Here is a 57,671-nt window from a genome sequence, read left to right as displayed (position 1 = left end):
TTAATAACATGCTAAAGGAGGCAGTACAATGGGAAATCGTAGTCAAAAAAGCAAATTACCACAAGTTCCAGAAAATATGAAATCAGATGGTATTGATGTAGAATTTTCAAGAGAGCACGCTGACCATGAAGATATGGAAGCACAAGCAAGAGCTGCAGCAGCAGGAATTCGTCAAAACAGCAAGACCGATAATTTTAAATAGGGCTGAAGCTAAGACAAAACTAAATTGATTATGATAAAAAAATGAACTATCACAGGATTAGCGGAGGAAATATACGGAGACCCCAGCGGGAGGAAAGGCATAGGTGAGACCCCGCAGTGCGCAGCACGAGGAGGCTCACCAGCCGCCCGCGGAAAGCGAAGTATATTTCCGGAGCGAGTTTTTCCCGTATTTTTTTTGTTCGTTTATTATTTTGATGAAAATAGCTAAGTCCCAATCTCTTTAAGATCTCAATACAAATAAAACAGTGGAAAAACGATTCGTTTCTCCACTGTTTTAACATTTATTGGATAGCCCCGTTTTTTAGTTTTAGTGAACTGGAGCCGGTTTTACATCTTTTTTAGTATTAGTAGCTTTTTTAGCATTCATTTTTTCTTTAATATATTTTACAGCAAATCGGTCAACACCGTAGAAGTAGCTAGCAGCACCTGCGAATAATAGGATCATTGCAGCTGTATAAAGGATAGGATTTGTGCTAATTGTTCCTGCTAATAAGAAGTTTAAGTTCATGAATGCTGCTGCAAGTAAAGCTGGAATAGTTGCTGCACCTAAGATTAATCCGATACCAACTAATACTTCACCCCAAGGGATTAAAACATTGAATAGTTCTACATTCGGTAAAGCAAATTGTTCTACAAATGTTGCATACCATCCTTTAACGATAGCATTTTCACCTTGAGATTTAGCGATTGTTCCGTGTAAAAATCCTGTTGCATCGAATACTCCTACTTTATTTATACCAGCCTGTAACCATTGAACACCTAACCAAACTCTTAATACTGTCCAAATTACCGCCATTTTAGGTCCTTTTAAAAATGTCATGATTGTTTCCTCCTAATAATTAGAATTTAATCTTTGTGAAATTATTCACAAGTTAAGTTAAAAAAATATGAGTTCGTTTTTTGATTGTGAAGTGTTTCACAATAGTATTTAAAAAAATTTAATTAAGCCGGCTTTAGATCGTTTAGAAAGTTTGTGAAATGTTTCACTTACTTTCTGACTTAAATATACTATATAAATTAATACTTTACAATACAGTTCACAAATCGTTCATAATGTTTTTTTGATGTATATAAGTTATTAACAGCACTGTGAATTATGTGGACTATCTAAATAACCTCCCCTTTTATTCAAGGTATTATCACCTATCTATATTTATGTTCAATAGTCCTTTTTCCCTAAACGCGATTGTGGATTATGTTGATAAGTCTGTTGATATCTTGATATACAAGGTGTTTGGTTGTTGATAAAAAGAAAGAGTGGATTATACACCCTTTCCTTTTATAGCAACTTACACCTTTTTCATGCTAATCCCTGTGAATCCATAAAATATCGACAATAACGGGCTAAGGAGACAGAAAAAAGCAAACGGTAAATACTCAATAACAGGAACATTAAGAACAGAAGCAATAAACACACCACTTACTCCATAAGGTATTAATGGGTTAATTACTGTTCCCGCATCCTCAATTATTTTTGATAAATTTTTATTACTTAATCCTCTTTTATCAAATTCATCTTTATATACATTCCCGGTGAGCAGTATAGATAAATATTGCTCGCCAACCGTTACATTAATTCCGATTGCTGTAAATGCTACCGCTAATACTAACCTTCCAGTAGTTGTCGCAACCTTTTGAATGGATTCAAAAATTTTCTCTAACAGTCCTAAAGCTTGAATAATTCCTCCCATCGTAAGTGTTAAGATGACGAGAGAAATAGACCATAACATACTTTGTATTCCGCCACGATTAAGCATTGAATTGATTGATTCAGAACCTGTTTCAATCGTAAAACCGTTTTGGATTACATTCATAATAGTTGTGATAGACAAGTTAGGATTAATAATGAAAGCTAAAATTAAACCAGCCATTATACCACTTAACAATACAAGAATAGCGGGTACTCTTTTCCAAGCTAATAAAAATATTAGTAATAGTGGTATAAGTGACAAACTGTGAACCAATCCTGTTTCTTTTAAAATAACAATCTCAGAATTTGTTCCTACCTGCTCCGGAGACCAGTTAAGGAAAAAGCCGACGAATGTCAATAATAGTAACGTCATTATAAAGGCCGGGATGGTTGTCCAAAGCATATGTTTAATATGTTCAAACAAATCTACTTTACATACAGCTGCGGCCAAATTCGTAGTGTCGGAAAGTGGAGACATTTTATCCCCTAAATATGCTCCTGACACAATTGCACCTGCAATAATAGCTGAATCAATCCCCATTAATGATCCAACAGCCAGTAGTGCAACTCCGACGGTAGAAATAGTTGTAAACGCACTTCCTAAACAACTACCAATAATAGAAGTAATAATAAAGACACTTGGTAAAAAGAATGTTGGTGACATAAATGTACTTCCAAAATAAATAATAGTAGGTATTGTACCGCTTAACATTAGGATTGCAATTAGAATCCCAATAAATATAAATAAGATAATCGGATTAATTACTGATGAAATACCATTTTTCATGCCTTCCTCTATAAGGGACCATGGCCTTTTTGTTACGAGGACAAATAAGATAAGTAGTATAATGCTGAAGAATATAGAAACATGCGGTTCTGCTGAAAATAATAGTAGTGACGTAGAAATTATCAATATAATACTTGTTAATAGAAATATTGCCTGCCATTTAGAAACTTGCTTCATGTTGAGACCTCCGTTGTTGTTTTACGTTTCCGAAAGAATATCTGATAGTCATAATCACTTAACATCAATAACACCACCTTTCATTTTTTATAGTGAATATTATGAGAGTTTTTCAGACTAAAAAAAGCCCTTCTATCCCTTAGAACAAGGGACGAAGAGGCTCCGCGGTACCACCCTAATTAACAAAGTAACAACTTTGTTCACTTTCTCATAAGCAACTCACTAAACGTATGTGTACTTCATCATTTTAAATACCTAGATTTGCACCAACCATCTAGTCTCTATCTTTTATATTTTAAATGACTACTATCATACAGAGTTCACATATTTTCTTTTACACTTAAACGCTTTTATGCAATAAAGTTATTATTTAATATAAACGGATAATTGAATTCTGTCAATATGAGTTTTTATTTCACAAACCACACTTTACTGATTTTTCCGTCTGTCACTTCATACATAGCAATTGCAAACACTTCTCGACCGTTCGCTCTCCCAGTCACATGCTCATGATCGATTACAATATTATTTTTAGTCATTCTAGACAAAAGTGCTGCGTGTTGATTTGGGTTTTCCTTAAAAAGATTGGAATATCTTTCTCTCATTAATTCTATCCCTTTGTACTGCAATTCGTTAGATGGGAAGACTAAAATTTCCACATCATCACTATAAACTGCTAAAAACGCCTCAATATCTTGATTATTGTATGCATCTAATTGTTCTTGAGCTAGTTTTGCATATATATTCTCCATCATTTATAACCCCTTTACATCTTTTATTAACTAAATATATCATAGAAAAAATATATAGGAGATATGCTATTTGTATGTTTTCCCCTTCATTCGGCAACGATAAGCGTAAGATGTTAGCTAGGAGGAATAGCGTTGGAGCAAGAGCAAAAGCAATTTCTAAATAGACTAGTTACAGAAGGAAGAGAAACCGCATTTGACTGGATTGAATATTGGTGGAAATTTTCGAGTTTTGATACGTGGCAGTTTTGGGTAAATGTCTTAATGTTAACGGTCCCTTTGATCATTTTATATTTTAAAATCGATCGGACAAAAGCATTTCATTTAGGTTTTTTCGGTTTTAGTGTGCATATTCTTTTTACATATTTTGACACAACGTTAGTGCGTTTTGGCCTTATCTCGTACCCTTATCAAGCGATTCCAATACTACATGTAAACTTTAGTTTAGATGTCTCCCTCATTCCTGTGTCATTTATGTTACTATATCAATGGGCTTTAAATAATAAAAAAAACTTTTATCTGTACGGAACACTACTTAGTGGATTTTTAGCTTTTATATTTAAACCAATACTAAAATCTCATAATCTTATTGAATGGCATTTGTGGGCTAATGTACTTTATTTGTTCATTTTTTACATTATCATTTTCGTAATTTCAAAATGGCTGACGAATTTGTTTTCATATTTTGAATATAGAGGTAAAAAGATTCCTGACTAATAAAGAGTTAAACTTGAACTAATCCATTACACATAGGACATTCGTTAACCGTTTCGATCGCACCGAAACTCCGCTCATACAAATCATCCATTGGAATATGACACCTTGGACAAATAACTTTTTTGTCATTAAACACTTTTCTCACCTCCTAGAACGTATGTATATAAAAAAGATGCTCAAATTACGAGCATCTTTTTCTGCAGAGAAGGAGCAATTTAAACAAACCTAAGCTGTTTTTGATTCTTTTTTTGTTGAAATAGTGCTTTTTTGTTTTACTTCTGTAGTTACTGTTTCTTTCACATCTTTTTGTAAAGCTTTTACGATGCCATAACACATTATTAATACAATAATTGTTAGTGGTAAGGCGCTAACGATAATGGCCGTTTGTAGCCCCGTCAATCCTCCTGAATACAGTAAGACTGATGTAGAAGCAACTAAAATAACCGCCCAAGTCATTTTTACTTTATTCGAAGGGTTTAACGACCCGTTAGATGTTAACATTCCTAAAACGAACGTTGCGGAGTCAGCAGATGTTACGAAGAAGGTCGTTACGAGCGCAACTGTTAAGACTGATAGTAAAGCACCTAGCGGTAAATGTTCAAACACATAGAATATTGCTGTTTCGAATCCTTGACCTGAAACATTTAACCCTTGAACTAACTCTAAATAAATACCCGTTCCACCGAAAACAGTGAACCATAAACCACAAACTAAAGTTGGGACAAGTAATACCGCTATCATAAATTCACGAATCGTTCTTCCTCTAGATACACGAGCAATGAACATACCGACGAACGGTGTCCATGAAACCCACCATGCCCAGTAAAAGACCGTCCATCCTTGTGTCCACGCTGCTTCTTGCGCATTAAATGGAGATAAACGTAATCCCATATTTGGTAAGTTTTGAATGTAACTACCTAACGTAGTACTAAACATATTTAATAGGAATAGCGTTGGCCCTAAAATAAGCATTGTAAAAAACAATAAAACTGCTAGGGACATATTTATATTACTTAAATATTTTATTCCTTTCGAAATTCCTGTATTTGCTGAAATGATGAAAAGTACAGTAATAATCGCCATTATTAACATTTGAACGGTAAAGTTATTTGGTATACCGACTAAATATTCTAATCCAGCGTTTATTTGCTGCGACCCTAAACCTAATGAGGCTGCTACTCCAAATAATGTAGCGAAAACAGCCACTACATCAACTGTTTTACCTATAGGACCTTTCACCTTTTCACCAAGTACAGGATATAAAGTGGCACTCATTAATCCTGGTGCATTCTTTTTAAATTTCTGATATGCAAGTGCTAATGCTACAACGGCATAAATAGCCCATGCGTGTAATCCCCAATGAAGCCAAGTGTATCTCATTCCTAAAATCGCGGATTGTTCTGTTGATCCCTCACCCATTGGAGGTGATGAAAAGTGAGAAACTGGTTCGGAAATACCATAAAATAATAGTCCGATACCCATTCCAGCGGAGAATAACATTGCAAACCAAGTTGGTCGTGAATAATCAGGTTTTGAATCTTTAGGACCTAACTTAATTTTTCCATACTTACTGAAGATTAAATAAATGGCGAATATGAGGATAAATGTTACAACGAGTTGATAAAACCAACCGAAATTTTCTAAAATAGAGCTTTGCGCAACTCCCATCGCTGCACCTAACTGTTCTGGAATTAGCACACCGATTAATACGAATATAGCTGCTATCCCAACGGATACTTTAAAGACTGTCCTATCACCTTTACCCAAATTCATGCACTTCCTTTATTCTCTTTTTTTGTGTACCTATAAAATTTAACCATAATGTCGGGTTTAAATAAAATGCGGTATTCCATTGTTTTTCATGATATCCTTCCATTTTCTTAGAACATATAAAAATTACAGGTAGTAGATATATAAATACTTACAAATAGATTGGAATACTCACTTTTGCTTTCTTACCGTATTTTTCTGTACCCTATTTTTAGTTAAGATAAACTCAAAACATTTTTTTAGGGATATAAACGTCAAAAAAGTCTATTTTTAACGAACATTAAAAATAGACTTTTTGATCTTATTCTATAATACTGTTAGCCTCTTTTTTTCTTAAAAGAGCACTTATTTTACCATGTAATACATAGTAAACTGCTATACCTATAAATACGTAAAACGAGTTTACGAGATACAATAAGCCAAATCCGTACGCCGCTCCAATAACACCAACAGCAAACGAACCGAAAGCAATTCCTAAATCGAATATAGAAAGGAACGTTGCCGTTGCAAGCCCACGCTTATGTGGTGGTGCTTGGGAAATCGCAATCGTTTGTAAGCTTGGGAAAGTGGTTCCCCATCCAAGGCCAATAAAAGCAGCTGATAGTAAGAATAAGAAGGCTGAATCAGCAGAACTTAACAAAAATAAACCTACAGCAAATAATAGTAAGGAAGGATATATTATTGCGTTCTCACCATAACGGTCATACCATTTTCCCGTAAACGGACGTGATATTAAAAGTACTACTGCATAAACAACGAAAAAATAACTACCCGCTTTTACTAAGCCTATTTCGGCAGCATAAACGGAAACAAACGAAAGGATTGAAGCATGAGTTACCGCAAAAAATGCTGCAACTAGCGAAATTCGGACTGCACTTCCTTCAAACAGATCACCGATTTTAAAGCTTCCAACCTCTTTTTCTGATTTTGCATTCGTCATCCCTTTTTGTTCAAACAATAAGTTAATACCTATTAAAAGAGCTAGGAATGAAAAGATTACACTTATAAGGAATGTCGTATTCATACCCCAATTTTGAATCGCAGTTAAACCTAAAAACGGACCAATAACCATCGCTAAGTTCATCGTTAATGCATAATATCCCATTCCTTCTCCTCTACGTTTTTCAGGAATTATATCTGCAACAATCGCTCCCATAATTGTTGTGATCATCCCAAACCCAATCCCATGAAAAAATCGAAGAATTAATAATCCCGTGACCGATTCTATAAACGTATAGAGTAGTGATCCTATAAAAAATAGAAGGAGAGACATCATTAATACTTTCCTTTTCCCAAGTGTATTAATCCATCTCCCTGCGATTGGTCGTATAATAATAGCGGAAAGAATAAATACCGTGACAAATAATCCAGCAATCGTTTCACTAGTTTTATATTCCGTAATTGCGTATACAGGGAAAATGACTAATAAATAATAAAAAGCTACAAATGCAAAAAAGTTACTCAATGCAACAGAAATAAAACTTTTTGTCCATAGTTTTTGTGTTTCCATCCATTTTCCCTCCTTACTTTTTGGTGTTAATCTGCTCTAACATTTCATTTAACAGCGTAAGCAGCTCTTCTTTTGATGATAAATTACTCATGATTTCCTCGTTTCTTTTCGCAATAGCTTCTTCCCATTTAGGATATTCTAGCAATGCTTTTTCGGTAAGCTGAATACGTTTGACTCGCTTATCCTCTCCTGTTGTCCGAACTACATATCCTTGCTTTTCTAACCGTTGTATCATTCTAGTCATCGGTGGCGCTTCAACCGATAAATAATCCGAAAGCTCGGAAATTGTTTGGGTACCTTGTGTTTTCAAAACGTACAAAACAGTCCATTGCCCACTATAAATGGTGAACGGCTGTAAAATTTGATTATTATCTTTAATTACTTTTCGTGATAACTGATGAATTTTATGAAACAATTGAAGACTATCTTCCATTTTCTCGTTCCAACACCTTTACTACTAATTACTTACCTAGGTAAGTATATCATTTTTATATTGGTATAACAAGGGAAGCTGCCTTTCTACCGAACCAAATAAAAAACGGTGTTAGCCCTTTTGGCAAACACCGTTTTTTTACATAAAAGCATTACCGACTTCATATAGACTAATATCTATTTCTAATGGCTCTCCTAGTGTAAGCTTAGCAATCTCGCTTCCTAAATATGGACCGCTTGTTAAGCCTGATGCTCCTAATCCGTTCACGACAAATGCTCCTTTTATCGTTGGGACTTCACCGATAATTGGAAGAAAGCCAGGGGTAAATGGACGAAAACCGACCCGAGTTTCTACTACTGTTGCCTCTGAAAGACCTGGTGCAACTTGAAGTGCCTTTGAAAATATTTCATTTAACCCACCTGCCGTCACACGTGTGTCAAAACCGACATCATCTTCATGAGTGGCCCCAATTACAACCTTTCCATCTTTGAAAGTTAACATGTATTGATTATTCGGCGGCATGACAACCGGCCAATCGTTCGTCGTTTCATCCTCTATTTCTAAATGTACAATTTGTGCTTTTTGAGGAGTGACATCAAAATTAATACGATGTGATTGAAAAAGCTCTTTTGCCCAAGCTCCTGCTGTAATTATTACTTTTTCAACTTCTAGCTCCATACTATTAACTTTTACACCTTTTATTTCATCTTCATCTATTACAAGACTTGCATCTCCGTTTATAAACTTCGCACCATTTTTTTGCGCCGCTCTAATAAGGGCATCTCGTAATGCACGTCCGTTTACTCTTGCTCCTCCACTAACATAAACAGAACCGTACTCTTCGCTTATAGGTGGAAATAGTTTTTTCGTTTCCTCAGGAGATAGTATTTTTATCTCACCTATTTCCGGTGCATCTTCCCGACGAGTTCTCGCTCTTTCTGCCATTTTCTCTAATTTTTCTATATCAGAATGAATACTAATAGCACCAACTTGCTTATAGCCCGTTTCTGTTTCTCCATCTGCTTTTAATTGTTTTATTAATTGTGGATAATGACGAGCGCCACCTTTCACTAATTCATACCATGCTTTATTGCGACGTTGTGAAAGCCATGGACAAACAATACCTGCTGCAGCATCTGTTGCCTGCCCCCGATCGAATCGATCAATGACTGTTACGTCTGCTCCTGCCTTCGCTAAGTGATATGCTGCGGAAGCACCGACTACACCAGCTCCAATTACTACAATCACACAAATTCACGCCTTTCCATTACAACAATATAAAATAATTATTTAGTCCCACGTAATTTTCTTACATTCCCCCACAAACTATAAACTAATAACAGTAACCCGAATAATAATGATAATATCGTCCAAAAAGTAATACCCGTTTCAATTGATTCATAGCCTCCAGCAAAGTAATTCGTTTGAACACTATTAACATAAGAAATTGTAATCGCAGCTGTTATATGTTTTACACCAAATAAAAACGCCGATATAAAAATAAAGAAGCATCCAACTGCTGCCAATGTTTTATTCATTCTTCCACTCCCATTCTTATTCTTGTTTCTCTTACAAATAGTATAATCTAGTTTTCGTTACTAGCCCACATCTTCATGTGTAATAATGAAAGCTTAAAATTCCATATGCATCCAACTGATATGATAAGATAAACTCAGAAAAATGAATTGATTATTTTATTTGAAGTAATTCACAAACAAGTATAAACATCTTTCAAGTTTAGAATAAATGAGAGGAGACTCGTGTTAAAATGAACGGCATAACTAATTTTTCCACCACAAAATCACAATCCGAATTAGTTGAAAAAGCAAGTCAACTTGCACAAATCTTTTCTGAAAGAGCAGCTTTTCATGATGAGCAAGCGGCTTTTCCTTTCGATAATTTCGCTGATATTAAAAAAGCACAACTTTTAGATTTAACTATTCCAAAAGAATATGGTGGCAAAGGTGGCGGTCTCTACGATTTTCTTTTGCTACAAGAAACCATTGCCCAAGGAGATGGTCCAACCGCCTTATGTCTTGGCTGGCATTTAGGAATACTTATGAACGTTGCTACGTACAGACCTTGGCCAAAGCAAACGTTCGAACACATTTGTAAGGAAGTTGTCGAACATCAAAAACTTCTTAACAGTGCACATTCTGAAAAAGAAACGGGCAGCCCTGCTAGAGGTGGAAAGCCAACTACTACCGCTAAAAATGTGGACGGTAACTGGATTATAAATGGTCGTAAATCATTTGCATCTTTAGCACCTATATTAGATTATTTTATCATCTCGGCCACTATTGAAGAGACGGGTGATGTTGGAGAATTTATACTTCCTCGAGATGTGAAAGGCTTATCGATTGAAGAAACTTGGGAAACGATGAGCATGCGAGCAACGCGAAGTGATGATTTACTATTAGATAACGTTATAGTGACAGAAGATGCCTTAATTCAAACGAAAGTAGTACGTCAAAATAAACCACAAGGTTGGCTTTTACACATCCCTGCATGCTATTTAGGTATTGCTATTGCAGCAAGAAATGAAGCAGTCAAATTCGCAAAAGAATATCAACCTAACAGTTTGCCACATCCAATTAAGGAAGTTCCAAAAGTTAGAGAAAGAATCGGAAAAATGGACGTCAAATTAATGACGGCACGCCATTTTTTATATAGTGTCGCTAGAAATTGGGATGAACACCCGACAAAAAGAGAAGAACTTATCGAAGAGCTTGCAGCAGTGAAATATACTGTAACAAACTCAGCAATCGAAATTGTCGATGAAGCTATGAGAATAGTTGGCGCACAAAGCTTACAATTATCTTCCCCTTTACAACGTTATTATCGTGATGTACGTGCTGGATTGCATAATCCCCCATCCGATGATATTACTCTATCCCTATTAGCCAAAAAAGCACTTGAAGAGTAGAACTTTCCATAAGACTGTTACCACTTTCATAATGTGGAAACAGTCTTATTCTTATATGTTCAGAGTATTAGACATAGTTGATTGCACACTCTAACTGTTATAAGGATAAGTCTTGTGTCTTTTGTAGACAAACAATTAAAGTAGCACATATGAATATAATGTTGTATAATACTTTATATAATAAGGTTTTTACAAAAATAAAGTGTACACTACATAAAAACACTTATCCTTGCACAATAAACAGGTAAGCGTTTTATTCATAATAAGGAGGCTCATTAAATGTCTAGTAATGTATTAGATCAATTTTTACAACACCATCTTGATGATTTAAAAGGGAAAGGCTTATATAACGTCATTGATCCATTGGAAAGTCCTAACGGTTCAAAAATTAAAATTAACGGGAAAGAATTAATTAACCTTTCCTCTAACAACTATTTAGGTTTAGCTACAGATGAAAGATTAAAAGAAGTTGCTACAAAAGCAATTGAAGAATTCGGGGTTGGAGCCGGAGCAGTACGTACTATTAACGGGACACTTTCTCTTCACACGAAGCTTGAAGATACAATTGCAAAATTTAAACATACAGAAGCTGCTATCGCTTACCAGTCTGGGTTCAATTGTAATATGGCTGCTATATCTGCAGTAATGGATAAAAACGACGCAATCCTTTCTGACGAACTAAACCATGCTTCTATTATTGATGGATGCCGTTTATCGAAAGCAAAAATCATTCGCTTCAATCACTCTGACATGGATGATTTAAGAGCTAAAGCAAAGGCAGCTAAAGAATCTGGGCAATATAACAAAATTATGGTCATTACAGATGGCGTGTTCTCTATGGATGGTGACGTTGCGAAACTACCAGAAATCGTAGAAATTGCAGAAGAATTCGACCTCATCACATACGTAGATGATGCACATGGATCTGGTGTATTAGGTAAAGGTGCAGGCACAGTTAAACATTTCGGACTTTCTGATAAGGTAGACTTCCAAATTGGCACACTATCGAAAGCGATCGGTGTCGTAGGTGGATACGTTGCTGGTAAACAAGAATTAATTGATTGGTTAAAAGTAAGAAGTAGACCATTTCTTTTTTCTACTTCATTACCACCAGCTGATATTGCGGCATGTATTCGTTCACTTGAAATATTAATGGAAAGCACAGAGCTTCATGATCGCCTATGGGAAAATGGTGATTACTTGAAAAAAGGATTGAAAGATTTAGGCTTTAATATTGGCGACAGCGAAACTCCGATTACTCCTTGTATTATTGGGGATGAAACATTAACACAAACTTTCAGTAAACGTCTCTATGAAGAAGGTGTGTATGCAAAATCAATCGTCTTCCCAACAGTACCACAAGGAACAGGACGTGTTCGCAACATGCCAACTGCAGCTCATACGAAAGAAATGTTAGACGAAGCTATCTCTATTTACGAAAAGGTTGGTAAAGAATTAAACATCATTTAATCGTTTTATTTGGGGGAAATCAATAATGAAGAAAATATTATTAACCGGAGCGCTTGGACAAATTGGATCAGAGCTAACGATGAAATTAAGGGACATTTATGGTGATACGAACGTTATCGCTACAGACATACGTGATAACGGCAGTGATGTTGTAAAGAGCGGACCGTTTGAAATATTAGACGTTACGGACGCAAAAGGAATGTTTCATATCGCGAAAAAATATGACGTGGATACAGTAGTCCATTTAGCAGCACTACTATCTGCTACAGCGGAAGCGAAACCGCTACTTGCATGGAATTTAAATATGGGCGGATTAGTAAACGCTCTTGAAGTTGCACGTGAACTAAATACACAATTTTTCACTCCAAGTTCTATTGGAGCATTCGGTCCAATGACACCGAAAGATTTAACACCACAAGATACGATTCAACGTCCAACTACTATGTACGGTGTCAATAAAGTAGCTGGAGAATTATTATGCGACTACTATTTTCATAAATTCGGTGTAGACACACGTGGACTTCGTTTCCCTGGTTTAATTTCTTACGTTGCTCCTCCAGGTGGTGGTACGACTGATTATGCGGTAGAAATTTATTATGAAGCGCTCAAAAACGGTAAATATACTTCCTATATTGATAAAAACACGTATATGGACATGATGTATATGCCAGACGCTTTAAACGCAATTGTCGATTTAATGGAAGCAGATCCAGCAGCATTAAGTCATCGTAACTCATTTAACGTAACAGCAATGAGCTTTGAACCTGAACAAATTGCGGCAGAAATACGTAAGCATATTCCTAACTTTAGAATTGATTATAATGTAGACCCTGTTCGTCAAACGATTGCAGATAGCTGGCCTAATTCTATCGATTGCACATCTGCAAAAGAAGAATGGGGCTTCAAGGCAGAGTACGACTTAGAAAAAATGACAGTCGATATGCTAGACAAATTGAAAGTGAAATTAGGCGTGTAATTCTAGCCTTACAATTTTTATTACTAAAAAAAAGCAAGCATAGACATTTAATTGTCCAATGCTTGCTTTTTCTTTTTGCTTGTAATGAACATAAAGATAAATACAATAGATACAACAGTTATCGAACCGAATCTGAATAACTCATTGGCTTGTAATGCTAAAAGCCCCGCAACGAAAGATCCCGTTACAACTCCTAAAGAAAAGCACGAATAAAAAATCCCGAATGCTATTCCTTGTCTAGATTCTCCTGAATACTCCATCACTGTCGCACTAGTTGATGGGAAAATATAAGCAAAGCCAATTCCAAAAACGGCCATCGATAGAAGTAAAGTTAATATCCCATTAGACAATGATAAGGCAACTAACGATAGGGCGATTAAAAATAACCCAATATTCATTAAAACTGACTTTCTCGCTTGATCGTACAATTTATTAGTTGGTAATAAGAAAAATAAAATGGCTACAATACCGAACACACTTAACAATATTCCGGTAGTACTCGAATTCAATAACAAATTTTCTACCTTTAGCGGTAAAGTATACGTTAATAATCCTAACGTATACAATAATATAAATATCGACAAATACGAATGAATTAAAGGTGTTACTAATTTAAAGTTACTTCCTTCTTTACTTGTTTTTAATTTCGAATCCACCTTTTCATACTTAATAAAAAATAACGTAAACATACCGAATACAACCATTAGCGTGGAGATTAAATAAAATAAAGCATCGTATCCAAATTTACTTGTTAACACTCCACCGAGTGCAGGACCAATAATTGCTGCAACACCAACAGCCGCTCCTGAATATGCCATCGCTTTCCCTTTTTTCACATCTCGCTTTTTCATCGTACTAATTAATACGAATGCAGCCGGGACGATCAACCCCCCTACTAGGCCGTGTAAAAAACGAACAATCAATAGTTCAGTAGGTGTTGTTACTAAAGAATAAAAGAACAAGACGATACCTACCGCCACCATCCCAATCCAAAGAATAACCTTCGCTCCAATTCTATCGATTAACAACCCGGAGATTATGTTACCGACTATGTTAGAAAACGAGTACATCCCAATTACGATACCTACTATTAACGGAGTGGCTCCAACACTCACTGCAAACGGCGCAATAATTGGTAACTGTGAAAAAGTATCAATAAACGCAACGATAACAACGATATATAATAAACGCAACCTTTCACACCTTCTTACCAAAAAACTCTTTTCATCCTTTAGTTTACTCCAATTCTGCCACTAAAAAAGAGGAGAGTATTACTTTTTTGTTTCAACATTGTGACTTGCAAGAAAAAGACGAATTCAACATATATTTACCTTTGATTTGACCCTCACCTGTTCCAGTTACTATCATTTCTATTCCATTTCTTATCAGTTGTGTTCCACTTCTCACCTATACTGTTCCATATAAGCAATTTTCAGCTCAAGTCAGACACTTTTTAAATATAAAAATAAAAAGAGGCTGTCTAATAAGTCTCAAAACAGTGGAGAAACCTTATCGTTTTTCCACTGTTTTGTTTGAATAGATTTCATTCAGATAGTTGGTTCAATATACGTATATACAGTGCTCTTCCTCTATTAATACGATTAAACCAACATCTGTGCAAACTACACATAATGAAAAATTTGTACTATCAACCAATGATATTTTTAGACTCCTTATAAGGATAACGAACAAAAAAAGTCCTAAAAGTCAGTTTCTACTGACTTTTAGGACAGCCCCCCTACATTCTATCAATTCATTACCCACTTATCTTTCAAAAACATAATTCTACCTACAACAAATAAAATAGCTAAACAAATGATATTACTTCCAATCGTAATGAATATATGCTCGTAATTTACAACTCCAACAATTAACTCCTTCAATAAACTAAACAAATTTAAAATCGGAATCGCAAAATGATGAAAAGCTAACTCATTTACACCTATCCCAGTAATAATCATTAACGGGAACACCGTTAACATCATAATTGGCGAACTATAACTTTGTGATTCTTTTACCGTTTTTGCCGCAATACTCGTAACCATTAAAATGGACGCTACTAACATTGCATACACGATGGCGATGACAATTGCAATTCCCATAATTAATAGGAGATTTTCGTGTCCAGATAAAGACTGTTTTAAATTTTCCGTAAAGAAATAAATTTCGATTGAAACTACTAATAACGTTATGATCCCTGTTAGAGCGCCGATTGTTGATATGGTTAGCCATTTAGCTAACAACAATGTTGACCTTTTTACCGGTGTCATTAATAATGCTTCCATCGTTTTTCGTTCTTCCTCACCAGCGAATAAATCAGAAGCAGCTGGACCTGCACCTACCCCAATTGCTAATGCTAAAATTAACGGAATTAACATCGCTAAAAGATTAGCACTCGTATTATCCTCTGCAAGCTCTTGATAATGTACACTAATTGGCTGTACTAATTGTGTGTCCAATCCTAACGTAGTAAGACGGGTTGATATCACATCTTTTTCAAGAACAGTAAGAGCAGACGACACAAGATTCATAAGAAAAGATGATTTTTGACTAAAGGAATCTCCTAATATAGTCACTCCCGCTTCATCTCCATTATTTATTTTTTCAATAAATCCTTCTTCAAAAAGGAGCGCCGCATGTGCTTCCCCTTCCTGTACCATCTCCTCTGGATTTTGAACTAGTATTATTTTTATATTTTCATATCCTTGTAATATCGCTTTCTCTTCTTCACTGATAGCTTCAGAAACTGCTAAATTATAAACATCGCCATCGCCATCAGACATTAAGCTTTCGTAAAAGAAAGTTAACCCTGTCATCATAACTAGTGGCAACAGAACGGTTAATAACAACGTTCGTCTATCTCTAAAACTATCTTTTATCTCTTTTAAATATATATTACGAAGCATTTGTATCGTTCCCCCTTACTAGCTTACTCATAAAGATATAGTTTAGATCATTTGTACCTTCTTTACGGTACAGTTCGTCTAAATCACCGTAATAGACGAGTTCACCTTTGTGAATCATTGCGACTGAATCGCAAAGTAGCGAAACTTCATCCATAATATGACTCGAGAAAATAATTGTTTTCCCTTCTCGTTTCAGCTGATGTACTAACTGACGAAACACATTGGATGATGTTATATCAAGACCGGTTGTCGGTTCATCAAATAAAATAATTTCCGGATTATGAATTAACGTTCGAGCAATCGCTACCTTTTGACGCATCCCTTTAGAAAAACCGCCAACTTTACGATTTAAATAATCTTTCATTCCAAACATTTTTGCTAAGGTCTCAATTCGCACCTTAGTTTCATGTTTACTTAACCCGTACAACATCGCGAAGTATTCTAAGTTCTCTTTAGCAGTAAGACGGTCATAAAGGCCAGTCTCTCCACCGAATAGTACTCCTATTTTTCGTTTAATTTCATTCGCTTCCTTCACAGTGTCAAAGTTAGCTACAGTAATATTCCCTTCTGTTGGTGCCAACAACGTTGCTACTGATCGTAACAGCGTAGTTTTACCCGCTCCATTTTCTCCTAACAACCCTACCACTTGACCTTTAGAGATTGATAGAGAGACGTGATTTAATGCCGTTACGTATTTCTTTTTATCTTGAAATGTTTTCGTTATATTTTGTATTTCTATCATTCTTTCCTCCACCTCTTCCTTTGTATGCTGTAATCATACTAAGAAATGAGAAATTATTCCCCCTTCATGTCGTAAAAGTTCCATTTCATGTCGTGAAAAGGTCAAATATTTCCTTTATAATGAGATGTAGAGATAATAAATGGAAACGGCTTTGTCTGAAAGAAAGCGGGGATAACATGAAGGTTGGACTAGTAGATGATAGACAAATAGACTTAGATAAATTGCATGCTATCGTACAGACGATCCCTAATATCGAAATTATATTTGCTACAACATCTGCCGATAAAGCATATGAGCATATAAAAAAAGAAGACATTGATGTATTAATCGCTGACATTGAAATGCCTAATCTTTCTGGTTATGAACTAGCAGATATCATTCATACACACGCACTGAATATTACGGTCATTTTCGTAACGGGGACAAGTGGCTACGCGGTCCATGCTTTTGAATTAAATGTGCATGATTATATTATGAAACCATACCCGAAAGAAAGATTAATTAAATCCGTTGAACGCCTTTTAGAAAAGACGAAGTCAGCAGAAATTACTGGCAGACTTTACCTTAAACAAAAAAACGATATTCATATTTTACAAAAAAAGGACATCATTTTCATTGAACGGTCAGGTCGCTCCACAACGATATACACGAAAGCAGAAGCGATAACGACGTATTTAACACTCAATGAATTGGAAGGTGAACTAAGAGAACGTGACTTTATCCGCTCACACCGTTCCTTTATTATAAACATTCATTACGTTAAAAACTTTTCACTTTACGCAAAAAATTCCTACGTAGTCTCATTTGATGGAATAGAGCAAAAAGCAATGATAACGAAGGAGAAAGTCAACTTTTTACAAGAATATTATTTTTAAAGGATGGATTACGCTTGAAGACTCATTTTTGTATTGGGGGTTTATGTCGTTTTTAGCAACGATACTTACATACGGACTACTATCATTAATTTTAAATGATCTTATTTTATACACTGTCACAGTTTTACTATTTGTCCTAACATATATTTGTCTTATCGTCATAAAACCAACAGTTCCAAACTGGAAATCAACGATAAATATAGTATTTAGTTTAGGTCAAATTTTCATTGTTTCATTTTGTCTATTAATACCAACTACTGTTTTTACTACTACACTCCTTATTGTTTTTATATTAATTGAAATTGGGAAAGTGCAGGCTGCCAGAGAAAGGAATTTAGTACGAAAAGAAGTTCAACAGTTTGAAGCTCAACAAACACGTCTAAATGAAACGTTTCGCATTCTGCGTAGTGAACGGCACGACTTTTTAAAGCATATTTCCGCTATTCATTATATGTTAGAAAAAGGAAGCAATTCAGAAGCTAAAACGTACTTAGATTCGTTAGTAGATAGTTATGAGGAAACTAACCTCTCCATTAAAGGAGAAACAGGAGTAGTTGCAGCTGTTTTACACCAAATGTATAAACGAGCTACAAGTATAGGTTGTTCTGTCTATTATGATTTAGATGTTCCTATATCCTCTTTACCGCTTACCGATAAGGATACAGTGGCACTCATTAGTAATTTACTCACAAATAGTGTAGAAGCATGTGAAGATTGGCTAAAGGAAAGAGAGGAGCAGCCACTCCTATCTTTACAATTTTATAAAAGAAGCGGACTTTACATATTAATATGCAAAAATAACTCATTGCCATTAACTTCAAATGTTTTAGATCGTCTTTATGATAAGTACGGTGAAACAACGAAAGGTGGCAACCATGAAGGACTCGGCACTAAAATAATTCATTCAACCGTCCAGCAATATAACGGATTACTTGATTTCACCTACAAAGATGAGCAATTCTCTGTAAAAATAAAAATACCGGCTATTCATTAATACATAACTTTCAAAAGTTAAAGAGGCTGAGTCAAGACTAATGTAATCACCTCAAAAGACGAAATATTGCAGGTTTAGCGGAGGAAATATACGTAGACTCCTACCATGAAAATATAACACTAAAATATGGAAAAATGGCAATACTAAATTAGACGCAGCTTATTCTTGTTTTTTGAGGAGAGCGTCATACTCAAAAATCTATCGACTTTTTGGGATCGCTTTATGAAACTTTTGGTTCAACTAGTGTCACGGTGTAGCCTAAATTTTCTAATCTTCGTAGTGAATGTCTAACAATGGACTGTTGTCTTTGCTTATCGAAGTAGTCTTCTCCTAGATCTACGTACATTTCCTTTCGTGTTAAGAGATAATAGGAGATTCGTAACATCGCATGGGCTACAACAACTGCTGCACGCTTTTTACCTTTACGTGAAGCAGTCCGACGGTAAAGTGCACCAAGGTAGTTTTTAGACCCTCGAACAGAATGAGCTGCTTCAATGAGTGCTGATTTAAGATATTTGTTTCCTTTCATCGTTTTGGATGACTTACGTTTTCCAGCACTTTGGTTATTTCCTGGAACTAAACCCGCCCATGAACATAGTTGGGGTGCAGTCGGGAATTGCTCTTTTATATTTGGACCAATTTCTGCAAGCATTTGTTCCGCCATTTTTCTTCCAATGCCAGGAATGGAATCTAAACGATCTATGTCTTCTTGATCGTCTTCCATCCTTTTTTCTATCTCTTTGTCTAGTTTATCGATTTGCTCAGTTAGGAAATCGATATGATCCATAATCGTTTTTATCATAAATCGTTGATGTTCTTGAATATACCCTTGAAGTGCGAGTTTCAATTCATCTTTTTTATTTTTCATTCTTCCTCTCGCAAAGTTTGTTAACTCTTCAAGGTCTTCATTCCCTTCCGCTATGGATCGAAGCATATCACGAGAAGAAACTCCCATAATGTCAGAAACAACAGAGCCAAGCTTGATATTAGCTCCTTCTAACACTTTTTGAATCCGATTATATTGTCTGGCACGTTCTTCAATTATGCTACGACGATAACGCACAAGTTCACGTAATTCTCGCTGATTTCGGTCAGGAATATAACTAGCTTTAAGTAAACCGTGACGAAGTAATTTGGCAATCCATTCGGCATCTTTCACATCGGTTTTACGCCCAGGAACAGCTTTAATATGTTGAGCATTCACAACTAGAAATTCAATACCTTCTGCTTCTAGTAAATTGACAATAGGTTTCCAGTAGACACTTGTACTTTCCATCGCCACATGGGTACAGTTGTGTTTCTTAACCCAGTCCACCAACTCTATAAGATATATAGTTTTAGTTGAAAAAGTTTCAATCTCCTTTCCTTTTGCTGTAATGGCACATGCAGTAATGTTATCCTTGTGGACATCCATACCACAAGCATTCTCAATGATTACTTCCATTGAAAACATCCTTTCTACGGCAAAGCAAATTTGAGGCTGGTGCAACAACCAGAATAGGGTTAATCTACCATGAGTGCTTCCCATAAAGGGAGCAACAATCTGTGATGCACCGTGGTCGAAGGAGTCAGACTGCGGGGAGGGCTCACACACACCAAGGAGTCACGACCTTCCTCATCCAGCCGTAGCATTAGTATAGCCACGCAAAAACCATTTTCATTCTCTGTGGTGTATAGCTTGTAATACATGAAAGACTGCGGGAGGAAAGGCATAGGTGAGACCCCGCAGTGCGCAGCACGAGGAGGCTCACCAGCTACGAAAAGTGAAGGCGGCTCGACCTGGCCCGACAAGCATAAGACAGGCGCTGCAGTTGGGCGCTCTTTGCCCAACGGAAGTGACTGGCTTATGTCTCGAGGGCCAAGCCGCCGTAACTAGACACGCCCGCGGAAAGCGAAGTATATTTCCGGAGCGGGTTTTCCCCGAGTATTTTTGTTCGTTTTTTACTTTGATTAAAATAGTTATGTCCCAACCTCTTTAACAATCTAATCGATAAATTAAAAACTTTTCATACGGGTTATGTTCGTAACGAGGTAACGGTACTTCTTGAAATAAGTAAAAAGGAGTCTGTTCTTCTAAATAATACGTATATTCGTTTGCAGGATAATAAAGAATGATATCAAGTTTACGCGGTTCCACCTCATATGAAGCTAATATATTTCTTACTACTTTCATAAATATTTGAACGGTGAAAGGATTAAAGAAATAAAAAACATTGTCTTCTTTACTTATTGAATAGTTTTCAGCTAAACATTGAAAAAACTGAATTTGGTCGCCGATTTCTCTTCTTTTTAACCAATATTTCCGCCTATTTTGAAGGGCTTCTTTATAAAACGTTTCGTCCATTTCAATACCTGTTGCTCTGGTACCAAAAAAATGATGCACAAAAAAGTTCAACCGACCCTTTCCACAACCAAAATCAATAATACGGTCTTTGTTCGTTAACGAATATTGCTCGAAGAATAATACAAGCGCCTCATAGGGTGTAGGCTCATATCGATGATAATGGAAGGAAGAATGAAATCCTTTTTGCACCTCTGATGTTTCAATATTTAATAATTGATCATAGTACTGTTCTTGCATATATATTTCTCCTAAAAACTTATTCTTTCCATCACCAATATAACATACGAAAAAAATTACGGAAAAATTTTTATAAAATGTGTACCATTTTCGAATATTCTGTTATATAATAAAATAAATTATAATATAACTGTATTAATACAACTTAAGGAGGAATATAAAAAATGAGTAGAGTTGAACGGAAAAACATGATCGAATTTCTTGAGTTAATGAAAGGAACAGACCCACTTACATTTGCTTACATGACAGACCATGATATTGAGCATTTATACAATAAAGTTTACGAACAAATGGTGTTTGATCATCATAATTAAAAAAGCTCACCATCTGGTGAGTTTTTTTATGAAGGCTAAAGTAGATTTTCGATTAAAAACAATACTTTTAGGAAGGTTTCATTTTAATATTTCAACTGATATATCAAAAACATTCCATAAAAATAAAATGAAAAGGATAGATAATGCCCAAGCTAATAATGGATTTTTGTGGTGAATCTTTAACATGACAAACATGACAATAAGAAATAGAAATGACCATTTCATATTCCAACCTTTATAATGATTGATTAAATTTAAGTAGTTTAAATTGACGTACTCGACAACCCAATATGTAACGATCCAAAATAAAATCCAGAAAAATTGGTTTTGTCTTTTTTGTGGAAAGCGTCCAAGATATATTAAAACAGTTGCTGGATAAACAATTACCATAATCATCAAATTGATAAATGTGTGGTTTTGTAATATAGTCTCGCCAAAAAATGTTTCTTCGTATGTCCACATAGAATAGTTATAGAAAAGGAAGTTTTTCAACAAATCTACACAAATAAGAAAAAGGATAGTTGGATAATAAAGTCTCCACCTTTTCCAATCTCCCCATATTACTCCAGCAATAAAAAATAAACCGTTAAATATAAAGTGCATTATTTTCTCCTAATTATCATATTCCAATAATTCCACTTTTATTTTCTTCAAATATTTGGAAGTTATACTGTGCTGCTCCTATTAACTAAAAAAAGCGATGTAGAATCCACATCGCTTTTCCTTATTTAACCTCTACTAACTTGGCTTGAACTTTTTTTGCTTCTTCTTTTTGGCCCTCAGGATTTGTATCTGGCTCTTCCATCGGTTTTGCACGTTTGATGAAGAAGGCTAAAACTAGCGCAACAACAGAAATGCAAGTTGCTACAAAAAACGCATCATTAATTCCCTCTAACGTTGCTAGCATGGAAACCTCTTGCTCTAATGCTGCTAATGCCGCTCCCGACGGTTGGCTTCCTAGATCACCTACAGCTTTTTCCATCATAACATTTCCGTGTGTTACACTTCTGTTTGCCATTACTGTAACGAGTAACGCCGTTCCAATGGCACCTGAAACTTGGTTCAATGTATTATTCATCGCTGTTCCGTGTGGGTAAAAGCTTCTAGGTAATTGATTTAAACCATTTGTAGAAACAGGCATCATTACCATCGAAATACCAAACATTCGGATTGCGTGAAGAACCATTAAAAACCCGTATGTCGTTTCCATCGTTAACTCACTTAAATAATACGTTGTAACAACAAGAATCGTAATACCACTGATTGCTAACACTTTTCCACCAAATTTATCGAATAGCTTTCCTGTAATTGGTGACATAAAGGCCATTGCTAAAGCACCCGGTAAAAGCATTAATCCTGCTTCAAATGGGTCAATTCCACGTATTGTTTGAACATAGATAGGTAATAATAGCATCCCAGAAAACATCGCCATGTTAAGGACCATCGTAATAACAGAAGAAAGAGCAAACATTGGGTATCGATACACACCGAAGTTTAACATTGGTTTCTTTTGGTAAGATTGGCGTAGTATAAACCATAGTAAAGCTATTGCACCGACAATAATGGTTAAGTATACTTGCGGGCTTCCCCATCCAGCATTACCAGCTGCACTGAATCCGTAAAGAATTCCTCCAAACCCAATACTTGATAAGACAAGCGAGAAAATATCTAATTTCAAATTTACTTTTTGTTTTTTATCTTTTAATAAGAAATACCCTATTAAGACAACGATTATGGCAATTGGAGTTAAGAAATGAAAGAGCATTCTCCAATCATAGTTTTGAACAATCCACCCTGACAAAGTCGGTCCAATTGCTGGAGCTGCCATCATAATTAGTCCAAACATCCCCATAGCAGAACCTCTACGTTCAACAGGGAAACTTACTAACATTACGTTCATTAAAAGAGGCATCATAATGGCAGAACCAGCTGCCTGCAACATTCTACCTGTTAATAAAATAGGAAAAATATGAGCTGCTCCTGCAACTATTGTCCCTATCGTAAATAAGCCCATTGCCACTAAAAATAAATGACGGACAGAATACTTTTGAATTAAAAAAGCTGTCATCGGAACTAATACTCCATTGACAAGCATAAATCCAGTAGCTAACCATTGGACGGTTGAAGGCTCTACATTCAAATCAACCATTATCGACGGTAAAGCAATATTTAGTAAAGTATTATTTAAAAAAGCAATAAAAGCCCCAATCATTAACACGGTGAGGATTCCATATGGAGGACGCGAAGTCTCTTTTATGGATTGGTCCATGTAATTTCCCCCTATACTTAAAGTTCATTATTTATACTTACGTTATATAAACTATATAATATACCATTAGTTCAATTATTTCAATTGGTAAATCTTCTGATTAAATTAGTGTTTGTACTGATGAAGAAAATCATGTACTATTATTTTTGTACTAATAGTTCAATTTAGATGAAAGGTGATTATATGAACGAACGAAAACTACATGTTATAAAAGTAGCTCATCAACTATTTATAAATAAAGGTTTCCATACTACGTCCATTCAAGACATATTAGACGCTAGCGGAATTTCAAAAGGTACCTTTTATAATTATTTTTCATCTAAGAATGAATTATTTAAAGAAGTTTTTACATCTCTTTACGTTGATTTAGAAAAAGAGCGGGAAGCCATTTTAAACGGGAAAGATCGTACATCTCTCGACCCTTTTATACAACAAATGGAATTTCAGTTAAGAAAAAACAGAGCTAATCGTGTTCTTCCTTTATTCGAAGAAGCTTTTTTCTCGAAGGATGAAGAGCTAAAACAATTTATAACTGGTGTTCAAATAAAAACAATCAATTGGGTGTTCAATCGGTTTATTGATATTTTCGGAGAACAAAAAAAAGCCTATTTATTAGATGGAGCCATTATGTTCATGGGTTTACTTCATCAAAATTTACGTTACGAAGCTTTAGCACATGGAAAGAATGATAACTTACAACTTGTAGTACAGTTTACAGTAGACAAAATCGTTCATATCATTGAAGAATCTTACCGGACAAAAAGTCAATTGTTCGAGCCAGAATTAATAAATAACTGGATTCCAAAAGACCAAAATAAACACGAAAACTTACGTCGTCGTTTACGCGAGGAAATTGAAACGCTAAAAGGAAAGCTCGGAGAAAACGAAATGAAATACGTGGAACTCGTTGAATTTATTGAGGATGAACTAATTGATGCAAAAAAACCTCGAAAATTCCTAATTGAAAGTACGTTGAACACATTAGAAAAGCACTTTCCATCAAGTGAATTACAAGAGCTAAAAAAAGTTATTATAGAATTTATGTAATATATACCGATAAAAAATGCTACAACCTTTTATGGTTGTAGCATTTTTTTATGATGGAAGTACAACGTTTTCGTTTTCTTCGTGCACACTTTCATTTTTACCCTTTACTAAAATAGTATCACGATCTCGATATAGCAATACGGACGCTAAAATAAACGATAATATATCAGCGATTGGGAACGCAAGCCAAACACCGATAAGTCCAAAAAATTGAGGTAATATTAATACTAATGGAATTAAAAATAGTATTTGTCTCGACAGTGATAATATTAAAGCTGGTTTTGGTCTTCCTAATGCTTGATAGAGGCCACCCGCAACTACTTGAACCCCTACTACAAAAAAAGTAATAAATAATATTCTCATCGCAAATGATCCTTCTTTTATGACTGTCGGATCAGACGTAAAAATACGTAAGAACGGGGAAGGTATAAACACTAACATTAACGAAATAACAGCAGCACATACTGTTACGATTTTCAATGTAATCCAAATCGTTTCTCGCATCCGTTCGAATTGCTTTGCCCCGTAGTTATATCCGACAATCGGCATCATACCTTGCATAATTCCGGTAATCGGAATAACAGTAAACATTAAAATACGTTGAATGATTCCAAAAATACCAACATACATTTCGCTCCCATGTTGGATAAGCATTGCATTAATCGCAATCATCATTAAGCTTCCCGCTGCTTGTTGAACGAATGCAGGCATACCTACTGCTAATACTTCTTTTACAATCCCAAACTTCAACTTTAAATTTTCCATCTGTAGAGATAAAGAGCTTTTCCCTGCTAAAAAGTATTGAAAAATCATCCCTGTAACTGCTATTTGGGAAATGACTGTTGCAATAGCTGCACCACGAACCCCCATGTTAAAACCAAAAATAAAAATTGGGTCTAGTATAATATTAATAATTGCCGGGACAATCATCGTGTACATGGCAAACTTGGCATTCCCTTCAGAGCGAACAATATTATTCGCAGCAAATCCGAATGAAAAGAAAAAGGTACCAAACATGATTGGGAACATGTACTCCATCGCGTACGGTAAAGTCGTAGGAGTTGCCCCAAATAGTAATAATAAAGGCTCTAATGCAAAAAATGCGATGAAAAGTCCGATAATACTTACAATAATAATTAAGGAGATAATATTACCGAATACTAAATTAGCTTCTCCGCCTCTTTGTTCTCCTAATCTACGAGAGATAACAGAAGCTCCTCCCATCCCTAATGCTGCGGATACTGCCATGACAATCATCATTAACGGGAAGGCGATTGTTGTTCCGGCAACTGCATCAATTCCAACTCCATAAGAAATGAAAATAGTATCTACGACGTTGTACAATGTCATCACGAACATACCAATCATTGCAGGAATAGAAAGGTTACGTAACAACGTTGTAATTTTTTGTTTTCCTAATAGCTCCGTTTGTTGTTTAGGATTCATTATTCTCCCCCCTCGTTCAATTTACATATGTTATCTTTTACTTTACTTAGCCAAAATTTAAATAGTGCTAATTCCTCTTTAGAGAATCCAGCCAATATTTTTTCTTCCATATCGGACATATCTTCCCAAATTTTTTGATCTAGTTCTTTCCCCTTATCTGTAACAGTAATAATTTTTGCTCGTTTATCCTGTTCACTATCTGCTTTTCCAATTAAGCTTTTGCTTAGTAGTGAATCGATAATCCCAGTCATCGTTGATGCTTTTACATATAATTGCTGTTGAAGTTCTACTTGAGTTTGTGGACCGTGCTGCACTAAAATATATAATACTCTCGCTTGAGCTACTGTTATGTCAAAATGAGCTAGCCGTTCGTTTGATAAGTTATGATACAAATGGGCAACCATTCCCACTTGATATCCAAACTTTTTTTCGATATTACGTTCCAAAATTAGTTACCTCCCTAACTAAAAAAACACTTTCATATAATAACATCATGTTATAAGTAATACAATCAATAAACTCATTTTATTTAGCTCCCTAATAATTCGTGTTACTAAAGTTGCTTTCATATAGGCGAATTTTGATAGGAATAGAAGAACAAAAGCGCAGGCGTTTCGTTCTGGCCCATACAAACTGGACTGTTCCGGTAGGAGATAAAGGAAACACGGCGACGGAGGAGCCGATGTTGACTTATCGTACGGACGGAACGGGAAGTTTAATAGGGCCTAAGCGACGGAGCTAGACGTAGTAACACAAAGTTAGTGGTTACCCACAACTTTCCACTCATATAGTTTCCTGGTAAACGATAAAAAAACACGCAACATATAGTTACGTGTTTTTTCGCTAGTTTCATTCAAACGTATCAATAATCTTTTTCGCTTGAACCATCCCGTTATCAATACAGTCAGGGATGCCTACACCATAATAGGAACACCCAGCTAAAAGTATCCCTGGATAAGTAGCTTCTAATTTTCCCTCTAGTGATGAAACTATTTGCGGATGTGTAATTTGGTACGTTGGCATGTTGTTTAGCCATTCCGTAATTTCGGTAGTAACTGGGTCTGCAGTAATACCTAAACTTTTCTTCACATCTTCGAGGGAAATTTGTAGTAATTGTTCTTTATTCATTCCTTTTATCGAATGAAAGGACGGATGACTACTTTTATAAAAAAGACGAACGAGTAAATTGCCTTGTTGAGAGGTGTGGGTCCATTTACGACTTGTCCACGTACAAGCATTGCAAGAAAGGGCATCTGTATCAACCGTAATAAAACCAGTACCGTCGGCAGGTAGTATAGAATCTGGTACATCATATCCAACATATACACTTATTAGCGAGCTATTTTCAAATGATTGGAACTCGTCTTGAATGGATTTATCTGCTAAAAGTGAAGCAGTTACACTATGAGGAACACTTAACATTACATAGTTAGCCTCTACTTTTTCTCCATTTTGAAAAGAAACCGTATAATACCCATCATTTTTATCGATACTTGTCACTCGCTCGTTTTTCCAAATTTCTACTTCGTCTAATTTCTGTTCGTACGTATCTATTAAAGTACCCATTCCACCTTCAAAAGAGATGAATTTCCTCCCGCTGCCACTTTGGAATTTTTTCTTATTCGCTTCTAAACCTTTAATGATACTTCCATATTCCTCTTTATAATCAAATAAATAAGGTAGTGTAGAGGAAATCGTTAAATCTTTCAAATCACCTGAATACACTCCAGATAGTACTGGTGCAATTTGCTTTTCAACGAGTTCTTCTCCTAAGAAATACGTTAAAAAATCTCCGATCGAATCATCTTTTGTAAATGTATCATTTTTTATATATAAATCTTTTAACGCAGCAACTTTTCCTTCTGCAGAGATTAAATCTGTTGTAGCTAATGATTCAACCGATAAAGGGATTCCGAAAATTGTATCAGCTGGAATTGCTTTTAATGAACCTTCGTTGTATAAGAAGGAACGGCCAGTTGCATTGTATACGACACTATCTTCTAGCCCTAACTCTTTTATAAACGACATACTGTTTGCTTTTCTAGCAACAATGGAATCTGCTCCAGCTTCCATAATGAAATCGTTATTTTCAACCGTCCGGATTTTACCACCAAGCTGATTCGAAGCTTCTGCCAAAATTAAACGTACATCTGCGTTCGTTTCTTTTTTCCATTTTTGCAACTCCCACATTGCCGATAAACCAGTTATTCCTCCACCAACAACTAAAACTGTTTTCATGACATTAGGCACCACCAATACGTTTCTTTTGATAACAAAATAATACCATATTTATTCTTTTATTAATGTGACTCATGTTACAAAAAAGTGAAAGAGGTTGGGACATAACTATTTTTATCAAAGTAAAAGACGAACAAAAAGTAGAGTGGAAATAAGCCGCTCCGGAAATATACTTCGCTTTCCGCGGGCGGCTGGTGAGCCTCCCGCTGGAGTCTACGTATATTTCCTCCGCTAATTCTACAATCGTTCGTCTTTTATCAAGATTATATTAGTTTTGTCTCAGCCTTTTCACTATTAGTTATTATAAGTTTTCTAAAAATAAGCGGACAACATCCGCTCCACCGATTAGTGTACCGAGTGAGCTTCCTAAGTTTGCCAATACAACAATTAACAATATGCGAGTTACTTTATTATTCCAAAAGCCTTTCACACTATAAACGTCTTCTGATAATCTTTCAAAATCGCGAACACTAGGCCTACGAAGTAACGCTTGTACTAATCCAGCGAACCAGCCTGCTGCAAGTAATGGGTTCAGTGATGTTATAGGTGCCGCAAAAAAGGCGGTTAAAATAGCTAATGGGTGACCGAAGGCGATTGCTGTTCCGATTGCCGAAAAGGAACCATTCCATAAAATCCAGCTAATCGTCTGTTGCATCCCTGCTGTAGGGTTTGAAATAAATGTATACGCAATAACAGCTAAAATAAGAATTGGAATCATCCAGCCGATTATTTTTGGCGCTTTCGATTTTGGTGGTAATTTTGTTAATTCTTTTAAATCGTGCTTTTTAAAGATTTCTTTCCGTATACCTGGCACGTGAGCCGCACCTAAAACAGCTACAACTTTATTTCCAGGTGCTCTTTTAATTTTTTCAGCTAAATATTGATCTCGTTCATCAATAAGTGGCGTCTTTAATTTCGGAAAAGATTCCGTGAACTCTTCCAACATTGCATCTAACATATCTTGTGATTTTAATTTTTCTAGATCTTCTTCCGATACTTTTTCATTGCTAAAAATACTATAAATAATTTGCATTAATAATTTTGCTTTACCGAATAAGCCGATATTACCCCAAATTCGAGCAAACGTAATTTGAATATTGCGGTCCGCTAACACTAATTGTGCACCAATTTCTTTAGCTGACTCAATTCCTTGAATCATTTCTTGACCAGGCTTAATATCCATTTCTTTCGCCATCCGCTTTTGAAAGGACGAAATGGCTAAATTCATTAAAAGAAGGGATGCTTTTTTCTCCTTAATGACTTTAAAGATATCCATATCCTTCCACTGATTGCCTGCCATAATCGATTGATATCTCGGCTCATCCAGCTCCACACAAACAGTATCAGGCTGTTCTCGTTCTATTACCTCTTTTACTTCTTCTGCACTTTTTTTCGAAACATGAGCAGTACCAATTAAGATTATTTGTTTACCTTCATAATTTAACGTTGTAATGTTTCCTTCCGTCATATGTACCTTCCTTTAATACGTCATCGCATCTCATATAGTTTACATTCTATCACAATATTTTACCAAAAAGATTTCGTTCTATATAGTGTTCGACATAATGAATAAATGTCCTTCCTTTGAACAGGAAAGACATCCAAATTTATAAAGACTTAATATTATTATTTACGTTGATACTCCCCACTGTTAGTAGCCCATTACGGTTTTCTTAATAGTTGTTCCATTTTGCTACTAACTAACGGTTTACTGAATAAATAACCTTGTCCATTGTGACAGCCATCTTCTAACAAAATATTCTTTTGACCTACTGTTTCAATTCCTTCTGCTATCACCCCAATGTTTAGTTCTGTAGCAAAAGAAACAATTGCCTTTACAATCGAACGACTATGTTTTTGCTGATCAATATCCCGTACAAAGGACGCATCAATCTTTAAAATATCTATCGGTAAATCTTTTAAGTTACTAAAATTGCTATATCCTGTACCAAAGTCATCTATAGAAAGGTAAACACCCATTTCTCTAAGTTGCTTTAGTGTGTTGATCACATTGTCAATATCAACAAATATACTTTCCGTTATTTCTAGTTCAATCCATTGAGGATCCAATTTATATTCTTTTAACAACTGTTCTATATTATTTATAAAGTTCGGTTCACAAAGTTGCGGGACTGAAACATTAATAGATAACCTAACAGGAGCCAACCCTTTTTGTTTCCATTGTTTCGTTTGTTTTATCCCTTCTTCTAAAATCCACTGTCCTAAAGGAATGATTAGTCCAGTTTTTTCGGAAATTGGAATAAATTTACTAGGCGATACTACACCTAAATCAGGGTGATTCCAACGCACTAACGCTTCTATACCTACTAGCTTTCCTGTTCTCAAGTCTACTTTCGGTTGGTATACGAGGAAAAAGTGTTCTTTTTGTATTGATTTTTTTAACTCTTTTTCTAAATGTATACGCTCAAGTGATGCTTTTTCCATATCGTCTACGAAATATCGGAATCCGTTTCTTCCAACATCTTTCACTGATTGCTGTGCAATATCTGCTCTCTTTAATAATATTTCTGATGTTAGCCCATTATTTGGGTATACAGCAATTCCAATGCTACTACTTACTTGATAGTATTGCTCGCCTACTTGAATTGGCTCATAAACTAGAGCTTTAATTTTTTCTGCAATTTTGTCTACTTCGGTTTTGTCATGAACGCTGGATAACAGAATAGCAAATTCGTCTCCTTCAAAGCGAGCAACAATATCCGTATCACTTACACATTGCTTTAGTCTATTAGCTGTTTCTAATAATATTAAGTCACCAAACTCTCTGCCTCTTTCATCATTAATCCGCTTGAATCTATAAATATCCAAAAACATAACATATAGCTTGCCTTTTACACGCTTTGCCTGGTGTATCTCCTTTTGGAAATAATCCATAAAAAATTTACGATTTGGAAGATCTGTTAGCGAATCATGATACGCTAAATGGTATATAACATTATCTGCCTTTTTCTTTTCCGTTATATCATTACGAATGGAGACGTATTGATACGGTTGCCCTTGATCGCTTAAAAAAGGAACGATTGTCGTATCAACCCAATAGAAAGTGCCGTCTTTCGCCTTGTTTTTTACTTCTCCACGCCAAACGTTTCCAGACGTAATCGTTTTCCATAAATGTTTGAAAAATTGTTTATCGTGGTGGCCGGAGTTTAAAATCCGGTGGTCTTGACCTATTAGCTCTTCTCTCTTGTATTTGGAAACACGACAAAAATGGTCATTAGCATATATTATTTTTCCATAGCTATCTGTAATAGCTACGATTGATGATTGGTCTAAAGCATACTTTATATCAAACAATTCTTTTTCCAATAAATATTCGTTAAAATTAGCCCCGTTCATCCTCACGTTTATCACCTAGAGTTTTTACTTTAATTATATATTGCAATAACATTTTACGTATGTATCAAAGTGAACAGATTATGACATTTTACCCATGCGTACATTGGAAATAGAAAATACCTATTCGACTGAATAGGTATTAGTAGCTGTTTATAACATTAGATAATTCATTATATAGCGTTAGTGTCTCTTGAGGATCTTTTCGATTAATGATTATATAACTTTCCCCATTCTTTATATAAAGAAATGGAGCATAATTTTTATACACGAAAAGCTTTCCTCTTCCGTATGGTTCTTCTAAACGAAAGTTACCCTTTAAACGACCTGCTGCTGCAAATCCATTCGTTCTCATTTCCACCTCTGGTAAAGCATCTAGTAGTGCAATTTCTTCAATTTCAGCTAGCTTCCAATTTTCCCCGTAGTTTCCTGAAATAATGAGTTCATTATCCGTTATTTCGACTTTGTTATCTTGAAACCCGATTAATAATGTCAGTCCAATAAAAAGGAATGTTATGACAGAAAATATTACTGTCCATAAAGTCGTTTTTTTCCTTTTAGAAGGTAGGTCATATTTTTGAATATAGATGATTCCGCCTAGCAATACGATTAAAAAGACGGCTAAGCCTATTTCAAAACCGTACGGGACTTGAAATATTCCTAAAATAACAGATACGAAAAGAATATAAAATGTATAGAGAAGTAGCTTACCTATAGCTTGCGGATAGCCGTTTTTTATTAACTGCTCTTGTTCTTCTAGCGGTCTGTTGTTAAATCCGTTAATAAGCGAGTAGTTTTTTAATTTCACTACTAAGTAGGTGAGTCCCCCATGTATGATTAAAGTAAAACCCATTGTAATAATAAAAATGATTGTACTTTTTGACATACCTACGCACCTCCATTCGTTATATGATATGCTAAAAAAAGGAAGTCTAATCGAAAAAGAATTAGGTGTATTTACTTTATTTACGAGTGGTAGACGAAAAAGTTTCAATATCATTCTGGTAATAGGAGGTTGAAAAAATTGCTTGAACTACAGAGTGAGTTTACGAATAAAATTATGGCAGTTTACGGGCAGAAAGGAAAGGATTTTCTAACTAACTTAGAAACGATCATTTCTTCCTATGAAAAGCGTTGGCATTTGAACATTCATAGACCTTATGAATTATCGTATAACTATGTAGCACCTGCTACTCGTAAAGATGGAACAGAACTCGTTATTAAGATAGGTGTGCCTACTCCTTCTTTTACAATGGAATATGAAACGTTACGTATGTTAGCTAGTCCTTCTGTTGTAAAATTAGTAGATGAGGATATTGCTAACGGGGTGTTATTGTTAGAAAAAATACAGCCAGGAAATACGTTAGCTACTGTAGATGATGACGTAGAAGCGACAGAAATAGCTTCGACGGTCATGGCAAAATTGTGGAGGCCTCTTCCCTCTCACTACCAATTAAACCTTCCAACAATGACAGACAGAGAAAAAAGCCTTGAATCTATAGTGCAGTCGAATTGGAATGGCTGTGGTCCTATTTCTAAAGTAATTTTATATGAAGCTCTAACACTTTTTAAACAATTACATAAAACAATTGATCAACAATACATACTTCATGGTGATTTACATCATTACAACATACTTCAATCTGACAATAATGAGTGGAAAATCATTGACCTAAAGGATTAGTTGGGGATCGGGAATACGATGTTATTCAATTTTTATTAAACAAATTACCTTATGAAAATAAAATTTCAATACTAGATAGGCGAATAAATATATTAGTAGAACAGTTAGGTTTGAATAAGGAGCGCATTTTAGGTTGGGGATTTGCCCATAGCGTATTAAGCACGTGTTGGTCCGTAGAAGAAGGCAGTTTAGATGAAAATTTCTTTCATAGTATCGGAGTTTTTCAACAACTAATAGAAAGAGGCTGAGACAAAACTAAAATAATCATGATAAAAAACGATTATCGCAGAATTAGCGGAGGAAATATACGTAGACTCCTCGAAAAATGCCTCCGCATTTTTCTTCGTGCGATGTTTCGCTGCCGAAGCTTTCCTTGTCCTGCGGGAGGAAAGGCATAGGTGAGAAGATAGCAGTGCTTTAGCACGAGGAGGCTCACCAGTACGAAAAGTGAAGGCGGCTCGCTCTGGCCCGACAAGCATAAGACAGACGCTGCAGTTGGGCGCTCTTTGCCCAACGGAAGTGACTGGCTTATGTCTCGAGGGCCAAGCCGCCGTAACTAGACACGCCCGCGGAAAGCGAAATATATTTCCGGAGCGGGTTATTTCCACTCTACTGTTTTTTGTTCTTACTTTGATAAAAATAGTTATGTCCCAACCTCTTACTGTTCTACCGTAAATCTTTTCGTTTTACTAGATAACGTTCCGGACAATGTATGTAACGCTTTTCCTATTTCATTTGTTCTTTCCATTTGCTCAATTTGATTTTCACTAATCGAGAACATTTCTTCTGTACTAGCCGATGTTTCTTGAGATACCGATAGAAGATTAACTGTCGCCTGCTCTAGTTCTGGAAATACTTCTTCCACATTCTTTAATTCTTTTTCTATCAGATTCAAGAAATTATTTAATCCATGTATTTCGGTCATTAAAACATCAAAAGAAGCTTTAGAATTTGATGCCATTTCAATATTTGTGTTCAGTTTTATTAAGATTTCATCAAATTGTTCAGTAGCAACAACAGTAATGTTCTCCATATTCGTTATCGTATCTGTAATTTCTGTAGCAGCAAGAGAAGATTGATCTGCTAGCTTTCTAATTTCCGTTGCAACAACTGCAAAGCCCCTTCCAGCATCTCCTGCTCTAGCAGCTTCAATAGATGCATTTAACGCTAACAACTTTGTTTGCTCTGTAATGTTATGAATAATCTCTACTAGCTTTGAAATCGACTTCGAGTTACTATTCACTTCTTTTATCGTATCTGTTAAAAGCGCAAAATCATTTTTAAATCGATGAATGGTAGACATTAATGTATCAATATTTCTTTCTCCATCATTCGCTGAGCCATTCATCGTCTTTGAACTTTGGAACACATTTTCCATGTTATTAATCATCAAAGTAATTCGCTCATTCATTTCCTTAAAGTTATTAACACTATATTCTGAATGACTAGCCGTTTGCTCTGCTCCAATTCTAACAGTGTTAATCGCTTCAATTAACTGTTGACTTGAATTTAACGTATTTTCTGAAGAATGATTTAATAGTTGACCGGTTGACTCCAATTCTTTTGTTGTATGGTTAATTTCTTGTAAAATTGTTTTCATTTGATCAATCATACTGTTGTAGCTTTTGCTCAGCGAAACAATCTCAGGTACCGTCGTTTGGGCATTTACAATCTTTTGTAGATTCCCTTCTCTAACGCCTCTCATCGTATTTCGCAAACTTGTTAATGGTCTTGTAACAGTACGAACAAACAAACTAATGATAATAATAAAAATAATTGTTCCTATTATAGAAGCAATAACATTAAACGTTGCCATACTACTAACAGAACCTAAATACGTATTCGTCGGTATAAGCATCACGTATATCCCATTAATTTCTTTCAAGTCATGATATACGATTGTATAATTAGTACCCGCAATTCTTTCATGCCTTGTTCCTGTTCTAGACTCAGAAATATGTTTAATTAGTTCTTCCGAGAATTTAGGATCAACACTTTCACTTACTTTAAAAGGAAAAACTTGTTCATCTACTATGTAAAAATAATTGGATTCAATACCTTCCTCTTTTAACTTATTCTGTTGATATCGAACGTTTATTTCTAATTGCTGCTGAAAATAGCTTTCCTCACTTATGTATAAAAACTTTAAATTTTCGGAGATATATGCCATTACTTCTGCTTCTCGTACTAGCCTGTTTTCAATCGTTTCAAGTGCGAAGTTTTTCGTATTGAAATACGAACTAATCCCAACAACTCCTATGGATAGAATGAAAATAGATATGACAATTGTTAATAGCCTTGCTCCTAGTGTAAAGTCTTCTAGTACATTTTTTATCTTTATAAAAACACCCTTCAAAATATAACCCCTCCAGTACTCGCTACTTGAATACGAAAATTATACCGATAAAGTGTTAATTCTATGTTAATTTTCTGTATATTTTTCTAAAAAGAGCCTTTATATTTATTGAGAATATTTAGAAAAGTACTATAATATATACAATTGCTATTGATGGAGGGATAGTTGATGAACGATTTTTTTACATTTTTCCTATTATCTTTGTTTGTCGTAATGAGCCCAGGTATAGATACAGCATTAATTACGAAAAGAACAATATCCGATGGAAAACATGATGGATTCAAAATTGCGCTAGGTATTACAACTGGCTGTTTTATTCATACAATAGCTGCCGCTTTCGGTCTTTCTGCTATTTTGCTACAATCAGCACTTGCGTTTGAAATTATTAAATATGTAGGAGCCTTTTATTTAATCTATTTAGGGGTAACTTCTTTCATCACGAAGAAAAAGAACAGTAGTACGAAGAAAACAGAGGAGAGAGGTAAGAATGCCTTTACTCAAGGGCTGTTAACTAATGTATTAAATCCAAAGGTTGCGGTTTTCTTTCTTACTTTTTTACCGCAGTTTGTATCAGTCGAAGGTAATGCAACGAAACAATTAATTTTAATGGGAGTAACTTACACACTACTTTCCATAACGTGGTTTTTTGTATATGTTTTCTTTATTCACTTTATTCGAGAATGGCTCTTATCTCCAAAAGTTCAACGTGTTATGGATAGAGCAACAGGAATCGTTTTAATCGGATTCGGTTTAAAATTAGCGTTAGAGAGGCAACGCTAAATAATTTTATAAGTTATACGAAGAAGATGCATCATTATGTGCAACTTCTTTTTATTTTAGGTGAACTATCTTGAACTAAATTACTTCCGACAATAAATAATTTTCATCCATCTTATAGATACTAATGTAAATTATTATTAATAAAGGAGCAGAGAAACCGATGAGAAAATGTTACATACTACTCCTTTGCCTTAGTTTGTTAGGATGTCAACAAGCTGAATCTACTCAACATGCGAACAACTCTTCTAAAAATGTCATTATGATCATGGTTGATTCAATGACCGGAGAATTGGTACATGCAAGCTTAAAAGAGGAAGCAGATAAATTCCCAGCACTACAATTCTTAGTCGAAAATGGCAATGTGTACAATGACTTAGTTGCCCCTTTCCCATCCATGTCTGTGTCCATTGAAAGTACATTAATTACAGGTGAAATGCCAAATAAACATTCTGTACCTGGTTTAACATGGTATGATGTCAAAAATGATCGGCTTATTGACTATGGAACATCATTTGAAACTTATAGAAAGCTCGGTTTTAAACAGTCATTAGAGGATTCCTTATACAATTTAAATAACGTCCATTTAAGTAAAGAAACTACTACTATTTTTGAAGAACTACATGACAGAGGCATTAAATCAGGAGCGATTAACTTGTTACTGTATCGCGGAAAAACGGAGCATGAAATCGAGCCTCCTGCTATCATACAATGGACTACGGGACTTAGTGAAAAAATTAAAACAAACGGACCTGATATTTTATCTTTCGGGACCTTTTATCGCCCTAAAGAATTACAAACGGAATTATTGCCTGATGCCCTATTATTAAAAGCTGGGTTATCTGATTACTATGCAACAGAAGCAATAACAAAACTTATAAAAAATAAAGAACAACCTCCCTTTTTATTAGCATTTTTTCCAGATATGGATAAGCGAACTCACCGAAATGGTCCACCTTATGTTCACGGATTAAAAACGGTTGATGATCATTTGCAGCGTATACTAGATGCTTACGGAAGCTGGGAGGAAGCATTAGAGCAAAATGTGTTTATCCTTTTTGGTGATCACGGCCAAGCCTCTTTAGTGGAAAATGAAGAACGAGCAAAGTTAAATTTACATGAACTATATAATCAATATAATATTGCCCCTTTTGGTGAAAAGCCGTCAAGTGGTGATATCGTCATTGCGAATAATCACCGTTCTGCTTACATTTATCCAATAAATAAACAAATTCAAAAAGAAGAACTTGTTGATGCTGGATTACAAGATCCACGAATGGCGATTGTTGCTTCTGAGGAAAATGGCTGGATTGAAGCTTGGAGTCCAGATTATCATCAACCTTTAAAGTTCAAAAAAGGCGGAGAGTGGAAAGATTCATATGGCCAGCAGTGGACTATTGAAGGAGAAGTAGATGTATTGAAATTAGAAATGTCTGATGAAGATAAATTAATAAACTATACCGAATATCCGGATGCATTAAATCAACTATATAGCGCTCTGCATAGCTTACCTAACTCTATTATCGTTACGGCGAAACCAGGCTTTGTTGTTTTTTCGGAAACAACACCTGTCCATAACGGTGGTGGAGAGCATGGTGGATTACATCGTGATGAAACGCTAGCTGTTTTAATCGTTTCTGGAACAGATAAAGAGTTTGAAAACCCACGAATTGTTGACTTAAAAGATTATATTTTAAACTTGTTTGATGAATAGCGCTTAAGAGAGGATGAATATCCTCTCTTTTCGTTTTCTAAAGCAAAATAATAGACAATGATAATCATTATCAATATAATAGATGTAAATACATATTGATGGGAGAGGCTTTTATGTTTATTCAATTAAGAAAAACGGTTGTCACAGAGGGAAATGCTGACAAAGTAATTGAACGTTTTAGCAAACCAGGAATTATCGAACAACAAGAAGGTTTTATTGATTCAACTGTAATGGTAAAAAAAGTTCGCCGTGGCGATGAAGAAGTGATTGTCCAAATACGTTGGGAATCCGAAGAACATTGGAAGCAATGGGAAAAAAGCGATGCACATATTGCTGGTCACAAAGCTAAATTAGGTCAACCAAAACCAGATTATATTGTTCACTCTGAGGGTGGAGTTTACAATGTTGTATCTGTTAAAAAGCCTCTCTAAATTAACATAGAAAGCAGGTCCCTTTTAATATGGCCCTGCTTTTTGCTTTAACGATATAAACTATTTCAGTAGAGTTTTTTTAAACAATCAATTCCCTATCACCTAGTGAATTTTCCAAAAGAACAAGAAGGAAGAATCATTGATTCATATAGATTTGTTAAAAGATTATATACAATATTATTTGTATGTAATCTTTTTATTTGTCATTTTTCCAAAGCAAAAAGTTATTGCATTCTAGTGAAATCGTGTTATTCTATATTTACAACTAATTAGTTTGTTTTCTGAACAAACTAATTTCCCCTTTTCGTATTATTTGTAAGCGTTTTAACACAATAACAGTTAAAACTGTATTTTTTTCTTGTTTAATGTAAGCGGATTCCTGGAAATGAAAGCGATTTTTTAGAAAAGAGGTGCAACAAAATGACAGAACAAACTATGTCAAATCAATTCGTTAACCGTTCGAAAACTTGGCAAATTGGACTTTTCGCATTAAATAATACTGCGACAAACCTTTATATGTTTTTAATGGGATTTATTTCTTATTATGCAACGGGAATTGCTGGACTAGCAGTAGTTGCAATTAGTGTAATATTAACAGCTACTCGACTTTTTGATGGGTTTACTGACCCTATTATCGGATACATTATCGATAAAACAAATACGAAATTCGGGAAGTTTAGGCCCTTTATGCTATTAGGGAATATCATTTTATTAGTAACTGTCCTTGTTTTATTTAATGTAACTCATCATTTACCTGAGAAATTAGTCATGCCATTTTTCATTGTGATTTATTTAATCCACATTATCGGTTACACATTCCAAACTGCTTGTACGAAAGCTGCACAAACAGTATTAACAAATGACCCGAAGCAAAGACCACTATTCTCAGCTTTTGATGCAACGTACAATACGATCGTCTTTATTGGTGGGCAAATTTATGTAGCATCTTATTTAGTTCCAAAGCATGGTGGTTTTAACCAAGCCTTCTTCACAGAATTTAACACATTAGCTATTATTTTAGCTTCCATCTTCACTATTCTTGCTGTTATTTCTATCGCAGAAAAAGATAGAACAGAATACTTTGGTTTTGCTGAAAAATCTGTCAAAACTTCCTTTAAAGATTATTGGCCGGTAATTAAAAGAAACCGACCTTTACAAATGTTAATTGTTGCAGCTTCTACTGATAAATTAGCTGGGTCTATTTTAAGGAATCCTGTTATTCCAGTCATGTTATTCGGAATTTTATTGGGAGATTATGCACTAAGTGGAACAATTTCTATGTTTACGATGATTCCAACTTTAATTATTACGTTTATCGGTGTAGGCTATGCTAGAAAACGAGGATTGAAAAACACGTTTGTTAAAGCAACTTGGGGTGCTGTACTAGCCTATAGTTTACTACTAATATTATTCTTCACTGTTAGCGATCCCGCTTCCATTTCTTTATCTAATATTGGAATCGCTACCATTGCATTTTTTGTATTTTATATATTAGGTCAAGCATTCATGGGGTTAACTGGTAACATCGTAATTCCAATGATAGCGGATACATCCGATTATGAAACGCACATTACTGGGAGATACGTACCAGGGATGATTGGAACCATTTTCTCTTTCATCGATAAAATGATTTCTTCACTTGCAACAACTATTATCGGATTAATGCTCTCCCTTATTGGGTTTAAAACGGTATTTCCTGAAGTAGATACACCATTAACAAATGAATTGTTTTATATGACATTATTCCTTGCCTTCGGTATTCCGATCATCGGTTGGATTATTTCATTAATTGCGATGAAGTTTTATGAGCTTGATGATAAGCGTATGGAACAAATCCAAACCGAAATTGCTGAAGTTAAGCAAATGCTTGTAGAAAAAGGCCAAATTACGGTCCCGGAAGAGCAAGTAAAATAATATACAAATTAACCAGGCTGTCCAGTAAGTCTCAAAACAGTGGAGAAACGAATCGTTTTTCCACTGTTTTGTTTATAATGCTTTCATTCAGAAAGTAGATACAAAATAAGTGGTATAAAGTGTTCATTCTCTATAGATTGGAGCAAACACAACCAATTTAATGAAACATTTGTACTTACAACTAATTAATATTTTAGAATCCTTATAAGGGAAACGAACAATAAAAGTCCTAAAAGTCAATTTCTATTGACTTTTAGGACAGCCCCGTTTTTCTTTGCTTCTTTGAAGTTAACGGTAAAGAAATATGAAAGCTTGTCCCTTCTGCTTCTTTACTCAATACTTTGTATGTTCCACCCATACTTTTAACTACACTAAAAGCAACCATCATACCTAAACCTGTTCCGTTTTCTTTTGTAGAAAAGAAAGGTTCACCGATTCTTAAAAGCTGTGATTCTGTCATTCCTACTCCAGTATCTTTAATCGTAATTTCTATTTGCTGATCACAAAACATCGAGGCTGTTAATGTTCCGCCGTCCGGCATCGCTTCTATACAATTTTTGAAAATGTTAATAAAAAGCTGACGGATTTTTTCTTTGTCGCCCTTATAGCTTATATCTTCTCCTGCTACATTTATATCAACATTGTGCATTTGGGCATACGATTTAATAACATTAATAGACCGTTGCATTTCTTCAAATAGGTTAAGCGGTTCTTGATTTTCCATAGACGGTTTTGCATACGTTAAATAATCGGAAATGATCGATTCTGCAGTTTGCAACTCCTCTAATGCTAATTCAAAGTAATACTTATCATCCGTGTCTTTATATTTTTCTTTTAGCAATTGCAAAAACCCTTTCGTAACCGTTAATGGGTTTCGTACTTCATGTGAAACAGATGCGGCTAAATGACTAACAATCGTTTCCTTTTCAAATTTATGTAATTGGATAATCATATGTACTTTTTCAATAGTACTCTCCATTAAATAAATACTACACCATAAACTAAAAAAACTAATAATTGATAAAAGAATAGCTACTTTTACAACAACACTACTCCCTATAATGTAGCAAGCATAAGGCAGTAAAATTAAAGTAGGTATTACAGTTACTATTGAAACAGTAATTATTTTGTTCCATAAAGAAAGTGAGCGGTAATTTTTTAATACAAAATATATCAAAATAAATATAATAACATATTCTACTACGCTTAAATAAAATCCGATTCCTCCTAAGAAAAAGCGAAAGGTAAGGGAAGAAAAAATAATCGTTAGCCCGACTCTCACTCCCCCATATAACATCCCAATAACAAAAGGTATGAGCCGCAAATCTAAAATCGTATCCCCTAACTCGAACGGAAAGCTCATACATAATATGCTTGTCCCAGAAAAAATAATGGCAAGAACAAATTTTTGTTTATTTGTTTCAAAGGCTGTATGTTCCTTAGAAATGATAGATTGGGAGAATAAAATAGGTAAAATGATAAAAAGCATGTTTACTAAATAGTCTTTCATATATTCAAACAGAAGATTACTCATTATTTTTTCCCTGCCTACTGTTATTTTACTTTCATCCTTATTCTACAATCTTTATAACCCAATGACTATACAATGATAAATAATTAAAACCAATTTTGTGAAACCTATAATCAAACGGTTTTAGGAGGTTATAGGATGAGCACAAATCCGTCCTTTCATAGCAAAGTTTCTTGTTTTTCTGAGTATGATCCGTTAAAAAGAGTCATCGTGTGCGAGCCGCACTATATGACGATTCGTGATGTGATAAACGAAACACAGAAAAAATTCAAAGATGAAGGAATACATATTGAAAAAGCGGTTGAACAACATTATAAATTTGTACAAACGATGCGCGAACATGATATTGAAGTTATTTTATTGCCTTATCATAAAAAATTTCCAGAACAAGTTTTCACACGTGATATCGGCTTTACTTTAGGTCAAACGACTTTCGTTGCTAAAATGGCGAGTGAAGTTCGAAAAGGAGAGGAAGACGTTTTAAAGCAATGGTTAGATGATGAAGAAATCTCCTACTTCAACTTACTCGAAGATAGAATTGAAGGTGGAGACGTTATCATCGATAGAGACACAGTTTATGTCGGTTTAAGTGATCGAACAAATGAAAAAGCAGTCGAGCATTTAAAAGGACTACTTTCTGACTTTGATGTAAAAGGCATCCCTTTCATAGAAACATTTTTACACTTAGACTGTGTTTTTAATGTTGTTTCTCCCGACGTTGCTTTAATATATCCAGAAGCTTTAACGAAAGAGGATATTGAACTTTTTTCTTCCCGTTATGAGTTAATCGAAGTATCAAAGGATGAACAGTTTACACTTGGAACTAATGTGTTAGCAATCGGGAACAATAAAATTATTAGCTTGCCTGTTAATAAAAAAGTAAATGAACAATTACGGAATAAAGGCTTTGAAGTGATTGAAGTGGATATTACAGAAATTATTAAATCTGGCGGATCTTTTCGTTGCTGTACGATGCCACTTTTACGGAGCACGAGCGAATAATTACAATAACTTACAATACTTGTCATGTGGCAAGTATTTTTTTAACTTCTTCTCTATGATTATTTTGACATAATTACGTTTCGCTACTAATACTCTTTATTATCATCGATTGTACGGAAATAAAGATAAGGAGTGAAGTCAAATGGCGATAAAAGCACCACGATTACAAGCTGGCGATGTGATAGGTATCGTCACACTAGGAAGTCCACTAGATGCCAACATTATAAATAACCGAATTCAATATTTACAAAACCAAGGATTTCAAATTGCTTATGGACGACATATGTATGCGTATCAAGGGATTGAGGCATCCCCAGCGCCACAACGAGCGGAAGATTTAATGACTATGTTTCAAAATCCAAACGTTAAAATGATTATGCCCACTCGTGGTGGAACTGGTGTACAAAGCATACTCCCTTATTTAGATTTCAATGTAATACGGGCCAATCCTAAAATCATTTCTGGATATAGTGATATTACCGTTTTGCTTAATAGCTTATACCAATTTAGTGATTTAATTTCATTTCATAGTTTAATGCTCATCGACTTTCGTCTAGAAACTCCCGAATATAATTTCAATCAATTTTACGCAGCTACTTCTACTCGCACTTCACCTAGAACGATTGAAAATCCACCTAATATGCCATTAACTAGTTTAGTTCCAGGAAATGCGACTGGTCCAATTGTAGGTGGAAATCTTACTTCCATCGTTAACACATTAGGAACACCATATGAAATTGATACGAAAGGGAAAATATTATTTTTAGAGGAAACGAATGCTCCTTCTACTACCGTATACCGTTATTTCATCCAACTTTTACAGGCAGGAAAATTTGCAGACTGTATAGGTATCGTTATGGGAGAATGTACGAATTGTCTCGTTTCCTATGGAAAATCATATTTGAATTTAATTAATGAACTACTTGTTCCTCTCGGGAAACCGTTAATGATTAATTTTGCAACTGGCCATGGATTATACAAAGCTGCTATTCCAGTCGGGGCTAACGTTACTCTCAACACCACAAATAATACTTTAACTGTTTTAGAACCAACAGTGAACGGGGGTCAGAGCTAGTTCTGACCCCCATTTTTTATACATTCACTTTTTCCTTTTCTAACATTGTGCCATTTTTCATAAAGTTTGTATGCCATAAGAAAGCTTTTTCTAATAGGTGAGGAGTTTGACCACCTCGTGTTAATGCTTCATTATAATAATCCCATAGTTGATTGCGGTATGTTGGATGAGCACAATTTTCAATAATTAACGGTACACGCTCTCGAGGTGCTAATCCACGCAAGTCTGCATACCCTTGTTCTGTTACAACAACATCTACGTCATGTTCTGTATGATCGACGTGTGATACGAACGGAACAATACTAGAAATATTTCCGTCCTTCGCTGTGGACTTCGTTACGAATATTGCTAACCGTGCGTTACGAGCGAAGTCACCTGACCCACCAATTCCATTCATCATCTTCGTACCTGTTACATGAGTAGAGTTTACATTTCCATATATGTCAAACTCTAAAGCTGTATTAATCGATATTAAACCGAGACGACGAATTATTTCTGGATGGTTTGAAATTTCTTGTGGTCTTAATACTAACTTGTCGCGATATTTTTCTAAATTCGGAAATACGTGATTCATTTTTTCTTCTGATAATGTAATGGAGCAACAGGAAGCAAAGTCTACTTTCCCTGCATCAATAAGGTCGAACACGGCATCTTGAAGCACTTCGGAATATACTTGTAAATTTTTAAATTCAGAATGGATCATCCCATGTAAAACTGCATTTGCTACAGAGCCTATTCCAGATTGAAGTGGAGCGAGTTTTTCGGTTAAACGTCCTTCCTTTATTTCGTTACGAAGGAATGACATTAAATGTTGTGCCATTATTTCTGTTTCTTCATCTGGCTTTACAATTGTGGAAGGTGAATCTGCTTGATTCGTAAAAACAATCCCTTTTACTTTAGTAATGTCTAGCGGAATACCTATATTACCGATACGGTCATCCACTTTTGTTAACGGAATCGGGTTTCTTTCTCCTTGTTTACCAGGGTCATACAAATCGTGCAACCCTTCTAATAAAGGTGATTGTGCCATATTAATTTCGATAATGATATTTTTTGCATGTGTTGCAAACGTTAGTGAGTTACCGATTGATGTAGTCGGAATAACCATTCCATCTTCCGAAATAGAAACCGCTTCCAAAATTGCGTAATCAACAGGCTCTATTACGTTCGCTCGTAAAAGTTCTGCAGTATGCGATAGGTGATGATCGACGAATAAATGTTCCCCAGCATTTATTTTCTTTCTCATTGTTGGTTCTGCTTGAAAAGGAAGCCTTTTATGAACGATTCCTGCTTCAGCAAACAATTTATCTATATCTGACCCAAGTGACGCTCCAGTAAAAATATTTACTTTAAAACTTTCCTTTTCAGCTCGCTTTACTAGCTCTAACGGTACAGCTTTTACATCACCTGCACGAGTAAACCCACTTAATCCCAGTGTCATCCCATCTTGAATCCAGGAAGCAGCTTCTTGCGCAGTAACAACTTTATCCTGTAATCTTTCATCCTTAATTCTATTGTATTGGTCTTGCATTGTATCTCATCCCCTTTTTCACAATCTTTAGAAATATGTTATCTTAATAAAATTGTTATTTGGAGATATTTGATACAAATTAGTAATTTTTTGTTTAAAACAGCATCTTCAATAGTTAAAACAGATATTTTTTTAAAAACCTAATAATTTTCTGAAATAGCTAGAATACGACTGGCTAACTGGTATTCTAACCCCACCTTTCATTTCTAATACGAATGTGGAATGTGTATCGGGAAAAATTTCTTTAATCTGTTTTACATTTACGATATAAGAACGATGACAACGGATAAAAGATTCTCTTGGTAAAACATATTCAAACTCTTGAAGAGAGTTTTTATGTGTGCCGGAAAAACCTTCTGTATACACATGTGTTTTTCTACTCTTCACTTCCAAATATTTTACATCAGAAAATGGAATCGGTTTCCAACCGTCTTGTGTACGAACAGTAACAACTGATTTTCCATCAGTTACTGTCGGATAAATGGCTGTTACACATCCTTGAATTTTCCCTTCATGTTCGAACGGAACCGCCATCCCATGGTAAGGTACACCAAAAACATCCCGGCTATTAAACTCTGAAACTTTTTGTTCCGTCTTAATAGCTTTATAAGCTATCGTATCTTGTCGCACTGGATCACCAGGCTTAATTTTCAAATCGATACGTTTACTTGGCCTATAATAGATGTACTCTTCTGTATTAGAGACAGCAATTGAAACTTCATCAGAAAACAATTCCCCGATTACATCTAATAGTGAACCGAACGTGAAACTTTCCATACTAAACACCAACCCTTTGTGAAATTCCCCTTTATGTAGAATCTTATATTCTAGTTATATTTTAAATTATCGAAGTGTTGTTTGCATAGAAAAGGATTGTGTTTGGAGGGTGTGTTGTTTGTCATGACCGTTCGGTAGTGGTGCATACCGCTGGAAAATTGATGCATATACCACTGGAGAATAATGCGTATCTTCTCTAAATTGGTGCATACACCTTTGGAGAATGATGCGTATCCTCTCTAAAATAGTGCATAACAACTATAAAAGTCAGCATAGTCTCTCTCTCCTAATCGTCCCAATAAAAAATGCCCCAACTAAGTGGGACATTTTCTTTTAATGTGGTTTTAAAATCACTTTTATACAGTCATCTGTTTTCGTATCAAATAATTCGTATCCTTTTTTTGCTTCTGACAACGGAATTTTGTGGGTAACGATGTCTGCTAAGTTTACTTTCCCTTCGCTAACCATTTGATATAACTGAGGAATAAGTGGGGTAACGTGTGCTTGTCCCATTTTTAATTGAACATTTCGCATAAAAATATCACCTAGCGGAAAAGCGTTGTATCTCATCCCATATATTCCAGTAAGTTGGATCGTACCACATTTACGAACTGCTTGGGCTGCCATCACGATTGCTCCCATAGAGCCCCCGTGCAATTTCAACCCCGTTGCTAAAAATTCAAGTGGCGACATTTTCCCGTCCATCCCAACACAATCGATTACAACATCTGCTCCACCTTGTGTTATCTCTTTCAAATACTCCCCGATATTCTCATGGTCTTCAAAATTGTATATTTCTACATTATTCGTTCGTTTCGCATGCTCTAAACGATAATTAATGTAGTCAACAGCAATTACTCGTTTCGCACCTTTTAGCCAAGTGAATTTTTGTGCTAATAGGCCAACGGGTCCACAGCCTAAAATGATAACCGTATCACCTTGCTTTACCCCCGCGTTCTCCACACTCCAATAAGCAGTAGACGCTGCATCTGATAACAGAACAAGCTGATCATCATCTACTTCACAATCATCAGGTAATCGGTAAGGTGTAAAGTTACCGTATGGAACACGTAAATATTCTGCTTGCCCACCAGCATAGCCACCAGTCGTTTCTGAGTAACCAAAATATGCTCCCATATCTCCATGCGGATTGGCATCATCACATTGACTTGTGTAACCGTGATTACAATACCAACATGTTCCACATGCTATATTAAATGGAACGATCACACGGTCCCCTTTTTTAACATGTGTTACTTCTGGACCAACTTCTTCTACAATACCCATAGGCTCATGACCAATAATAAAGTTCTCTGGCATATTTGGAATCATACCGTGAATTAAATGTAGGTCGGACCCACAAATAGCGGACGATGTTACTTTAACGATGATATCATCTACTTTTTGTATAGCTGGATCTTCTACTTCTTTTACTGCCACGTCTTTTATTCCTTGATAGGTAACAGCCTTCATCCCTCATCCTCCTTTACTTATTAGGTGTTGCAAACGTTCCTAACCGATCCGTATCGATAGGGAAAAGGTTCATTTCCCCAATTGCTAACGCCATATCTGCCGCTTTCCAATCCAATTCCATTTGTTTTCCTAAATCATGTGGATATAACCATCCTTTTTCTAACATCAACTCGGTAACTTCACTATGTAAATCAATAGCTCGTTCCATCTGGTTATATAATACATTCCGCAATTCAGGATTTGCAGTTTCTGTTAGGGTAACTGCATAATATCTTATACCTGTTTTAATCGATAATAGCAGATCGACTGCGATTGCAGAGTCTGCCATTTTCGGCATTCCTTCTGCATACTTAGGATCTAAATAATCTTCGTTCATGTTTTACACCTCAGCTTTCATGTTGATAATCGGTACGTGCCCCTCTATAAAGTGTCTGTAATTCTTTAAGTGCTTGCATAGATTGCTCTATATCTTTATCCATCAATTTTTTTAAATCGTTATCAAAGCATACTCCTTGCATTAGTTTCGTTTTCATTAAACAAATTGTTTTAAAATTAACCATTTCGTGCGTGTCCATCGTTTCGTGAAACGCTAGTTCGGCTTTTTGTTCAGACATGTTACACACTCCTTTATCAAACATTCCTACTTTAATTTCCCCATTTATATTGTCATCTTCCACAATAAACAAAAAATTCTCCTTCCATAAGTGGTTAAAATTAACTAATAGAAATTGAATAAGTTTCATTTGAGAGAAGAAAGATTAGAAATGTTAAGGAAAGGAGACCGACAATGAAGACAAAATTAGCACTACATGAAGCATTAGAAGCACATGAACTACTAAATTTTAAAAATTTAAGTATAACAAAATCATTTACGATGAGTGGACTTGTTCAAGACGAACAATTAAAAACGATATTAAATCAAGAGGTTGAATCTGGAACAAAGTTTATTCATCAATTACAGAACTTTTTAACAGATCGGAGTAATGAGGCATGAATAACATAATAAAAAAATTAATGGGGATGGGCGGCATGACAGACACGGTTATTGCTACAGATTTCCTCGTCTCTACAAAGGCTGCTGTTAGAAACTTAGCTTTCGCCATTACCGAAACAACTACTCCAGAATTAAAGAAAGTACTGCGTGAGGAATTAAGAAATGCGGTGAAGACACATGAGGCGATTTCCAATTACATGATTAAAAAAGGAGTTTATCACCCGTCTAATCTGGAAGAACAAATAAAAGTAGATATGCAAATAACAGAAACTGCATTAACACTAACCGAAAAATAAAAGAGAACATTTCCTATATTCGCTTTTATGCGCGTAATAGGAAATGTTCCCGAGTTTTTCTAATTAGTAGCGTTAAATTTAGCCATCGTTGTTTTTAATTCTACCGCTAAATCGTGTAACTCCTTAGCTGCATCTGATAACTCATTGATGGATAGTAGCTGTTCCGTTGTACTCTTTTCAATATCAGAAGTAAAATCAGCGTTTTGATGAGCTATTATTGTTAACTCCTCAACAGATGCAGTAACTTCTTCTGTGCCTGCTGATATTTCTTGCGTTGCACTAGAAACACTTTCAATTTGCGCAGATATTTGATCGGTGAACTGCTTCATTACGTGAAAAATTTCACCAGTTTGATTAGCAATTTCGGATCCCTTTTCTGCCTCCAATGTTCCTTTTTCCATCGATGTGACCGCATTATTCGTATCTGCTTGAATTTGTTCAATAATTTTTTCTATTTTACTAGTAGATTGGTTAGATTCTTCTGCAAGCTTTCGAACTTCTTGGGCTACTACAGCAAAACCTTTTCCATGTTCTCCTGCTCTGGCAGCCTCAATCGCCGCATTCAACGCTAGAAGGTTTGTCTGAGCTGAAATACTAGTTATTACCTCTAAAATACTACTAATTTCATCGGAACGTACTTTCAATGTATTAATAACGTCGCTAGATTCTTTTACAGTGTTATTAATCGTTCGCATTTGCTCCACGACACTTTGAATAGACGTTAAGCCGTCATGAGCGTATCTTTCCATATCTTTCGATAATAATGATATATCTTGAGAGGAGTTCGCGATTGCTTCAATTTCAGAAGCAATTTGTCCCATCGCTCCCGCCGATTCCATTACAGACTTTTCTTGCGATTGAACACCGGCTGTCATTTTATTAATGTTTTCACTTACAACCGTAGAAGTATCAATTGATTGTTCACTAACTTTTTTAACTAATTCAGAAGAGTGTAATACCGTATTGGACGTTTCCCCAATTTTATTCATCATCGTTTTTAACTGTAGTGCCATTTCATTAAACGCTTCGTTCATTTCTCCTAAATCATCGGCTCTCGTTGGCAAGTCAATGTTCAAGTTGCCATTTTTCATCTCGTTAATTCCATCCATAAGATGGCGTAACGGTTTAAATAGCATACGAATTCCGATAATTTGTACAACGATAATAACGATAATTGCTGGTATTAGGATAATGAGAGATTTAAAAATAAATTCACTTGTACCATCCTTTACCATACTCGCATCTACATCAATGGCGAAAAAAGCAAACGAATCCCCTGATTGGTTACTTATTGGATAAAGAACAGTAACCCAAGTACCTAATTCATCCTCGTACACTGGGGAAAACGTAATACGATTTGTTTCATTTAATTCTTTTATCGATTGAACGACAACTGCTGGATGTTCGTATATATCGCCAGCCCCTATATTAAATTCTTTTAACGCCTCTATTAAGTGCGAGGGGATTGCAATAATTTTGGAAGAATTACCATCGACTAGCTCTGTACTGAAAATATATGCTTGTGCAACATTTGGATTAGTTGATGAGATGTAATCAAATAATGAAGTTAACTCTTGTTGCGCTGGATCTTCATAACTAGAAGCTTGAGATGCCGCTTGAACAATAGTAGTTTCAATTTCATCCGCCCAACGAGTTGCTAGCGCCTCTGTTTGCTTCTCTAATTCGGCTACTAACACATTTCGTTGAATTTGGATACTGCTTACCATTAATACTGTACCAACAAGCAATAATAACAACGTTGTAATTAGTATAGACTTTGTCGCAAAAGATAGTTTTTTAAGTTTAGTCAAGATGCTTTACTCCTTTTTTATACGTATAATAACTCGTACGATTTTTCGTGTATGTTCATATGCTCCTGAAGGAATGCGATATAACGCTCCACTTCCTCTACTGTTGTATAAGGGGAGATACTAAAAAACTTATGAGCATAAATAGAAACATTTTTATTAGAATTAGCCGCGACTACTTGACGTTGCTTTTTCGTATTTCCGAAGAAAACATGCTCCCTAGCTATGCCTGTTAGTTCAGCAAACTCTTCATTATAATGATTAATTTCATTAATTTCTTCCAAAGTTAACATACCGTTCAACTCTTCCTTCCAGCGGCTATTAGTAGGATAGAATCGGAATGTCGTAATTGGTGATACTTCATTTGTTATTTCAACATTGTTAAATGCTAATTTAAGAGTTTTTCTAAACCGTAAATTTACTTCAATATAATTAGCTAATAAACGTTGATACCCTTCCATTCCGAGCGCTAATAAGGAAGCGTATATGGAGATAGCACTACCCATTCGAGAACATTCTAGCGTATAACTTGTATGATAACTTCCGTAACCTCGATTGCCAACGTAAGGGGTTTCTGATGCATCTAAATCTACATATTGTAAATTATTTTTATCTTTTATTAAGAAAAGACTCGTGATGTAAGGAGTTTGACCTAGTTTATGAAAATCAAATACCATGCTGTCTGCTAAATAAACTTTACTAAACTTCGTATGATAGTTTTGTAACACATGTAAAACATCACTATGTAAATTTAGCGGATTTGACTCAAATGAATATTGGTTGAAGAACGTATACATTCCCCCCATCGCCGTATCCGCATGAATATAAATTGGCTGAAGATCGTATTCTTTTTCCAACTGTGTCGTAATTTCTTTTATCCCTTCGATGTTATCAATGCCAAACGTATCTGTCGTCCCCATCGTTGCTAACACATATAAAGGTATTCCACCGAATTGAATGATTTCTTCCATTTTCTCCTTCAAGTCATCCAAATTCATCGAATGGTCATCATTAACTTTTACACGAATCATATTATTAATGCCGATACCTGTTGCCTCGACAGACTTATAGAGACTATAGTGAGATAACTCTGAACAGAAACAATATAAATTGTTCGGTACCCCTATTTTATTGGACTGTGGAAAGCGCCTAGTTATGGCAAGTCGTAATGAGTTGAATACCGCACCTTGGCCCCCCCACGTCGTATAGCCAGCACTTTCGTTCGAGTCGTAACCAACTACTTTAGATAACATACTCGTAATCTTCACTTCTGCACTAGCTGCTGCTGGACCTTCGACATCCCATAAGCTATTACCGTTCGTTAGAACCATTACTAAATTTCCAATAATACTAGCGATGTTTGGAAGTGGTGCAGCATTCGCTACATAACTACTATTTACAAAACGATGTCCTTTAACAAGCTCTAACAGCTCGTCAATCGTATTTTCCATTGATAAGCCCGCACTCGGTACCGATGAATGTTCCATAAGACGATTATAATAATCCTCACTGTAAACCGGCATTTCACCTAGTGTTAACTTAGAAGGATCTTTTAGTTCATCTATTTTTGATAGAATCGTTTGAACATAGTTTCCTAATTCCTCTCTCTGTTTCTCGTTTCCGTCCACACTTGGAAACAACTGTTGAAGTTCACTCATTGTTGTCATATTTTTTACCCCCATTTATTTAAAAGAACCACTTTAATACACCAATAACATCTAAGAACACAATAATAATGGCAACAGGTGTAAAATATTTCAATAAATAATACCAAACGTTAAAAATACTAGCTCTTATATTAGATCCTGCTCGCAATTCATCCATCAATTCACTTTTCGATACTTTTAATGGAATAAAAATTGCTAGGAGTAACGCTCCTAACGGCATTAATATGTTACTAACGGTAAAGTCGAACAGATCAAAAAATGTTTTATCAAAAATAGTTACATCTGCCATCACTCCATACGATAAACAGGAAGGAATACCAACGATAAAAATAAGTATTCCAACAAGCCATGTTGTTTTTTTCCTTTTGCTATTATCTTTTTTCGTAAAAGCAGCCACAATAATTTCAATCATAGAAAATGCCGATGTTAAGGCAGCAAATAAAAATAAAACTAAAAAGGCAAGAAAGAAAAACATTCCTAACGGTAACTGTGAAAACACCGCCGGTAATACAGCAAAAATTAAAACCGGTCCTGCATCTGGTTCCAATCCGAACGAAAATACACCTGGAAAAATAGCTAGTCCCGCTAAAAGAGCAATCACAATATTAATGATAACGATAGATAATGCTGAAAACGGAATATTTTGTGTTTTAGGTAAATAAGAAGCATATGTCACCATGACGGATACCCCTAAAGAAAGGGTAAAAAACGCCTGGCCAAGTGCGAATAAAATACTTTCTGACGTTAGTTTAGAAAAATCAGGAATCAGTAAAAATTTCACACCTTCCAACGCTCCATCTAAACTAAGGGAGCGAAAGACGATGACGATAAATAATACGAGTAAGGCTGGCATCATTATTTTACTAGCCTTTTCAATTCCTTTTTGAACACCTTGTGATACAACAAGTATCGTAATAAACATAAATAATAGTTGGCCTAATAGAGTCCAAAACGGCTTAGAAATTACTTGACCAAAAAGTGGTCCGTATTCAGCTTGAGATAGACCGTTCAAACCGCCTGCGAAAACTTCTATTATGTATAGAATGATCCAGCCCCCAACAACACTATAAAAGGACAATAGTAAAAAGCTAGTGAACACACCTAGTTTTCCGATCACATTCCATTTTGAATTTGGGGCAAGCTTCGTATAAGTCGAAACTGCATCACTTTGAGCTTTACGACCAATTACAAATTCTCCGACTAAAAGTGGCAATCCTAGAAATAACGTAAATAATAAAAAGACTAGTAGAAATGCTCCTCCTCCACCAGTACCCGCTACATAAGGGAACTTCCAAATTGCCCCTAAACCAATTGCTGAGCCAGCAGCGGCCCAAATAAAACCAATTTTTGTTTTCCAATGCTCTTGTTGTGTCAATTACTTTACCTTCTTCCTTTAAAACATTAAACAGCGATAGATACCATTCTATTAAAATACTACGGATACTCCTTGATATAAAATCATAAAAAAATGCCCACCTAAATAAGGTGGACATTGATGATTAGCAGATCAAAAATAAGTATATCCAGCCTGTTCGGTAACCCGGCGACCTTAGAGGTATCTCCTTAGGCCCGTAGCTTTGCGTCTCCACTTTTCAATGGATTTGCCATTATCGTAGGTATCTTCTTTTTTGCACCATTAAGTATAACATAAGTATAATCGGCATGTTGACAAATATGTTTATAAGTCTTTAGAACTAAAATAAGCATCTTTACCGTTACTTATTAACTATATCACCTATTTCGTATACTTCCCCATAAGCCGGTAAGAGCTGTTGCCCATTCTTTGGTTTCAATCTTTCAGGATAAAAGCTATGAAGGGGTATGAGTACTTTTGGGTCAAGTTCATCAACAATATACTTTAAATGCTGAGGTAACGCATGCCCTCCTGAACTTACTTCTACTCTTTCTAAAGAAAGTAGTGATAATATTTTCTCTAGATTATGGAATGCCGGGTCATAATCACCTAAAGGAACGCCGTTGGAGTGGATGTATACTCCATTTTCAACGTGTAGATCAAATAATTCTATTATATTCTCATAACTGTTTTGAACGAAATATCTGCTTGGATTCTCATTAATTTTTTCTTTATTTATGAGTGGATATTTTTCCAACAATAGTTTTTGCCAATCGAGCAGCTTGTTTTCTCTTATCATAGTTTTTAGCTCTTCTGATTCGAATATGTAAAAGTGACATTGTGGTAAAAAAGTATGAGCAAGTTGCGCTGTTTTTATTTCTAGAACCACTTTTCTTTTAGCCTCTTCTCCTGCTTTACACATACCGTTAATGCGTTCCATATTTCGATGGTAAATATTAAAAATACCAATACCCTCTGACTCTTTTAACATTTGTGCAACATTAATTTGTAGCTTCGTTTCCGTAAGGAGTTTATCTGGCAATTCATTGTTACTGACTAAAAGATGTTCCGCTAATTCCTCTTCACTTTTTAATGTTGTTCCTTCGATAATAACTGCATCATACCTTAATTCTTTTGCCTTTTGTAAAAACTCCTCCATCACCTCTGGTGAAGAGCCGTGCAATCTAAAATCACCTGTATAAATAATTTTTGCATCAGGAGTTTCTAGATGAAATGCGCACGCCCCGATAACATCATGATCAACAGAAAGAGGTGTTACTTTTATTTCTCCTATATGAAAAGATTGATCGTACTCACAAGATTGGTACGACCTTACACCAGGTACACCTTCCCCGATTAATTGTAACTGATTATATAGATTTCGAGATTGTTCCGTCATATAAACTGGAATAGAAGGATCAATACATCCGATAGCTCCCATATGATCTAAATGCAAATGAGATATTAAAACAGCTGTTTTTCCCTCATATTCTTCCGCTGAAATAACATTATCACTCGCTAAGTGCTTCTTATTGTATATTCCTTCAATTTTCGGTATCATACGTAGCTTTAAGTAGTCTCGAACTATCGCACTATTACGCACCTTCACTTGTCCGTCAAAAATAGCTGTCCTCGGGTCAAACGTTAATCCAAAGTCAAAAATAACACGCGATTGCCCGTATTGTAATTGAATAATGGTACCGCCAATTGTTTTTAATCCACCAAAAAATTGAATCAACGTTTTACTCATTCTTCGACATCCTTTTCTTTTATGTAATTGTATTCGAAAAAAGAGGGTGTCCCACTTATCATTGGGACACCTTCTATTATATGTTTTTATTAGTTTCCTAACTCGCGATCCGCTGCTTTTTCCGCAGCTTCTAATCCTTCTTCCACTGTTAGTTCACCTAGGAACACTCTGTCGATTTCTTTTGCAACAGAATTTTTCAATCCATAAGCACCGACAATACGTGGGTCGAAGAAGCCTGCATCAAATTGCTGTTCTCCTACGCCATATTCCGGATTTTCGTCTGTATATTGCTTCCATTCACTACTTTCTAAAGCCGAGTAACGTACTGGTAAGTAACCAGATTGCATTGCCCAATATGTTGTGTTTTCTGTATTAATTAAAAATTTCATGTACTCAAATGCTGCTTTCTTTTCTTCATCAGAAGCACTAGCGAAAATAGATACGTTTGTTCCAGCAAATGGCGTTGCTGCCTCTTTTCCACTTGGAAGTACAGTTGCTGCCCAATTAATGCCGTTTTCTTCAGCTGGAGCTGCCACGTAAGGGATACCAGCAGAAGAACCGATATATAAAGCAACATCTCCACGAGTAAACGGACCAGACATATATCCATCTTCACCTGCAGTACGAGCAACACCGTCTAGAATCATATTATTAACAAATTCTAATGCTTCTTTCCCTTCTGGGGAATTCATTTTAAATTCTCCAGTTGCTTCATCAAAGTATACACCACCAGCTTGATGTACCCATTGGTTAAATTCTAATGAAACAGAGTTTTCTAAACCAAGTCCAATTACTTTACGACCTTCATTGTCAAACGTTAATTTCTCAGACGCGTCACGTAGCTCTCCCCACGTTGTAGGTGGTTCAATTCCAGCCTCTTCTAAATAATCTACATTATAGAACATAATACGAGTACTTTTGTTAAAAGGTAAACCGTAATACTTGCCATCCCATACGTTCGCTTCACGGAAAACTTCTACAATATCATTTAATTCTGCTTCACTCATGCCAACTTCTTGGTCATTTATTAACGGTGTTAAATCAGCAATTAAATCATTTTGAATATATTCCGTAATCCAATCCTCGTAAGCTTGAGTTAAAACTGGTAAATTATTTGCTCTTGCAGCAGCCATATTTTTCGTAGAAAGGTCACTGTAGCTTCCTTGATTCACAAGCTTTACCGTAATATTTTTTTCGTTTGATTCATTAAAATCATTCGTAATTTTCGTTAAAGCTTCTTCATGTCCTCCACTCATTGCATGCCAAAATTCAATTTCAATCGGAGACGCTTCCGCTTTCTTCTTCTCCTCTGTATTTGAATTATTGTTAGAATCATTATTCGTA

The 57,671-nt window shown here is 35.4% G+C and carries 51 protein-coding genes, 1 pseudogene and 1 riboswitch (1 of these 53 cut by a window edge); of the genes and pseudogenes, 18 read left to right on the top strand and 34 right to left on the bottom strand.

Features of this window, described 5'->3' with window-relative positions:
* Window positions 1-28: 28 nt before the first annotated feature.
* Entirely contained in the window at window positions 29-202 is a 174-nt protein-coding gene (locus O1A01_RS04490) for a YfhD family protein (protein WP_084380753.1), read from the top strand.
* Window positions 203-529: 327 nt separating this feature from the next.
* On the opposite strand, the gene O1A01_RS04485 is transcribed toward O1A01_RS04490, so the two are convergent.
* From O1A01_RS04485 to O1A01_RS04475, 3 genes are all read right to left on the bottom strand, one after another.
* Window positions 530-1,042: a DoxX family protein gene (locus tag O1A01_RS04485; protein ID WP_066420337.1), complete on the bottom strand. Its 513-nt coding sequence runs from the start codon at window positions 1,040-1,042 to the stop codon at window positions 530-532.
* A 469-nt stretch (window positions 1,043-1,511) separates the two neighbouring features.
* Complete coding sequence (nhaC, locus tag O1A01_RS04480; RefSeq protein ID WP_270065668.1) at window positions 1,512-2,876, bottom strand: Na+/H+ antiporter NhaC; 1,365 nt, start codon at window positions 2,874-2,876, stop codon at window positions 1,512-1,514.
* A 410-nt stretch (window positions 2,877-3,286) separates the two neighbouring features.
* Window positions 3,287-3,631, bottom strand: a complete 345-nt coding sequence (locus O1A01_RS04475; RefSeq protein ID WP_270065667.1) for a nuclear transport factor 2 family protein — start codon at window positions 3,629-3,631, stop codon at window positions 3,287-3,289.
* A 129-nt stretch (window positions 3,632-3,760) separates the two neighbouring features.
* On the opposite strand from O1A01_RS04475, the gene O1A01_RS04470 reads away from it, so the two are divergent.
* On the top strand, window positions 3,761-4,342 hold the full coding sequence (locus O1A01_RS04470; protein WP_066420328.1) for a CBO0543 family protein: 582 nt from the start codon (window positions 3,761-3,763) through the stop codon (window positions 4,340-4,342).
* Window positions 4,343-4,349: 7 nt separating this feature from the next.
* Here the strand turns inward: O1A01_RS04470 and O1A01_RS04465 are convergent, their stop codons facing one another.
* The 6 genes from O1A01_RS04465 to O1A01_RS04440 form a co-directional block, all read right to left on the bottom strand.
* On the bottom strand, window positions 4,350-4,478 hold the full coding sequence (locus O1A01_RS04465; protein ID WP_268874290.1) for a hypothetical protein: 129 nt from the start codon (window positions 4,476-4,478) through the stop codon (window positions 4,350-4,352).
* Window positions 4,479-4,567: 89 nt separating this feature from the next.
* Complete coding sequence (locus O1A01_RS04460; RefSeq protein WP_270065666.1) at window positions 4,568-6,109, bottom strand: glycine betaine uptake BCCT transporter; 1,542 nt, start codon at window positions 6,107-6,109, stop codon at window positions 4,568-4,570.
* A 304-nt stretch (window positions 6,110-6,413) separates the two neighbouring features.
* Window positions 6,414-7,622, bottom strand: coding sequence for an MFS transporter (locus O1A01_RS04455; RefSeq protein ID WP_270065665.1), 1,209 nt, complete (start codon window positions 7,620-7,622; stop codon window positions 6,414-6,416).
* A 13-nt stretch (window positions 7,623-7,635) separates the two neighbouring features.
* Window positions 7,636-8,055, bottom strand: a complete 420-nt coding sequence (locus tag O1A01_RS04450) for a MarR family winged helix-turn-helix transcriptional regulator (RefSeq protein WP_270065664.1) — start codon at window positions 8,053-8,055, stop codon at window positions 7,636-7,638.
* Window positions 8,056-8,193: 138 nt separating this feature from the next.
* Window positions 8,194-9,303 carry an NAD(P)/FAD-dependent oxidoreductase gene (locus tag O1A01_RS04445; protein WP_412766338.1) on the bottom strand — a complete coding sequence of 370 codons (1,110 nt, stop codon included), beginning with the start codon at window positions 9,301-9,303 and terminating at the stop codon, window positions 8,194-8,196.
* A 38-nt stretch (window positions 9,304-9,341) separates the two neighbouring features.
* Entirely contained in the window at window positions 9,342-9,593 is a 252-nt protein-coding gene (locus O1A01_RS04440) for a hypothetical protein (protein ID WP_066420320.1), read from the bottom strand.
* 230 nt (window positions 9,594-9,823) lie between these two features.
* On the opposite strand from O1A01_RS04440, the gene O1A01_RS04435 reads away from it, so the two are divergent.
* The 3 genes from O1A01_RS04435 (at window position 9,824) to O1A01_RS04425 (ending at window position 13,427) form a co-directional block, all read left to right on the top strand.
* Window positions 9,824-10,981 (top strand): acyl-CoA dehydrogenase family protein, encoded by a 1,158-nt coding sequence (locus O1A01_RS04435; protein WP_270065663.1) that lies wholly within the window; start codon window positions 9,824-9,826, stop codon window positions 10,979-10,981.
* A 279-nt stretch (window positions 10,982-11,260) separates the two neighbouring features.
* A complete protein-coding gene (locus O1A01_RS04430) occupies window positions 11,261-12,451 on the top strand; it encodes a glycine C-acetyltransferase (protein ID WP_066420318.1) in 1,191 nt (396 codons plus the stop codon).
* Between the two features lie 25 nt (window positions 12,452-12,476).
* Window positions 12,477-13,427: an L-threonine 3-dehydrogenase gene (locus tag O1A01_RS04425; protein ID WP_270065662.1), complete on the top strand. Its 951-nt coding sequence runs from the start codon at window positions 12,477-12,479 to the stop codon at window positions 13,425-13,427.
* 47 nt (window positions 13,428-13,474) lie between these two features.
* On the opposite strand, the gene O1A01_RS04420 is transcribed toward O1A01_RS04425, so the two are convergent.
* From O1A01_RS04420 to O1A01_RS04410, 3 genes are all read right to left on the bottom strand, one after another.
* On the bottom strand, window positions 13,475-14,620 hold the full coding sequence (locus O1A01_RS04420; protein WP_270065661.1) for an MFS transporter: 1,146 nt from the start codon (window positions 14,618-14,620) through the stop codon (window positions 13,475-13,477).
* A 555-nt stretch (window positions 14,621-15,175) separates the two neighbouring features.
* A complete protein-coding gene (locus O1A01_RS04415) occupies window positions 15,176-16,333 on the bottom strand; it encodes an ABC transporter permease (protein WP_270065660.1) in 1,158 nt (385 codons plus the stop codon).
* Entirely contained in the window at window positions 16,323-17,075 is a 753-nt protein-coding gene (locus O1A01_RS04410) for an ATP-binding cassette domain-containing protein (RefSeq protein ID WP_066420313.1), read from the bottom strand. The genes O1A01_RS04415 and O1A01_RS04410 overlap by 11 nt, the downstream gene beginning before the upstream one ends.
* Window positions 17,076-17,251: 176 nt before the next feature.
* Here O1A01_RS04410 and O1A01_RS04405 point away from each other — a divergent pair, with 176 nt between their 5' ends.
* Entirely contained in the window at window positions 17,252-17,950 is a 699-nt protein-coding gene (locus O1A01_RS04405) for a LytR/AlgR family response regulator transcription factor (RefSeq protein ID WP_066420312.1), read from the top strand.
* Window positions 17,951-17,993: 43 nt separating this feature from the next.
* Entirely contained in the window at window positions 17,994-18,944 is a 951-nt protein-coding gene (locus O1A01_RS04400; protein WP_270065659.1) for a sensor histidine kinase, read from the top strand.
* Window positions 18,945-19,164: 220 nt separating this feature from the next.
* Here O1A01_RS04400 and O1A01_RS04395 read toward each other — a convergent pair whose 3' ends face one another.
* Together O1A01_RS04395 and O1A01_RS04390 are read right to left on the bottom strand one after the other, a co-directional pair.
* Window positions 19,165-20,388 (bottom strand): IS110 family RNA-guided transposase, encoded by a 1,224-nt coding sequence (locus O1A01_RS04395; protein ID WP_270064820.1) that lies wholly within the window; start codon window positions 20,386-20,388, stop codon window positions 19,165-19,167.
* Window positions 20,389-20,919: 531 nt separating this feature from the next.
* Window positions 20,920-21,525 carry an SAM-dependent methyltransferase gene (locus tag O1A01_RS04390; protein WP_270065658.1) on the bottom strand — a complete coding sequence of 202 codons (606 nt, stop codon included), beginning with the start codon at window positions 21,523-21,525 and terminating at the stop codon, window positions 20,920-20,922.
* A 164-nt stretch (window positions 21,526-21,689) separates the two neighbouring features.
* Here O1A01_RS04390 and O1A01_RS04385 point away from each other — a divergent pair, with 164 nt between their 5' ends.
* On the top strand, window positions 21,690-21,839 hold the full coding sequence (locus O1A01_RS04385; RefSeq protein WP_066421776.1) for a BH0509 family protein: 150 nt from the start codon (window positions 21,690-21,692) through the stop codon (window positions 21,837-21,839).
* A gap of 78 nt (window positions 21,840-21,917) precedes the next feature.
* Here O1A01_RS04385 and O1A01_RS04380 read toward each other — a convergent pair whose 3' ends face one another.
* Both O1A01_RS04380 and O1A01_RS04375 read right to left on the bottom strand, forming a co-directional pair.
* The gene (locus tag O1A01_RS04380; protein ID WP_270065657.1) at window positions 21,918-22,442 is read right to left on the bottom strand and encodes a CBO0543 family protein; all 525 of its coding nucleotides are present in this window, start codon (window positions 22,440-22,442) and stop codon (window positions 21,918-21,920) included.
* A 121-nt stretch (window positions 22,443-22,563) separates the two neighbouring features.
* Window positions 22,564-24,108 (bottom strand): DHA2 family efflux MFS transporter permease subunit, encoded by a 1,545-nt coding sequence (locus O1A01_RS04375; RefSeq protein WP_066421770.1) that lies wholly within the window; start codon window positions 24,106-24,108, stop codon window positions 22,564-22,566.
* Window positions 24,109-24,291: 183 nt separating this feature from the next.
* On the opposite strand from O1A01_RS04375, the gene O1A01_RS04370 reads away from it, so the two are divergent.
* Complete coding sequence (locus O1A01_RS04370) at window positions 24,292-25,155, top strand: TetR/AcrR family transcriptional regulator (RefSeq protein ID WP_066421763.1); 864 nt, start codon at window positions 24,292-24,294, stop codon at window positions 25,153-25,155.
* 48 nt (window positions 25,156-25,203) lie between these two features.
* Here the strand turns inward: O1A01_RS04370 and O1A01_RS04365 are convergent, their stop codons facing one another.
* The 6 genes from O1A01_RS04365 to O1A01_RS04340 all read right to left on the bottom strand — a co-directional run bounded on the left by O1A01_RS04365 (window position 25,204) and on the right by O1A01_RS04340 (window position 33,079).
* On the bottom strand, window positions 25,204-26,601 hold the full coding sequence (locus tag O1A01_RS04365; RefSeq protein WP_066421760.1) for an MATE family efflux transporter: 1,398 nt from the start codon (window positions 26,599-26,601) through the stop codon (window positions 25,204-25,206).
* Window positions 26,601-27,047, bottom strand: a complete 447-nt coding sequence (locus O1A01_RS04360) for a MarR family winged helix-turn-helix transcriptional regulator (RefSeq protein WP_066421758.1) — start codon at window positions 27,045-27,047, stop codon at window positions 26,601-26,603. The genes O1A01_RS04365 and O1A01_RS04360 overlap by 1 nt, the downstream gene beginning before the upstream one ends.
* 403 nt (window positions 27,048-27,450) lie before the next feature.
* Window positions 27,451-28,839, bottom strand: coding sequence for a protoporphyrinogen oxidase (gene hemG / locus O1A01_RS04355; RefSeq protein ID WP_066422037.1), 1,389 nt, complete (start codon window positions 28,837-28,839; stop codon window positions 27,451-27,453).
* A 301-nt stretch (window positions 28,840-29,140) separates the two neighbouring features.
* Entirely contained in the window at window positions 29,141-30,307 is a 1,167-nt protein-coding gene (locus O1A01_RS04350) for a TraB/GumN family protein (RefSeq protein ID WP_066421887.1), read from the bottom strand.
* 194 nt (window positions 30,308-30,501) lie between these two features.
* On the bottom strand, window positions 30,502-32,196 hold the full coding sequence (locus tag O1A01_RS04345; protein ID WP_270065656.1) for a putative bifunctional diguanylate cyclase/phosphodiesterase: 1,695 nt from the start codon (window positions 32,194-32,196) through the stop codon (window positions 30,502-30,504).
* Between the two features lie 139 nt (window positions 32,197-32,335).
* Window positions 32,336-33,079 (bottom strand): DUF3784 domain-containing protein, encoded by a 744-nt coding sequence (locus tag O1A01_RS04340; protein ID WP_066421882.1) that lies wholly within the window; start codon window positions 33,077-33,079, stop codon window positions 32,336-32,338.
* 174 nt (window positions 33,080-33,253) lie between these two features.
* On the opposite strand from O1A01_RS04340, the pseudogene O1A01_RS04335 reads away from it, so the two are divergent.
* Window positions 33,254-34,125 (top strand): annotated as a pseudogene (locus O1A01_RS04335) (aminoglycoside phosphotransferase family protein).
* A 410-nt stretch (window positions 34,126-34,535) separates the two neighbouring features.
* On the opposite strand, the gene O1A01_RS04330 reads toward O1A01_RS04335, so the two are convergent.
* Window positions 34,536-36,233, bottom strand: coding sequence for a methyl-accepting chemotaxis protein (locus O1A01_RS04330; protein WP_235858190.1), 1,698 nt, complete (start codon window positions 36,231-36,233; stop codon window positions 34,536-34,538).
* A gap of 168 nt (window positions 36,234-36,401) precedes the next feature.
* On the opposite strand from O1A01_RS04330, the gene O1A01_RS04325 reads away from it, so the two are divergent.
* From O1A01_RS04325 to O1A01_RS04310, 4 genes are all read left to right on the top strand, one after another.
* The gene (locus tag O1A01_RS04325) at window positions 36,402-37,013 is read left to right on the top strand and encodes a LysE family translocator (protein WP_066418188.1); all 612 of its coding nucleotides are present in this window, start codon (window positions 36,402-36,404) and stop codon (window positions 37,011-37,013) included.
* A 160-nt stretch (window positions 37,014-37,173) separates the two neighbouring features.
* A complete protein-coding gene (locus O1A01_RS04320; RefSeq protein WP_270065654.1) occupies window positions 37,174-38,724 on the top strand; it encodes an alkaline phosphatase family protein in 1,551 nt (516 codons plus the stop codon).
* 113 nt (window positions 38,725-38,837) lie between these two features.
* Window positions 38,838-39,155 (top strand): antibiotic biosynthesis monooxygenase, encoded by a 318-nt coding sequence (locus O1A01_RS04315; RefSeq protein WP_066418185.1) that lies wholly within the window; start codon window positions 38,838-38,840, stop codon window positions 39,153-39,155.
* A 420-nt stretch (window positions 39,156-39,575) separates the two neighbouring features.
* Window positions 39,576-41,069 (top strand): MFS transporter, encoded by a 1,494-nt coding sequence (locus O1A01_RS04310; protein ID WP_094366039.1) that lies wholly within the window; start codon window positions 39,576-39,578, stop codon window positions 41,067-41,069.
* Window positions 41,070-41,322: 253 nt separating this feature from the next.
* Here O1A01_RS04310 and O1A01_RS04305 read toward each other — a convergent pair whose 3' ends face one another.
* Window positions 41,323-42,603: an ATP-binding protein gene (locus O1A01_RS04305; protein ID WP_270065653.1), complete on the bottom strand. Its 1,281-nt coding sequence runs from the start codon at window positions 42,601-42,603 to the stop codon at window positions 41,323-41,325.
* Window positions 42,604-42,738: 135 nt separating this feature from the next.
* Here O1A01_RS04305 and O1A01_RS04300 point away from each other — a divergent pair, with 135 nt between their 5' ends.
* The gene (locus tag O1A01_RS04300) at window positions 42,739-43,602 is read left to right on the top strand and encodes a dimethylarginine dimethylaminohydrolase family protein (protein ID WP_270065652.1); all 864 of its coding nucleotides are present in this window, start codon (window positions 42,739-42,741) and stop codon (window positions 43,600-43,602) included.
* Window positions 43,603-43,744: 142 nt separating this feature from the next.
* Complete coding sequence (locus O1A01_RS04295; protein ID WP_066418177.1) at window positions 43,745-44,677, top strand: S66 peptidase family protein; 933 nt, start codon at window positions 43,745-43,747, stop codon at window positions 44,675-44,677.
* A gap of 16 nt (window positions 44,678-44,693) precedes the next feature.
* Here the strand turns inward: O1A01_RS04295 and O1A01_RS04290 are convergent, their stop codons facing one another.
* The 5 genes from O1A01_RS04290 to O1A01_RS04270 all read right to left on the bottom strand — a co-directional run bounded on the left by O1A01_RS04290 (window position 44,694) and on the right by O1A01_RS04270 (window position 49,072).
* Complete coding sequence (locus tag O1A01_RS04290; protein WP_270065651.1) at window positions 44,694-46,208, bottom strand: succinyl-CoA:acetate CoA-transferase ScpC; 1,515 nt, start codon at window positions 46,206-46,208, stop codon at window positions 44,694-44,696.
* 132 nt (window positions 46,209-46,340) lie between these two features.
* Window positions 46,341-46,985 (bottom strand): LytTR family DNA-binding domain-containing protein, encoded by a 645-nt coding sequence (locus O1A01_RS04285; protein WP_066418174.1) that lies wholly within the window; start codon window positions 46,983-46,985, stop codon window positions 46,341-46,343.
* A gap of 333 nt (window positions 46,986-47,318) precedes the next feature.
* Entirely contained in the window at window positions 47,319-48,458 is a 1,140-nt protein-coding gene (locus O1A01_RS04280) for a zinc-dependent alcohol dehydrogenase (RefSeq protein WP_270065650.1), read from the bottom strand.
* 13 nt (window positions 48,459-48,471) lie between these two features.
* A complete protein-coding gene (locus tag O1A01_RS04275; RefSeq protein ID WP_270065649.1) occupies window positions 48,472-48,834 on the bottom strand; it encodes a spore coat protein in 363 nt (120 codons plus the stop codon).
* 10 nt (window positions 48,835-48,844) lie between these two features.
* Entirely contained in the window at window positions 48,845-49,072 is a 228-nt protein-coding gene (locus O1A01_RS04270) for a spore coat protein (protein ID WP_270065648.1), read from the bottom strand.
* A gap of 173 nt (window positions 49,073-49,245) precedes the next feature.
* Between O1A01_RS04270 and O1A01_RS04265 the strand changes: the two genes are divergently transcribed.
* Both O1A01_RS04265 and O1A01_RS04260 read left to right on the top strand, forming a co-directional pair.
* The gene (locus O1A01_RS04265; RefSeq protein ID WP_270065647.1) at window positions 49,246-49,452 is read left to right on the top strand and encodes a hypothetical protein; all 207 of its coding nucleotides are present in this window, start codon (window positions 49,246-49,248) and stop codon (window positions 49,450-49,452) included.
* A complete protein-coding gene (locus O1A01_RS04260; RefSeq protein WP_066418162.1) occupies window positions 49,449-49,748 on the top strand; it encodes a spore coat protein in 300 nt (99 codons plus the stop codon). The genes O1A01_RS04265 and O1A01_RS04260 overlap by 4 nt, the downstream gene beginning before the upstream one ends.
* A gap of 59 nt (window positions 49,749-49,807) precedes the next feature.
* Here the strand turns inward: O1A01_RS04260 and O1A01_RS04255 are convergent, their stop codons facing one another.
* The 5 genes from O1A01_RS04255 to O1A01_RS04235 form a co-directional block, all read right to left on the bottom strand.
* On the bottom strand, window positions 49,808-51,559 hold the full coding sequence (locus tag O1A01_RS04255) for a methyl-accepting chemotaxis protein (protein ID WP_066418159.1): 1,752 nt from the start codon (window positions 51,557-51,559) through the stop codon (window positions 49,808-49,810).
* Window positions 51,560-51,576: 17 nt separating this feature from the next.
* Entirely contained in the window at window positions 51,577-53,214 is a 1,638-nt protein-coding gene (locus tag O1A01_RS04250) for a pyridoxal phosphate-dependent decarboxylase family protein (protein ID WP_270066371.1), read from the bottom strand.
* A gap of 28 nt (window positions 53,215-53,242) precedes the next feature.
* Window positions 53,243-54,598: a sodium-dependent transporter gene (locus O1A01_RS04245; protein WP_066418157.1), complete on the bottom strand. Its 1,356-nt coding sequence runs from the start codon at window positions 54,596-54,598 to the stop codon at window positions 53,243-53,245.
* A 156-nt stretch (window positions 54,599-54,754) separates the two neighbouring features.
* Window positions 54,755-54,839: riboswitch (cyclic di-GMP riboswitch) on the bottom strand.
* Window positions 54,840-54,938: 99 nt separating this feature from the next.
* Complete coding sequence (locus tag O1A01_RS04240; RefSeq protein WP_270065646.1) at window positions 54,939-56,327, bottom strand: MBL fold metallo-hydrolase; 1,389 nt, start codon at window positions 56,325-56,327, stop codon at window positions 54,939-54,941.
* 89 nt (window positions 56,328-56,416) lie between these two features.
* Window positions 56,417-57,671: the 3' portion of an ABC transporter substrate-binding protein gene (locus tag O1A01_RS04235; RefSeq protein WP_270065645.1), read on the bottom strand. 101 nt of this gene lie beyond the right edge of the window; the window shows 1,255 of its 1,356 coding nt (coding positions 102-1,356); the start codon falls outside the window, past its right edge — the gene reads right to left on this strand; it ends in the stop codon at window positions 56,417-56,419.

It is taken from the genome of Sutcliffiella sp. NC1 (genome assembly GCF_027594365.1).
In the GTDB taxonomy this organism is placed as follows: Bacteria; Bacillota; Bacilli; order Bacillales; family Bacillaceae_I; genus Sutcliffiella; species Sutcliffiella cohnii.
Note: the sequence above shows the minus strand (reverse complement) of the source record. Positions and strands in the feature narration are given on the sequence as shown.

Coding starts and splice junctions, on each gene's coding strand:
- O1A01_RS04490 (WP_084380753.1), top strand. CDS start 29: ATGGGAAATCGTAGTCAAAAAAGCAAATTACCACAAGTTCCAGAAAAT.
- O1A01_RS04485 (WP_066420337.1), bottom strand. CDS start 1,042: ATGACATTTTTAAAAGGACCTAAAATGGCGGTAATTTGGACAGTATTA.
- nhaC (WP_270065668.1), bottom strand. CDS start 2,876: ATGAAGCAAGTTTCTAAATGGCAGGCAATATTTCTATTAACAAGTATT.
- O1A01_RS04475 (WP_270065667.1), bottom strand. CDS start 3,631: ATGATGGAGAATATATATGCAAAACTAGCTCAAGAACAATTAGATGCA.
- O1A01_RS04455 (WP_270065665.1), bottom strand. CDS start 7,622: ATGGAAACACAAAAACTATGGACAAAAAGTTTTATTTCTGTTGCATTG.
- O1A01_RS04450 (WP_270065664.1), bottom strand. CDS start 8,055: ATGGAAGATAGTCTTCAATTGTTTCATAAAATTCATCAGTTATCACGA.
- O1A01_RS04440 (WP_066420320.1), bottom strand. CDS start 9,593: ATGAATAAAACATTGGCAGCAGTTGGATGCTTCTTTATTTTTATATCG.
- O1A01_RS04435 (WP_270065663.1), top strand. CDS start 9,824: ATGAACGGCATAACTAATTTTTCCACCACAAAATCACAATCCGAATTA.
- O1A01_RS04430 (WP_066420318.1), top strand. CDS start 11,261: ATGTCTAGTAATGTATTAGATCAATTTTTACAACACCATCTTGATGAT.
- O1A01_RS04425 (WP_270065662.1), top strand. CDS start 12,477: ATGAAGAAAATATTATTAACCGGAGCGCTTGGACAAATTGGATCAGAG.
- O1A01_RS04415 (WP_270065660.1), bottom strand. CDS start 16,333: ATGCTTCGTAATATATATTTAAAAGAGATAAAAGATAGTTTTAGAGAT.
- O1A01_RS04410 (WP_066420313.1), bottom strand. CDS start 17,075: ATGATAGAAATACAAAATATAACGAAAACATTTCAAGATAAAAAGAAA.
- O1A01_RS04405 (WP_066420312.1), top strand. CDS start 17,252: ATGAAGGTTGGACTAGTAGATGATAGACAAATAGACTTAGATAAATTG.
- O1A01_RS04400 (WP_270065659.1), top strand. CDS start 17,994: ATGTCGTTTTTAGCAACGATACTTACATACGGACTACTATCATTAATT.
- O1A01_RS04395 (WP_270064820.1), bottom strand. CDS start 20,388: ATGGAAGTAATCATTGAGAATGCTTGTGGTATGGATGTCCACAAGGAT.
- O1A01_RS04390 (WP_270065658.1), bottom strand. CDS start 21,525: ATGCAAGAACAGTACTATGATCAATTATTAAATATTGAAACATCAGAG.
- O1A01_RS04385 (WP_066421776.1), top strand. CDS start 21,690: ATGAGTAGAGTTGAACGGAAAAACATGATCGAATTTCTTGAGTTAATG.
- O1A01_RS04380 (WP_270065657.1), bottom strand. CDS start 22,442: ATGCACTTTATATTTAACGGTTTATTTTTTATTGCTGGAGTAATATGG.
- O1A01_RS04375 (WP_066421770.1), bottom strand. CDS start 24,108: ATGGACCAATCCATAAAAGAGACTTCGCGTCCTCCATATGGAATCCTC.
- O1A01_RS04370 (WP_066421763.1), top strand. CDS start 24,292: ATGAACGAACGAAAACTACATGTTATAAAAGTAGCTCATCAACTATTT.
- O1A01_RS04365 (WP_066421760.1), bottom strand. CDS start 26,601: ATGAATCCTAAACAACAAACGGAGCTATTAGGAAAACAAAAAATTACA.
- hemG (WP_066422037.1), bottom strand. CDS start 28,839: ATGAAAACAGTTTTAGTTGTTGGTGGAGGAATAACTGGTTTATCGGCA.
- O1A01_RS04350 (WP_066421887.1), bottom strand. CDS start 30,307: ATGACGGAAGGAAACATTACAACGTTAAATTATGAAGGTAAACAAATA.
- O1A01_RS04345 (WP_270065656.1), bottom strand. CDS start 32,196: ATGAACGGGGCTAATTTTAACGAATATTTATTGGAAAAAGAATTGTTT.
- O1A01_RS04340 (WP_066421882.1), bottom strand. CDS start 33,079: ATGTCAAAAAGTACAATCATTTTTATTATTACAATGGGTTTTACTTTA.
- O1A01_RS04325 (WP_066418188.1), top strand. CDS start 36,402: ATGAACGATTTTTTTACATTTTTCCTATTATCTTTGTTTGTCGTAATG.
- O1A01_RS04320 (WP_270065654.1), top strand. CDS start 37,174: ATGAGAAAATGTTACATACTACTCCTTTGCCTTAGTTTGTTAGGATGT.
- O1A01_RS04315 (WP_066418185.1), top strand. CDS start 38,838: ATGTTTATTCAATTAAGAAAAACGGTTGTCACAGAGGGAAATGCTGAC.
- O1A01_RS04310 (WP_094366039.1), top strand. CDS start 39,576: ATGACAGAACAAACTATGTCAAATCAATTCGTTAACCGTTCGAAAACT.
- O1A01_RS04305 (WP_270065653.1), bottom strand. CDS start 42,603: ATGAGTAATCTTCTGTTTGAATATATGAAAGACTATTTAGTAAACATG.
- O1A01_RS04300 (WP_270065652.1), top strand. CDS start 42,739: ATGAGCACAAATCCGTCCTTTCATAGCAAAGTTTCTTGTTTTTCTGAG.
- O1A01_RS04295 (WP_066418177.1), top strand. CDS start 43,745: ATGGCGATAAAAGCACCACGATTACAAGCTGGCGATGTGATAGGTATC.
- O1A01_RS04290 (WP_270065651.1), bottom strand. CDS start 46,208: ATGCAAGACCAATACAATAGAATTAAGGATGAAAGATTACAGGATAAA.
- O1A01_RS04285 (WP_066418174.1), bottom strand. CDS start 46,985: ATGGAAAGTTTCACGTTCGGTTCACTATTAGATGTAATCGGGGAATTG.
- O1A01_RS04280 (WP_270065650.1), bottom strand. CDS start 48,458: ATGAAGGCTGTTACCTATCAAGGAATAAAAGACGTGGCAGTAAAAGAA.
- O1A01_RS04275 (WP_270065649.1), bottom strand. CDS start 48,834: ATGAACGAAGATTATTTAGATCCTAAGTATGCAGAAGGAATGCCGAAA.
- O1A01_RS04270 (WP_270065648.1), bottom strand. CDS start 49,072: ATGTCTGAACAAAAAGCCGAACTAGCGTTTCACGAAACGATGGACACG.
- O1A01_RS04265 (WP_270065647.1), top strand. CDS start 49,246: ATGAAGACAAAATTAGCACTACATGAAGCATTAGAAGCACATGAACTA.
- O1A01_RS04260 (WP_066418162.1), top strand. CDS start 49,449: ATGAATAACATAATAAAAAAATTAATGGGGATGGGCGGCATGACAGAC.
- O1A01_RS04250 (WP_270066371.1), bottom strand. CDS start 53,214: ATGAGTGAACTTCAACAGTTGTTTCCAAGTGTGGACGGAAACGAGAAA.
- O1A01_RS04240 (WP_270065646.1), bottom strand. CDS start 56,327: ATGAGTAAAACGTTGATTCAATTTTTTGGTGGATTAAAAACAATTGGC.